Genomic DNA, 57671 nt, shown 5'->3' with positions numbered 1-57671 from the left:
ACCGCCGCGGTGGCCCCCACCGCGGCGTCGGCCGCGCCGTCGTTCAACTACGGCGAGGCGCTCCAGAAGTCGTTGTTCTTCTACGAGGCCCAGCAGTCCGGCAAGCTGCCGTCCACCAACCGGGTGAGCTGGCGCGGCGACTCCGGGCTGAACGACGGAAAGGACGTCGGGCTCGACTTGACCGGCGGCTGGTACGACGCGGGCGACCACGTCAAGTTCGGGCTGCCGATGGCGTTCAGCACGACGATGCTCGCCTGGGGCGCGGTCGAGTACCGCGACGCCTACACGGGCTCCGGGCAGATCGGCTACCTGCTCAACAACCTGCGCTGGGTCAACGACTACTTCATCAAGGCGCACCCGTCGCCCAACGTCCTGTACGGGCAGGTCGGCAGCGGCAACCCCGACCACGCCTGGTGGGGCCCGGCGGAGGTCATGCCGATGACCCGGCCCGCCTACAAGATCGACTCCTCGTGCGGGGGCTCCGACCTGGCCGGCGAGACCGCGGCCGCGATGGCCGCCTCGTCCATCGTCTTCCGCCCCACCGACCCGTCGTACGCCGACACCCTGCTGACGCACGCGAAGCAGCTGTACACGTTCGCCGACACGGTCCGCGGCAAGTACAGCGACTGCATCACGGACGCGGCCAACTTCTACAAGTCCTGGAGCGGCTACAACGACGAGCTCGTCTGGGGGGCCATCTGGCTCTACCGCGCCACCCAGGACTCCTCCTACCTCAACAAGGCCGAGTCCTACTACGCGAACCTGAGCAACGAGCCGCAGAGCACCACCAAGTCGTACAAGTGGACGATCGCCTGGGACGACAAGTCGTACGGCGACTACGTGCTGCTCGCCAAGCTCACCGGCAAGCAGCAGTACGTCGACGACGCCAACCGATGGCTCGACTGGTGGACGGTCGGCGTGAACGGGCAGAAGGTGAACTACTCGCCCGGCGGGGAGGCCGTGCTCGACTCGTGGGGCTCGCTCCGCTACGCCGCCAACACCTCGTTCGCCGCCCTCGTCTACAGCGACTGGCTGACCGACGCCACCCGGAAGGCGCGCTACCACGACTTCGCCGTCCGGCAGATCGGCTACGCGCTCGGGGACAACCCGCGGAACTCGTCGTACATGATCGGGTTCGGCGCCAACCCGCCGAAGAACCCGCACCACCGGACCGCCCACGGCTCCTGGTCGAACAACATCAACGAGCCCGCCCAGAGCCGGCACATCCTGTACGGCGCGCTCGTCGGCGGGCCCAAGTCGCCGGACGACGCCTACGCCGACAGCCGGAACGACTACGTGATGAACGAGGTCGCCACCGACTACAACGCCGGCTTCACCAGCGCCCTCGCCCGGCTCTACAAGGAGTACGGCGGCACTCCTCTCGCGGGCTTCCCCGCCAAGGAGACCCCGGACGGGCCGGAGATCTACGTCCAGGCGTCGGTGAACGCCACCGGCTCGACCTTCACCGAGATCAAGACACTCGTCGTCAACCACTCGGCGTGGCCGGCCCGCGCGCTGTCGGACGGCTCGTTCCGCTACTACTTCACGCTCGACGGCGACACCACGCCCGGCCAGATCACGCTGACCTCCGCGTACAACCAGTGCAAGCCGCCGACCGGGCCCACCCAGCTGTCGGGCAAGGTGTACTACGTCACGATCGACTGCTCCGGGCAGGTCATCGCCCCCCAGGGACAGTCGGAGTCGCGGCGGGAGATCCAGTTCCGGATCGCGAGCTCGGGAACCTGGGACCCGTCGAACGACTGGTCGTACACCGGGGTGGCGACGACGCCGGGCGCGACGCCGGTGACCGTGCAGGACATCCCGCTGTACTCCGGGTCGACGAAGATCTGGGGCGACGCTCCGGGCTCGGGACCCTCCCCGTCGCCCAGTCCCTCGCCGTCTCCGTCGCCCAGCCCCTCGCCGTCCCCCAGCCCGTCACCGTCGCCCTCGCCCTCCCCGTCGCCCAGTCCTTCGCCGTCCCCCAGTCCGTCGCCGTCCCCCAGTCCGTCGCCGTCACCGTCACCGTCTCCTTCGCCGACGGGTAAGGCGTGCACGGCCACGTACACGGTCTCCAACCAGTGGCAGGGCGGCTTCCAGGCCGACGTGACGGTACGCAACAGCGGCGGATCGGCGATCTCCGGCTGGACGGTCACCTGGGCGTTCCCGAACGGCCAGACGATAAGCCAGCTCTGGAACGGCGCGCAGACCCAGTCCGGGGCCAACGTGACCGTCAAGAACCTGTCCTACAACGGCGCGCTGGCGCCCGGCGCCTCCACGAACTTCGGCTTCAACGGCGCCTGGAACGGCACCAACGCCGTTCCGTCGCCCGTCGCCTGCACCCCCGCGTAGCCCCAACCGGGGCTCACCCCCAGTCGCCCGCCTTCCCCGGACGGACCCCTCTCTCCGGGGAAGGCCGGGCTTCCACGTCGCCCGGCCTGGACGGTCTCGGATCTGATGGAGGGAACATGACGCGCACATCGACGGCCGCCGTACTGCTGGCGGGAGTCCTGGGAGCCCTCGGCGTCCCGGCCGTCCCGGCCACGGCCGACTCGATCGGCTGCGCCGCCGACTACCAGATCACGTCCGTCTGGTCCGGCTGGTCCGGCGCCGGCGACGCGAACGCGCTGGGCCAGGTGACGGTGCGCAACACCGGCTCGTCGCCCCTGACGGGCTGGCGGGTCACCTGGCGGTACACCGACGGCACCACGATCACGCAGGTCTGGGGTGCGGTGCCCCTCCCGGTCGTCGGGCCCGTGGGCAGCGCGGCGTTCGGGAACGAGACCTACAACGGGAACCTTCCGATCGGCGGGTCCACGGTCTTCGGCTTCGCCGCCCGCAGGCCGGCGAACGCCGTCGACCCCCGGCCGGTCACCTGCACGCCCGCCTGACCCCCGTTCAGGCGTGAGCTCCGGCCGGGAGCGGGGACCGGCCGGGGCGGTACCGCGACTCAGTCACCACGACTCCGGGGGCAGGCTGATGTCGCCCACCCGATCGTAGATCACCCGCTCGTCCTCCAGGCGCACGACGACGACCCGGCGCGCCAGGCCGGCCCGCTCCAGCGCCTTCGCCGACTCCACCGCGTTCTTGGCGAAGTGGTACCGGTCACGGCTGACGGTGAACGGACTCTCCCGCTCGCAGCGCACCTCGTAGCGGTCCGCGGGCCATGGATGCGGAAGTCCGTCCTGGCTGCGTCGCTCGGATACCGTCGCGGTCATTGCCCACCCCTCTTGCCGCGGAAGGACTCTCCGCTCCCAGAAAGACCCCCCTGCCCCACATTCACCACACTAATCCTGCAACACGACACTTTTTCCGTCGTATTCACCCCTACTTCTGCCGAGGTACGGCCTCCCGCGGTACCGCCGCAGGTGGCGGCGCCGGTCGTCACCTCCGCGGGAAGACCACCCGGAAGACCGTGCGGCCGGGACGGCTCTCGACGCCCACCGTGCCGCCGTGGGCGGCCGCCACGGCTTTGACGATGGCGAGCCCGAGGCCGCTGCCGCCCGAGGCGCGCGAGCGGGCCTTGTCCGCCCGCACGAAGCGTTCGAAGATCTCGTCCTGGATCTCCCCGGGGATCCCCGGGCCGTCGTCCGCGACCGTGAGTTCCACGGTGTCGGAGCTCGGCGCGGCGACGCCGACGGTGACCGTGGTTCCCGGCGGGGTGTGCGCGCTCGCGTTGCCCAGCAGATTCGCGACGACCTGGTAGAGCCGGTCGGCGTCGCCGGTCATCGTCACCGGCTCCTCCGGGAGCTCCAGCCGCCACCGGTGGTCCGGCGCCGAGACGCGGGCGTCGCCGGTCGCGTCGATGGCGACGCGGGTGAGGTCGACCTCGTCCCTGGCCAGGGGACGCCCCGCGTCGAGCCGGGTCAGCAGCAGCAGGTCGTCGACGAGCTTGCCCATCCGGGCGGACTCGGCGTCGATCCGCTCCAGGGCGTGCCGGACGCTCTCGGGCACGGCGCCGGCGCTCTCCACGCTCGCGGCCGGCCCGGGGGACTCTTTCGGGGACGGTCCGGGCGACATGGCGGGCGCGCGCGTGTGCGGGGACCTGCTCGCGAGGTCGCCCGCCTCGCGCCGGGCGAGCTGCACGTGGGCGCGCACGGTGGCGAGCGGCGTGCGCAGCTCGTGACTGGCGTCGGCGGCGAAGGTCCGCATCCGCTGCTCGCTCGCGTGACGGCGCGCCAGCGCGTCGCCCACGTGGCCCAGCATGCGGTTGAACGCCTCCCCCACCTGGCCGATCTCGGTGCGCGGATCCTCGTCCGGCACGCGGCCGGGCAGCGCCACCTCTCCGTCCGCGAGCGGCAGCCGGGCCACCTCCCGGGCCGTGGCGGCCACCCGTTGCAGCGGGCGCAGCGACAACCGTACCCACAGCGCCGCGGCGACGCCGGTCACGAGCATGACGGCGGCGAACACGGCCACCTCGGCGAACTGCAGGCGGTGCACGGTGGACTCGATCCCCTCCAGCGGCAGCCCGGTGATGAGGACGTCGCCGTCGTCCCCGCCGACGGCCGTCACCCGGTAGTGGTGCAGGGACGACAGCCGCAGCGTCCGGGGGCGCCCGTCCGTGGGCAGGGCCGCGAGGGCCGAGCGGTCGGCCGCCGACAGGACCGGGTCCGGGACCGCCGGGGACACCACGGCGGCGTCGGTCACGCCGCCGTTCACGAGGCGGACGCCCAGGGTGCCAGGCGACTGTCCGCGGGTGTCGCCGTCCTCGCCGTACTCGTCCCTGTGCTCCAGGCTGGCGGCGAACCGGCCGCCTATCGTCGACAGCTGCTGGTCGATGCGGTCCACCATGAACCGTTCGAGCATGATCGAGGTGGCCGCGCCGACCCCGGCGCAGGCGAGCGCGAGCAGCACCAGCATGCCGGCGACCAGCCGGGCGCGGAGCGTGCGCGGCCTCACGGCTTCAGGACGTATCCGACGCCCCGCACGGTGTGGATGAGCGGCGGCCGTCCCGCGTCGATCTTCTTGCGGAGATAGCTGATGTACAGCTCGACCACGTGGGCCTGCCCGCCGAAGTCGTAGGACCACACCCGGTCGAGGATCTGCGCCTTGCTCAGCACCCGCCGCGGGTTGCGCATGAGGAAGCGCAGCAGCTCGAACTCGGTCGGCGTGAGCTCCACCAGCTCACCCCCGCGGGTCACCTCCCGGGCGTCCTCGTCCATCACGAGGTCGCCGGCCACCACGCGGTTGCCCTCCGCCGTACGGGCCATGCCGGCCCGGCGGAGCAGCCCGCGCAGCCGCGCGAGGACCTCCTCCAGGCTGAACGGCTTGGTCACGTAGTCGTCGCCGCCCGCGGTGATCCCCGCTATCCGGTCCTCCACGGAGTCGCGGGCGGTGAGGAAGAGCACGCACACGTGCGGCTCCTCGGCCCGGAGGCGGCGCAGGACCTCCAGCCCGTCCATGTCGGGCAGCATGATGTCGAGCAGCACCGCGTCGGGCCGGAACCGGCGCGCCTCGCTCACCGCAGCGGCGCCGTCCGCGGCGGTGCGCACCTCCCACCCCTCGTACCGGAGCACCGCCCCGAGCACCTCGAGCAGGTCGGGCTCGTCGTCCACCACGAGGACCCGGACGGGCGTCCCGTCGGGTCGCAGCAGGTCGGGAAGATCGTTCGACGTCGTGCGCATGATGGTTCCAGCGTCCTCCCCCGGCCGCCGCCGGTCCTTCTGAGCGGCCTCTGAGAATCCTATGAATCGTCCCGTCCTGCCCGACCTCACAGATGTCTCAGAGCCATCCGAGAGGTTCGGATGGCACGGTATGCACGGATCGACCGTTCGGACGAGGAGAACCGTGAGCACCACCATCGCCGGGAGGACGGCCGCCGGGGCGCAGCACGCGGCACCACGCCGGAGGGCGCGCGCCCGGCCGGCGGCGGTGCTGACCGCCATCGCGGCGGGCGCGCTCGCCGTAGCGGCCATGTGGTGGGCGAACACCCCCGCCGTGACGGGCCTCGACGGATGGCTCACCAACGCCGGGCGGCTCTGCGGGCTCCTCGCGGCGTACGCGATCACCGTTCTGCTGGCGCTGATGGCCCGGATCCCCGCTCTCGAACGCGGGGCCGGCTCCGACGTCCTGTCCCGGTGGCACTCCATGGGCGGCCGTTACGTGGTCGGGCTGTCGGTCGCGCACATGCTGCTGATCATCTGGGGGTACGCCCTCACCGACCGGACGGACGTCGTCTCCGAGACCGTGACGCTCAACCTGTCGTACCCCGACGTGCTCAAGGCCACGGTGGCGCTGCTGCTCCTGGTCGGGATCGGGATCATCTCGGCCCGGGCCGTGCGTCCCCGTCTGCGCTACGAGACCTGGTTCCACCTGCACTTCTACACGTACCTCGCCACGTGGCTGGCTTTCGGGCACCAGCTCGCCACGGGGGCCGAGTTCGTCGACTCGCCCCGCGCCCGCCTCGCGTGGTACGCGCTCTACATCGGGGTCGCGGCCGTGCTCGTCTGGTACCGGTTCCTCACGCCCGTCCGGCAGGCCCTGCGGCACCGGCTCCGGGTGGCCCGGGTGGTGCGGGAGGCTCCCGGGGTCGTCTCGATCCACCTCGCCGGCCGCCGGCTCGACCTGCTCGGGGCGGAGCCGGGGCAGTTCTTCCGGTGGCGGTTCCTCACCCGGGACCTGTGGTGGTCGCCCAACCCGTACTCCCTGTCGGCCGCGCCGCGCCCCGGCGAGCTGCGGATAACGGTCAAGGACCTGGGCGACCAGAGCCGCTCCCTCTCCCGGCTGCGCCCCGGCACCCGCGTCCTCGCCGAGGGCCCGTACGGCGCCCTGACCCCGGCCCGTCGCCGGGGACGGCGGGTGCTGCTCGTCGCCGGCGGCATCGGCATCACCCCGCTGCGCGCGCTGTTCGAGGCGATCCCGGCGGCCTCCGGTGAGCTGACGCTGCTCTACCGGGCCCGGACCACCGACGACCTGGTGTTCCGGGGCGAACTCGAGGCCATCTCCCTGGCCCGGGGCGCCGCACTGCACTACTGCGTCGGCCCCCGCGGCACGGTCGGCGACCCCTTCACCCCTCAGACGCTCGCGCGTCTGGTGCCGGACCTGCATGATCATGACGTCTACGTCTGCGGGCCCGAGGAGATGACGCGGAGCGTCTCGGCGGCCCTGCAGGCCGCGAGGGTGCCGCGCCGCCGCGTCCACCGGGAGACGTTCGCGTTCTGACCGGTTCTTCTTATCTGGTTTTCTTCTAGCTATGTGGAGGGGAAACGATGCGCAGAGCCGTGCTGGCCGTGCTCGTGACCGCCGTCGGCCTGGTGCTGCTGCTGTCCTTCAAACCCCATGAGATGACGGCCGTGGCCGATCGTCCCGCCGTGGTGGTGCAGGACGACCCGTCGTCGGAGGAGTTGTCGGGGGGCTCGGGTAGTGTCGGCGACGACTCGGGGGGGTCGGGGTCCGGTGACACGAGTGGCGGCTCGTCCGGTTCCTCAGGGCGCGCCGCGGGTGGGCGGGCGTCGCTCGGCTCGGGGAGCTGGAACGGCGGTGGCGCCCGGGCGGGTGCCACGACCGGAGAGAAGGCCGTGACCGGGGGCGTGGCGGACACGCGGTGGGGTCCCGTTCAGGTGCAGATTCTCCTGTCCGGCGGGAAGGTGACCGGCATCTCGGTGCTCCAGGCGCCCGATGGCAACTCCCGGGACTTCGCCATCAACAACGAGGCGCTCCCGATCCTCAACGACGAGGCGCTGTCGGCCCAGTCGGCCCAGATCGACGTCGTGTCGGGCGCCACGTACACCAGCGACGGGTACATCAGCTCGCTTCAGAGCGCGCTCGACAAGGCGGGCGCGTGATGCGCCATGTGGAGCACGTGATGGGCACCGTCTTCTCCTTCGATGTACGAGGGCGGGAACCGGGCGACCCGGTCGTCGTAGGGGCCGTGACTGAGGCGGTGTCGTGGCTGCACTGGGTGGACGAGACCTTCTCCACATACCGGCTGGACAGCCCGGTCAGTCGGCTGGGCCGGGGAGAGATCGCGCTGCCCGAGTGCCCGCCGGAGGTGTCCGAGGTCCTCCGGCTGTGCGAGGAGATGTCCGTGCTGTCGAACGGCTACTTCACGGCCCACCCCGGCGGCAGGCTCGACCCCTCCGGGATGGTGAAGGGGTGGGCGATCGAGCAGGCGTCGCGCATCCTGTCGTGCGCGGGGCTCGTCAACCATTGCGTCAACGGCGGCGGAGACATCCAGGCGGTCGGGTCGCCCGCCCCCGGCCGTCCCTGGCGAGTGGGCATAGCTCATCCGCTGCGCCCCGGCATGCTCGCCACCGTCGTCACCGGCCCAGGCGACGCGAGCGGCGCGGGCAGTGCCGGCGGTGCGGGCGGCGCGGCAAACGCCACAGCCGGCAGCGACCCCGATGTCCGCGCTGCTGGAGACCGTGCCGCCGGTCCCCGTGCCGCTGAAGCCGAGCTGGCCGTGGCCACGTCCGGGACGGCCGAACGTGGCGCGCATATCCTCGACCCCCACACCGGCAGGCCGCCCACGGCGCTCGCCTCCCTCACTGTCGTCGGGGCGAGCCTTACGATCGCCGACGCCTGTGCCACGGCCGCCTTCGCGATGGGAGACCGCGCTCGCGACTGGGTCGAGGAACTCGACGGCCTTGAGGCCTTCGCGGTCACCGCATCCGGGCAGACGTGGCGCACGAGCGGCTTCCCGGCCGACTCCCCCACGCGCCGCGCGTGAACCCGCGCATGGGGCACAGTGCCCGGGCATGCCGGGAGCACCCGACCACGGCGTTCGCAGAACGGGTAAGACAACCGGGCCCAGGTCATTGTCGGTCCCGGTTCGTGGCGTAGCGACCCACGCGAGTGAAGGCCCAACGGTCCACGCCGACGCGGCGACGGCGGTAGCGCCCGGGATACCGATATCGGTCCCGGTTGTGGAACTGGCAGGCCGGCCCGAGCCGGTCGAGATCGGTCCGCCCGCCGTTGGACCAGTCATCGACGTGATCGATCTGGCACATCGTCGCCGGCAGCGGACAGCCGTCGACCCAGCAGGTCGCATACCGCGCCAGCACCGCTCGCCGCTGGGCCGGCGTGGCCAGCCGCACCTTACGGCCCATGTCCAGCACCTGGCCGTCGGCGTTCATGACCAACCGGATCAGGGTCGAGCTCCGTGCCAGGCGCCGGATGTCGGAGACCGGCAGCACCTGTCCGGTCGGTGTCAGGACTCCGGGCAGCCCAAGCACGCCTGGCACTCCGAACCCGGCAGGCTCGTCGGCGGCGCCAGACGTATCGGCCACATATGGCGATTCCGGCCTGCCTCGGTGCTCGTCTGTGCCCAGGCGACCAGGCATGCCACGCCGGGCGGACATGGGCAACTGTCCGGACACCCCCGGCGGGTCAGCTGGGTCAGCCCGTTCGGCTGCGTCTTGGGGTTCCTCGTGGGGTCCTTGCCATGGCCCCACGCGGACGTCCGCCATGGGCTCGTCGCCTGGATGGTCTGGCCGGTCTGCTGCCGTCGCCCGATCGCGCCGCCGGCGCGCCCGCCGTGCCTCGGCCTGGCGTCGTGCCGCCTTCTCCCATCCTTCCGACGGCTCAGGCGACCCGTCGCCGACCGCGTCGGTGACCGGAGCGATGTCCTCGATGTCTTCGGTCATATGAGGGGGCTCGGGGATGTCGGCGGGCAGCGACTCGGCGTTGACCAACACCAGCAGTTCGGTGCCGATCCGCTGTTCGAGCAGGCCGATCAACGCATCGGCGTTCCGGACCTGAAGCGGCCGGTCGTCGCCCTCCGCCCGGGGCCGCGCGTAGGCGTCCAGCAGTGCCCGCAGCCGCGCTCCCGCTTCGCGCGGCAACCTGAACTCTCCCTCCACCCCGCCCAGCACGCTGTCGCGTACCAGCAGGAACCGCCCCGCCTCGTCGGCCCGCGCCTCGCTCTCCGCCCGGTCAGTGTCCAGCAGCGATCGCAGGTATCGGCCCGCCCGGGCCACCTCACCCGCTCCCGCCCGTTCGGCCATCCGCAGCAAGATCGGCTCTGCCAGCCGCGTCTGCTCGTCGCTCAGCCCTTCGACCGCACCACAGATGGCCGCCACCACGCCTTCAGCCGCCGCCCCAGCGGCGAACCGCTCCCGGAGCAGGGGCAGTCGCGCCAGCTCCGTGGCCAGGGTGAGTGCCTGTCCGGCCCCCGACCGACTCATGCCGCCCACCGAACGCAACCACGCCCTCGTCGACGCATGGCCGGCGGAACGGGCCTGGCCTGTCCCGTGGACGCGTCCGACCCGAGCCGCGATGGCCGCGCTGAGCCGGTCTCGCGCGAAGATCAACTGTTCGGCCTCGTGCGCGCACTCCAGCCCTGACAACGGCACCGGTCCCGCGGCGACCGCCATGGCCGCACGCCGGACCTCTGCCACCAGCGCCTCCGACGGAACGTCGGAAGTTCCCCGATGCCCGTCGTCCTCGGCGCCGTCCCCTGTATACGGCCCGGCGTCCGCCATGACTGGCTCAGGGTCCGTGTCACCAGGTGTGTCACGAGCCGTGGCACCGTCCGATGACCACGCCGAGGCGCGCGCCACCAGATCCGCCCACCACTGCGGACCGAGCGACGAATAACCGCTGAAAGAACGCCGATCGTCGGCATCGGAAGACTCCACGGCACCCCCGCACCCACAACTCGAAAACCTGTGCCAACAATGCCACACGCCACCGACAATTCCCAACCGATCTCGGCTTCATGTTCGAGCGACATCAGGCGGCATTCCCAATAAATGGATTAGGCTGATAAATCCGGATCGGAGGGAGAATTCGCCACGCAGGAGTAGCAGGCGCGCGGCGCTGCTAACGTGCAAGAGGCGGAGACGGAAGGGAGCGGCCGTGCTGGTGGTACACGGGGCCTGGGTCGAGGGCCAGCTCGCGCTCTGGGCCGAGGACGGCTCGGCCATACCCCCCGGGGACCGCCCAACCACGCCCGCCGAGGTCCACTCCGCCGCACCCTCCGAGGACCAGCCGGCCGCACCCGCCGAGGACCGCCCGGCCACACTCCCCGAGGACGGCTCCGCCGTGCCCTCCGTGGAGAGGCATAGGGCGCCCGGGGAGCCTCCAGGGAGCGGCTCGGGAACAAAGGATCGCTCCGACGCCGGATCGCAGAGGCGGTCCACGACAGGGGCGCGGGGAAAGACCCGCCTCCACCCGTACGCCGCCGCCACGCACCGCATTTCCGCTGAATTAGGCTTTTGGGGAGAAATTTCGGCGGCGGCCCTCAATGCGGCCGCCGCGGGGACGCTCGACATTCTGCTCCCCAGCGGCACGAAAACCCCAATTCCCTCGGCGGAGTCGGGAATCGCGGTGAGTGTGCGGACGCCGCGAATTTCCGCCTGGCGCGTGCCCGCACTGCTCATTCCCCCGCACATGGCACTGAAGCTGCTCGACGTCGTGGACGAGATCGCCCACCAGCCCGCGGCGGCGTACGAGCCGGACGAGTCGTCCGGAGGGTCGGCGGTCCCGGCGGCGTCGCTGCGCTATCTGGCAGTCGTCGCCACCGACGTCCGCGACCTCGTGCGCCGGGGCAGGGTGCTCCCCCAGCTCGTCCCCGAGGCCGGGCGCCACGCGGCCCGCTGGCAGCCCGTCCTCACCGGTGCGGACGCCGCGCGCTTCCGCGACCTCGCGCAAGCGATGCCCCCCGTCTGCCGTGCCGTGACCGCCGCCCACACCGCCGCCCACACGGCCACCCACACCGGAGACGGCACGAGCACGGCGCACACCCGGGGAGCGGGCGAGCGCCGCTCGGCCGACGTGCTCACGGACGCGATGGCGAGCCTGGCGGACGCCGTGGTACGCGAGGCGCTGCCCGAACGCCTCCTGGGCGGGCACCGGCCCGGGACGCGCAGCCCGCTCGCCGACCGCTGGATGGTCGCCCTGACCGGCGAGGACGCCGTCATCCCCGGCGTGACACCCGGCCAGGCGGAGGAGCTCGCCGCGCCCCTGCGGGAATGGCTCGCCCAGGCGCACCGGTCCGAGGGCCCGTTCCGGGTGTCCTTCCGGCTCACCGAGCCGGAGCCCGAGGAGCCCGACGAACTCGAGGTGCTCGAGGAGCCTGAGGACACCACCCCCGAGCCCGTACGGGACGACTCGTGGCGGGTGGAGTTCGCGGTCCAGTCGACCGACGACCCGAGCCTCTACCTGCCCGCGTCCCTCGTCTGGGCGGGCGAGACCGTCCCCGGGCTGGACGGCAGGCCGGAGGAGACCCTCCTCGCCGGCCTCGGCCGCGCGGCCCGGCTGTACGGCAAGGTCGACGAGGCGCTCCGCGAGGCGCGGCCGGCGGGGGTCGACCTGGACACCACCGGCGCCTTCCACTTCCTCCGGCACGCCGCGCCCCTGCTGCAGGCGGCCGGGTTCGGCGTCCAGCTGCCGGCCTGGGCCGGGCGGACCCGGCTTGGCCTCAAGCTCACCACCCGCTCCCGGAAGGCCGGCCCGGGAGCCGCGTCGGACCAGGGGTTCGGGCTGCAGCAGCTCGTCGACTTCCGCGTCGACCTCGCCGTGGGCGGCGAGACCATCTCCGAGGAGGAGCTGGCCGAGCTGGCCCGGCTCAAGCTGCCCCTGGTCCGCGTGCGCGGCCGGTGGGTGGAGCTGGACGAGCGGCAGCTCAAGGCGGCGCTGCGGGCCGTCGAGGGACGCCGTTCCGGGCAGATGACGGCCGCCGAGGTGGTCCAGGAGGTCGTGCAGGGCGGCGACGAGGAGCTGCCGCTGGTCGAGGTCGACGCGGACGGCGCGCTGGGCGACCTGCTGTCCGGCGAGGCCGACCGGCGGCTCGCCCCGGTGCGGACGCCGGACGGCTTCCACGGGGTGCTGCGGCCGTACCAGGAACGCGGCCTGTCGTGGCTGGCGTTCCTGTCGCGGATCGGGCTGGGCGGCATCCTGGCCGACGACATGGGCCTCGGCAAGACCGCCCAGACGCTGTCGCTGCTCCTCGACGAGCGCGCGGACGGCGCGAGGCCGGCGCCGACGCTGCTGGTGTGCCCGATGTCCCTGGTGAGCAACTGGCAGAAGGAGGCCGCCAGGTTCGCGCCCACGCTGGAGGTGTACGTGCACCACGGCGCCTCCCGGCTGCGCGGCGACGAGCTCGCCGGGCGGGCGCGGGAGTGCGACCTCGTCCTCACGACGTACGGCACGGCCCTGCGCGACCGGGAGGCGCTGGCGGGCCTCGGCTGGGAGCGGGTGGTCTGCGACGAGGCGCAGGCCATCAAGAACAGCGCGGCGCGGCAGGCGCAGGCCGTGCGGTCGCTGCCGGCGCGCACCCGGCTCGCGCTGACCGGCACCCCGGTCGAGAACCACCTGGCCGAGCTTTGGTCGATCATGGAGTTCTGCAACCCGGGGCTGCTCGGCCCGGCGAGGGCGTTCCGCGACCGCTACCAGGAGCCGATCGAACGGCACGGCGACGAGACGGCGACGGCCGCGCTGAAGCGCGCGACCGGGCCGTTCGTGCTCCGGCGCCTGAAGACCGACAAGACGATCATCTCCGATCTGCCGGACAAGCTGGAGATGAAGGTCTGGTGCACGCTCACCCCGGAACAGGCGAGCCTCTACCAGGCCGTGGTCGAGGACATGCTGGGCCGCATCGCCGCGAGCGAGGGCATCGAACGGCGGGGCAACGTGCTCGCGACGATGACCAAGCTCAAACAGGTCTGCAACCACCCGGCCCACCTGTTGAAGGACGGCTCCCGCCTGGCCGGGCGCTCGGGCAAGCTGGCCCGGCTGGAGGAGCTCGCCGAGGAGATCGTGGCGGAGGGCGACAAGGCCCTGGTGTTCACGCAGTACGCCGAGCTGGGCGGGATGCTCCAGCCGTACCTGGCGGCGCATCTGGACCGGCCGGTGCTGTGGCTGCACGGCGGGCTGCCGAAGAAGCGGCGCGACGCGCTGGTCGAGCGGTTCCAGAACGAGAGCGAGCCGATGCTGTTCCTGCTGTCGCTGAAGGCGGCCGGCACCGGACTCAACCTGACGGCCGCGAGCCACGTCGTCCACCTGGACCGGTGGTGGAACCCGGCGGTGGAGGACCAGGCGACCGACCGGGCCTTCCGCATCGGGCAGACGAAGAACGTCCAGGTCAGGAAGTTCATCTGCGCGGGCACGCTGGAGGAGCGGATCGACGAGATGATCGAGCGGAAGAAGGCGCTGGCGCAGCGCGTCGTCGGCGCCGGGGAGGACTGGATCGCCGACCTGTCGACCGCGGAGCTGCGCGAGCTGTTCCGCCTGTCCCCGGAGGCGGTGCGCTGATGCCGGTGGGGAAGGACGGCTGGTTCGAGGCGGGCCGCCCGATCCGGGTCGAGGGCGGCCTGCGGGCACGCTCCCGGCGCGGCTCGATCGGCGAGCGCTGGTGGTCGCGCCGGTTCATCGACCTGCTGGAGCACGTCTGCGACCCGGGCCGGCTGAGCCGGGGCCGGGCGTACGCGCGGGCCGGTCAGGTCCTCGGCCTCGACGTCGGGCCGGGGGCGGTGAGGGCGCGCGTCCAGGGGTCGCGCCGCGAGCCGTACCAGGTGAGCGCCGAGATCCAGGCGTACGACGAGCGGGAGTGGGACGCGGTCACGGCGGCCCTGGGCGGCCGGGCGCTGTACCGGGCCAAGCTGCTGGCCGGGGAGATGCCGCCGGAGATCGAGGAGGTGTTCCACGACTGCGGCCTGCCGCTCTTCCCGGACGAGGGGGCGCTGGAGATGTCGTGCTCCTGCCCCGACTGGGGGTTCCCCTGCAAGCATCTGTCGGCGGTGCTCTACCTGCTGGCCGAGGCGTTCGACGACGACCCGTTCCTCGTGCTGGCCTGGCGGGGGATGCCGAGAGACGCCCTGCTGGACGCGCTGCGGGCGGCCCCGGCCCCTCCGGACGGGGCCGCGGCGGGCACGGCGCCGCCGGACGTCGAGGACGTGCCGTTCGCCGCGCGGCTCGCGGATCCGGCCGCGTTCTACGAGCCGGGCGCCTCGGCGGCCCGGCTGCGGGAGCGCCCTCCGGGGATCGAGCCCCCGCCCGACCTGCTGCTGCGTGCGCTCGACCCGCCCCCCGTGAAGGCGCGGCACATCCCGGTCCTCGACCTGCTCCGGCCGGCCTACCGGCGGCTCGGGGAGGCGGTCACCGGTCCTCGAACTCCTGGGGAACCATCACCCTGACGCCGTTCGGGATCGTCCTGACCAGCAGCGGGGTGCGCAGGCGCACCTCGCCGTCGATGTCGGCGGCCATCGGGGGGTCGGTCTCCAGGAGCATCTCCTGCCCGGTCACGAACGGCCCGCCGGCGAGGCTGCGCCAGCGGCCCGTGGTGGCCCTGACCAGGGTCTCGCCGAGCAGCCGCACCCGCTTGCCCGAGCCGAGCTGGTACGCGACGAGCCTGCGGTTGTCGATGCTCACGTCCCTGGCGATCTGCCAGCCGCCGTGGAAGCGGCCGTTGGCGATGTTCAGCTGGTGGGTGAGCAGCTCGTGGCGCTTGCCGTCCACCGTGATGTACGCCCGGAACGGCCGGTGCCCGGGAAGGACGGTCAGGGCGGTCAGCGGGTAGGCGGCCCGGCCGAGCAGGCGCTTGAGCCAGGGCCGCACGGTCCCGGCGACCTCGACGGAGACGCCGAAGCTGGCGAGGTTCGCGAACGGCCGGTCGCCGCACATGCCGAGATCGATGTCGGCCACCTTGCCCTCGCTGAAGACGCTGACCGCCCCGGCAAGGTCGAGCGGCAGCCCCAGGCTGCGGGCGAAGTTGTTGGTGGTGCCGAGCGGCAGCACGCCCAGGGCGACGTCCCTGCCCGCCACATATCTGACCGAGCTGCTCAGCGTGCCGTCGCCGCCGCCCACCACGAGCAGGTCGGGCTCCTGCTCGAGCGCGCGGGCTACGACGTCGCGCAGCCGGGCGGGGTCGGTCACCGGGTGGACGCCGGTCAGCCGGAAGCCGCCGGCCCGCATGAGCCTCAGCACCTCCGCGTAGCGCCGGCGGCCACGTCTGGACTTGGTGTTCACGATGACCGCGGCTTTCCGGTTCTCGTGGATCGCCGCCGTATGCTCCGCCTTGCTCCGCACGGTCACATGCTAGGCGGGAGCGCGGCGTCCCGCGCATGCCGTACGCCCTTCCCCTGCCCATGCGGCATGGCGGAAACGGGGCCGGAACGCGCCGTGCCCGGCGGCCGCGAGGGCCGCCGGGCACGGGTGCCACCGGGAGAGGACCGCTACTTCTTGGGCGGCGTCACCTGGACGATCGCGCCCAGGTCGCCGGGCAGCGGGCTGATCAGCTTCAGCACCACGCCGAGCTGCTTGCCCTCGTCGCCCGGATTGCCGGTGCCGAGGACGGTGCCGCCGATGTCCGTGCCGTACAGGTCGGTGGCCGGGGTGCCGTCGGGGTTGACGACCCGGGTCGTGTACGGCTGGTTGTCCTTGGACGGGACGACGGCGGAGGCGTCGCGCAGGCGGTAGTACAGGTTGCCGTCGCGGACCTCGATGCCCGGGTACCAGCCCTTGGCGTCGGTGAAGGTGCTCACCGCGGGCTGCTTGCCGAACGAGGTGCAGTACTCGGTGAACGGCTCGCCCTCGATGCACTCCTTGAACGGGTAGGTGCCGGCGAAGTTGAAGGCCGCGTTGGAGGACTGCGGGCGGGACGGCAGGTTCTTCAGCGTCGACGGGTCGTGCTGAGCCGCGGCGCCGGTGCGGCGCAGCGGGTCGAAGTGCGAGTCGACGATGAGGAGCTGTCCCTTCGGCCCGACCGACGGCAGGTCGAAGGTGGTGTCCGCCACGTCGTTCGTGGTGCGGGACGCGTCCCGGTACCAGACGAGCATGCCGGGCGCGTTGTACTTGATCTTCTCGACCTTCCAGGCGCCGTCGCGCAGGTAGGTCGTGTCGTACGCGTACTGCAGACCCTTGTCGAACCCGTCGAAGTTGCGCCACTCGGCCAGGTAGTACTGCGCCGCCTGGATCTGGCCGGAGAAGATGTTCCAGCCGGCGCCGCTGGTGTCGGTGAAGGTGCCGGTGGTGGCGGTCCAGCCGTTGGCGCCGTTCTCGACGTCGTCGCTCCAGACGGTCGAGGAGCCGCTGGTGACGGCGAAGTCGTCGTTGAACCAGCCGCGGCCGAGCGTGGCCGCGTCGGTGGCGTAGCGCAGACGCAGCTGGATCGTCTTGCCGGCCCACGGCGCCAGGTCGACGTACAGGTGCTGCCAGCCGCCGCTCTCACCGGTCAGGCCGTACTTCTTGCCGCCGAAGGTGTTGAGGTTGCCGTTGGGGTCGGTGTAGTCGTCCCCGGTGCTGGCCAGGCTGCCGTCGTCCTTGTAGATCTTCTGGTCGGTCCAGGTGGCGCCGCCGTCGGCCGACACCTCGAGGAAGCCGTAGTCCCAGTCCTGCTCGATGCCCCAGTCGCTCCACCAGCGGAACTTCGCGTCCGCGCCGGCCGGGACGTCCACCGTACGGGCGAGGCGGCTGTCGGCCCACGTCTGGTCGCTGTTCGACCACCACAGGTTCGAGCCGCTGTGCGGGGTGGACAGCACGACGTGCTTGTCGGGCAGGTTGACCCGGATGCCGTCCTCGGTGCCCTTCGGCGTGCGCGAGGTCTGGCCGAGCGCCACGAGCTTGGTCCCGTCACCCGGGTTGACGATCTTCGGGTTGGCCCAGCCGAGGACCCACTTGTCCCACAGGCCCATGTGGGTCGGCAGCGACTGGAAGATCGGGCCGGAGTGGGAGCCGCTGGACATGAGGTCCCAGAAGTCCACGTCGGAGTCGCCGGCGCCGGTGGTGTCGTACAGGTCGGGCAGGCCGAGGTCGTGGCCGTACTCGTGGGCGAAGACGCCGACCCCCGCGTCCTCCGGCTGGAGGATGTAGTTGGAGATCTTCACGTTCGAGCCGGGCACGGTGTAGCCGCCCGCCACGTCGCTGGAGTGGGCCCACAGGGAGAAGGTGCCCTCGGCGCCGCCGCCGCCGGACTTGTCCTCACCGGCGTGGATCAGCACCAGGTGGTCGATGACGCCGTCCGGCTCGTCGTAGTTGCCGTCGCCGTCGACGTCCGACACGTCTTCCTTGTCGTAGTCGGCCCACGGGAAGCTCGGGTCGGACTTGGCCAGGGCGTTCACCGCGTCGATGGGCAGCTGCGCCGCGCCGCGCGGGTTGTCGGGGTGGCCGGCCATCTCCTGCGGGTAGGTGCCGCACCGGCCGGCGCCGTACCACGCCTCGGAGTGCGGGACCTTGATCCAGCCGACCGCCTGGCCGGTGACGGTGTAGGCGCCCTTCGACAGCTCCTCGTACATGTTCTTCATGGTGGAGCCGGAGATGTCGATGCCCTTCTTGCCGTCCCGGGGGTCGGTCAGGTCCGGGCGGACCCGGGTGGTGATCCCCTTGGAGGTGTAGAGCATGTTGTTGTAGTGCGCCGTGTTGAAGTCGGCGACCCACATCGAGTTGTTGTCCTTGCCCCCGCCGGCGGCGGTGGCGGGGTTCGGGATGTGGTTGTGCAGCGGGCCGTTCAGCTTGGTGCCGGCCGGCTCGGTCACGCAGTCGTTGACGTCGTCGATCGTCTTCGGGTGGGACCACCCGGAGAAGTCGTCGTTCGCCTGGTCGTTGAACTCGACCAGCAGCGTGAGGAGCTTGGCCGTCTTCGTGGTGTTCGCCTTCTTGTAGATGAAGTCGAACGGGTTCTTGCCGGTCCGGAGGGCCTGCTTCTCGTGCTTGGCCAGCACACGGGCGGCGACCGGGTTGCCGCTGGCGAACTTGTGGTCGATCGCCTGCGCCAGGGCTGCCGTGCGCCTGGCCCCCTTCGACGGCACCTTCTCGTCGATGACCGACACGTCACTCTGCACGCGGGGTGGCGCGTAGTTGATGTAGTGGTCCTTCGCGGAAGGCTGATAGCCGGCCGTGGGGGTTGCCGCGCCTGCGGCGGCCAGGCCTCCTGCCGCCAGGCCCAGCGCGGGCACGATCGCGGCGAGACGCCGGATTCTTCTGGACAACGAGATCCCTTCCCGTCCGGGTTCCCCGGACACCATGCGCGGCGCGCCGGGATGAGCACGCATGCGGGACCTTAAGCGACAAGGTAAAGAGAAGGTAAAGCGCCTTTGACGATGGTTGTAAAAACGTGATTACACCGAAATGATCTGTTTAGTCCGGTTACCACCACGACGGGGTCCGTGCCGTAAAGTCCAGTCGTGCACGACCTCATTGCCGCGCTGCCCGAAGGACGGGTCCTGACCGACCCGGACGTGACCGAGTCGTATGCCCGCGACCGCACGTTCGTCCCGCCGGGACGTCCCCTCGGCGTCGTCCTCGCCCAGACCCGCGACGACGTCGTCACCACGCTGCGCTGGGCGACCGAGAACCGGGTGCCGGTCGTGCCGCGGGGCGCGGGCACCGGCCTCGCGGGGGGCGCCACCGCCACCGACGGCAGCGTCGTGCTGTCGCTCGCCCGGATGACCGCGATCCGCGAGCTGTCCCCGCAGGACGAGATCGCCGTCGTCGAGCCCGGCGTCATCACGGCCGACCTCGACCGCGCGGCCCGCGAGCACGGGCTCATGTACGCCCCGGACCCCTCGTCGTACGAGATCTCGACGATCGGCGGGAACCTGGCGACGAACGCGGGCGGCCTGCGGTGCGTGAAGTACGGCGTGACCCGCGACTCCGCCCTCGGCCTGGAGGTCGTGCTGGCCGACGGCCGGATCCTCGACACGGGCCGGCGGACGATGAAGGGCGTCACGGGCTACGACCTGACCGGGCTGTTCGTGGGCTCGGAGGGGACGCTTGGCGTGATCACGGCGGCCACTCTACGGCTGAGGAGGGTGCCGCGCGAGGTCCACACGGTCGCGGCCGAGTTCATGTCGTTGCGTGACGCGGCGGCCGCCGTGTCCGCCATCATCGCGGCCGGCTGCCAGCCGTCCCTCCTGGAGCTGATGGACCGCACCACGCTGGAGGCCATCGACGACTGGAAGAACATCGGGCTGGAGCCGCAGACCCGGGCCATGCTGATCGCCCAGTGCGAGGGCCCCCCGGACGAGATGGCGGCCCTGTGCGAGGAGACGGCCTCGTTCGTCGCGGTGTCCTCGACCCCCGAGGAGGCCGCGGAGCTGATCGGCATCCGTCGGCTCGCCTACCAGGCCAAGGAGCGGATCGGGCAGTGCCTCGTCGAGGACGTCTGCGTGCCCCGGTCCGTGCTGCCCGACATGATCTCCAGGATCGAGGAGGCCGCCGCCCGCCACGAGGTGACGATCGCCACCGTGGCCCACGCCGGCGACGGCAACCTGCACCCGGTCTTCATCTTCGAGCGCGGCCTCGCCAAGCCGCCGGCCGAGGTGTGGGCGGCCGCCGACGAGGTGTTCCGCGCCGCCCTCGATCTCGGCGGGACCCTCACCGGCGAGCACGGCGTCGGCCTGCTCAAGAAGCGGTGGCTGGGCCTGGAGGCGGGCCCCCTGGTGACCGAGCTGCACCAGGGCATCAAGCAGGTGTTCGACCCGCTCGGCATTCTCAACCCCGGAAAGGCCATCTGACCGCTGGTAGCGTTTGGCTCCATTGTCATGTTCAGTGTCACGTTCGGCGCACTTCGGGGGCGATGGTGGCGTTAGAGGACGGCGATCCGGCGCGTCTGGGCCCGTACACGCTCGTCGACCGCCTCGGCGAGGGCGGCCAGGGCGTCGTCTTCCTGGGCCGCGGCCCCGCGGGCGGGCAGGTCGCGGTGAAGCTGCTGCACACGCGGCTGACCGCCGACCCCGAGGCGCGGGAGCGGTTCCTGCGCGAGGTCGCGCTGGCCCAGCGGGTGGCGCCCTTCTGCACCGCCCCCGTCCTGCACGCCGACCTCGCGGGCAACCAGCCGTACATCGTGAGCGAGTTCGTCCCTGGGCCGTCGCTGCGGCAGCTCGTGGAGCGGGAGGGGCCGCGGCGGGGCGCCGCGCTCCAGCGGCTCGCGATCAGCACGGCGACGGCGCTGGCCGCCATCCACCGGGCCGGGATCACGCACCGCGACTTCAAGCCGGCCAACGTGCTCATGGGGCCGGAGGGCCCTGTCGTCATCGACTTCGGGGTGGCCAGGGCGCTCGACTCGCCGCAGGCGACGGCGACCGGCGCGTCCATCGGCACACCGGCCTACCTGGCTCCCGAGGTGCTGTCGGGCGGCGCGGCACGGGGGGCCGCCGACATGTTCGCCTGGGGCGTCACCATGGTGTTCGCCGCCACCGGACGCCCCGCCTTCGGGGCCGACACGATCCCCTCGGTGATCACCCGCATCCTGCACGCCGAGCCCGACCTCGGTGACCTCGCGCCGCCCCTGCGGGACATCGTCGCCGCCTGCCTGTCGAAGAACCCCGCGCTGCGTCCGGCGGCCGAGGACGTGGTCGCCCGGCTCACCGGCGGGCCGGTCGCCCCCGTGCCGCAGCCCGTTCCCCCCGCGCCTCCCGGGCCTCCCCGGCCTCCTGCTCCGTCCCGGCCGCGGGGACGGCGCGCCAGGCCGGCGCGGCCCCGGCGGACCGCGCTGACCTGGACGGCCGCCGGGATCGCGGCGTCCGCGCTCGCGGCCGCGGCCTTCCTGGTGCCGAACTGGGTGTCCGCCCGGCAGATCTCCTCAGAGGACGCCCTCGGCCCGCTGCCGGGGGCCGCCTCCGCCTCGGCCGGCGCCGAGCCGCAGGTCTCCACGCCGTCCCCGCCGGCCACCCCGAAGGGGCACAGGACCGGGCGGCCCTCGCCGGCCTCGACGGCCGGGCGGCCCCGGGAGGACGCGACGGCCGCCCCCACCCGGACGCGCCCGGCGCACCCGTCGCCCACCCCTGACCGCTCCGGCGGATCGACGCCCGCCCCCTCGGCGGCCGGGCCCACGGCCACCCCGAAACCGACGGCGGAACCCACCGCCCAGCCCACCGTGAAGCCGACGGCGACGCCGACGAAAACCCCGACGAAGGCCCCGACCAGCGCGCCCAAGCCCAACCCCTACACGGCCAAGGGCGTCTGCGGGACCGGCTACGCCGTGGTCGACTCGCACTCCTACGGCGGGCAGGCCACGACGTACCTGCTCTACAGCTCCTCCACCGGCCGCAACTGCGTGGTCACCCTGTCCCGCTACGTGATGCCGGGCAAGGTGAGGATGGGCGCGGTCCTGAAGGTCCAGGGCGGGGCGTCGGCCGCCGACTCGGGCTCCTACACGGCGTACGCCGGCCCGCTGCGCCTGGCCGCCGCCGGCAAATGCGTGATCTGGGGCGGCGGGTACGGCAGCACGAGCTGGAGCAGCGCGTGGTCCCACTGCGGCTGACCCGGGCGGGCGGCGCCACGGCACCGCGGCGGCCCGGTGAGGTGACGGCGCGTTGACGTGACGGCGCGTTGACGTGACGGCGGCCAACCCGGAGGATCTTCCCGTGATTGAACGTGGTTCGGTGGTGGCATGACGGCACTCGTGAGCCGGCTGGACACCTCCAGCGGCGAGTACGGCGCCCGGCGCGCCGCCATGCTGACGAAGATCGCCGAGCTGGAGGCCGAGCACGCCAAGGCCGTGGCCGGAGGCGGGCCCAAGTACGTCGACCGGCACAGGGAGCGGGGCAAGCTGCTCGCGCGCGAGCGGATCGAGCTGCTCGTCGACCCCGACTCGCCGTTCCTGGAGCTGTCCCCGCTGGCGGCCTGGGGCACCGAGTTCCCCGTGGGGGCGAGCGTGGTGACCGGGATCGGCGTGATCGAGGGCGTCGAGTGCGTCGTCACGGCCAGCGACCCGACCGTGCGCGGCGGCGCGTCCAACCCCTGGACGCTGCGCAAGACGCTCCGGGCCGCCGACATCGCGCTCGAGAACCGCCTGCCGTACGTGAACCTGGTCGAGTCGGGCGGCGCCGACCTGCCGTCGCAGAAGGAGATCTTCATCCCGGGCGGCCGCGTCTTCCGGGACCTGACCCGGCTGTCCGCCGCCGGCGTCCCGACGATCGCGCTGGTCTTCGGCAACTCGACCGCGGGCGGGGCGTACGTGCCCGGCATGAGCGACCACGTGGTCATGGTGCGGGAACGCGCCAAGGTGTTCCTGGGCGGCCCGCCGCTGGTGAAGATGGCGACCGGCGAGGAGTCCGACGACGAGTCGCTGGGCGGCGCCGAGATGCACGCCCGCACCTCCGGCCTCGCCGACCACCTGGCGGCCGACGAGCACGACGCGCTGCGCATCGGCCGGCGGATCGTGCGGCGGCTCAACCGGCGCCGGCCGGTCCCCTCCCCCGCTGTCGCGCCCCCGCCGCTGTACGACGAGGACGAGCTGCTCGGCATCGTGCCCGAGGACCTGAAGATCCCGTTCGACCCGCGCGAGGTGATCGCCCGGGTGGTGGACGGCAGCGACTTCGACGAGGTCAAGCCGCTGTACGGGCCGAGCCTGGTCACGGGCTGGGCGGCGGTCCACGGCCACCCGATCGGGATCCTCGCCAACGCCCGCGGGGTGCTGTTCGGCGAGGAGGCCCAGAAGGCGGCGCAGTTCATCCAGCTGGCCGACCAGACCCGCACCCCGCTGGTCTTCCTGCAGAACACGACCGGCTACATGGTCGGCAGGGACTACGAGCAGAGCGGCATCATCAAGCACGGCGCCATGATGATCAACGCGGTGTCCAACTCGACCGTCCCGCACATCACGATCGTCATGGGCGCCTCCTACGGCGCGGGCAACTACGGGATGTGCGGCCGGGCCTACGACCCCCGGTTCCTGTTCACCTGGCCGAGCGCGAAGTCGGCCGTCATGGGCCCCGCCCAGCTCGCGGGCGTCATGTCGATCGTCGGCCGCGCCGCCGCCGAGGCCCGCGGCCAGGAGTACGACGAGGAGGCCGACGCGGCCATGCGGCAGGCCGTGGAGGCCCAGATCGAGGCCGAGTCGCTGGCGTTCTTCCTGTCCGGCAGGCTCTACGACGACGGGGTGATCGACCCCAGGGACACCCGTACGGTCCTCGGGCTGTGCCTGTCCGCGATCGGCAACGCGCCCGACGCCGGCCGCGCCGGCTACGGCGTCTTCCGGATGTGAGCAGAGGGACGGCGACAATGATCGAGCGGTTGCTGGTGGCCAACCGGGGCGAGATCGCCCGGCGCGTGTTCCGCACCTGCCGTGAGCTGGGGATCGGCACGGTCGCGGTGTTCTCCGACGCCGACGCGTCCGCGCCGCACGTGGCCGAGGCCGACCGGGCCGTACGGCTGGGGGCGCCGCTGTCGTACCTCGACCCGGCGCTGGTCGTGGACGCGGCCCGCAGGGCGGGGGCGGACGCGGTGCACCCGGGGTACGGCTTCCTGTCGGAGAACGCCGCCTTCGCCCGGGCCGTCCTGGACGCCGGGCTCACCTGGATCGGGCCGTCCCCGGAGGCCGTCGCGGCGATGGGCTCGAAGATCGAGGCGAAGGCGCTGATGGCCGAGGCGGGGGTGCCGGTCCTGCCGACATTCCCAATCGGGCCCGGCGGGCTCGCCGAGGAGCTGACGCGGCAGCTGCCCGAGGTGGAGACGCCCCTGCTGATCAAGGCGTCCGCGGGAGGCGGCGGCCGTGGGATGCGGGTCGTCCGCGACCCGGCCGATCTGCCCGCCGCCGTCGAGGCGGCCCACCGGGAGGCCCTGGCGGCGTTCGGCGACGGCACGCTGTTCGCCGAGCCGCTGCTGGAGGGCGCCCGGCACATCGAGGTGCAGATCCTCGCCGACGCCCACGGCACGGTCTGGGCCCTCGGCGAGCGGGAGTGCTCGATCCAGCGCCGCCACCAGAAGGTCATCGAGGAGGCCCCCTCCCCCGCCGTCACCCCCGAGCTGCGCAGGGAGCTGTGCGAGGCCGCGATCAGGGCGGCCCGGGCCATCGGGTACGTCGGGGCGGGGACCGTCGAGTTCCTGCTCGCGGCGGGCGGCGGCTTCCACTTCCTGGAGATGAACACCCGCCTGCAGGTCGAGCACCCGGTCACCGAGGCGGTGTACGGCGTCGACCTCGTGCGCCTGCAGATCGAGGTGGCCGAGGGCGTGCAGCTGGCCGCGCTGCCGCCGAGCCCGGTCGGCCACGCCATCGAGGCCCGCCTGTACGCCGAGGACGCCGACGGGCGCCCGCAGACCGGTGTGCTCCACCGGTTCGAGGTGCCGGGCGTGGACGGCGAGTTCGCGCTGGGCGCGCGGCTGCGCCTCGACTCGGGCGTGGTGTCCGGCGCCGAGGTCGGCGTCCACTACGACCCCATGCTCGCCAAGGTCGTGGCGTACGCGCAGACCCGCGGCCAGGCCGCACGGCGCCTCGCGGGGGCGCTCGCCCGGGCCCGCGTGCACGGGCTCACCACCAACCGCGACCTGCTCGTCACCGTGCTGCGGCACCCCGAGTTCCTGTCGGGGGCGCTCGACACCGGGTTCCTCGACCGCCACCCCTCGACCGCGCCGCTGGCCGGCCCGGAGGCCGTCCGGCTGTCGGCGCTCGCGGCGGCGGTGGCCGCGGCCGAGGGCCGCAGGGCCGCCGCCCCCGTGCTGGGCGGCCTGCCCACCGGCTGGCGCAACGTCCCCTCCCGGCCGCAGCGCGCCGTGTTCGAGACCGAGGCCGGGGAACGGCTGGAGATCGCCTACCGCTTCACCAGGGACGGCCTGCGGGCCGAGGGCTTCGACGGCGTCGCGCTCGTGTCGGCGGCCCCGGACGCAGTGGTGCTGGAGGAGGAGGGCGTGCGGCACACGTTCGACGTGGCCGCCTACCCGGGCGTGGTCCACGTCGACTCCCCGCTCGGGCCCGTGCGGCTCACGCCGGTCGACCGGCTGCCCGAGCCGGTCGAGCAGGTCGCGCCGGGGTCGTTGCTGGCCCCCATGCCGGGTACGGTCCTGCGTGTCGAGGTGGCGCCCGGCGACACCGTGACGGCCGGGCAGCCCGTGGTCGTGCTGGAGGCCATGAAGATGGAGCATCGGATCGTGTCGAACGCCTCCGGGGCCGTGTCCGCCCTGAACGTCGCCCCCGGCCGCCAGGTCGAGGCCGGCGCGGTCCTCGCCGTGATCGAGGAGGGCTGATGGCCGGCGACGGCGAGGTCCTGGTCCGGCGCGCCGAGAAGGACGGCGTGGCCACCGTCACGCTCGACTCGCCGCGCAACCGCAACGCCCTGTCGGCCCGGCTGCTCGGGCAGCTCGACGAGGCCCTCACGTGGGCGCTCGCCGAGCCGGCCGTACGGGTGATCGTGCTGACCGGGGCCGGGCCGGTGTTCTGCGCGGGCGCCGACCTCAAGGAGCAGCGCGCCGGGGCCGCCCCGGTCACCGCGTCGTTCCCCGACATCATGAGCCTCATCTGGGAGAGCCCGAAGCCGGTCGTGTGCCGCCTGAACGGCACGGCCCGGGCGGGCGGCCTCGGCCTGGTCGCCGCGTGCGACTTCGCCGTCGCCCCCGACACCGCGTCGTTCGCGTTCAGCGAGGTGCGGCTCGGCGTGGCGCCCGCGATGATCGCCGTGACCTGCCTGCGCAGGCTCGACCCCCGGGCCGCCGCCGAATACTTCCTCACCGGCGAGGTCTTCACCGCGACGCGCGCCGCGGAGATCGGGCTGCTCACGAAGGCGGTCCCCGAGCAGGACCTCGACGCCGCGGTGGCCCACTACACGGACATGCTGCTGCGCGGCGGCCCCGAGGCACTGGCGATCACCAAGAGGCTCGTCCGCGAGGTGCCGCTCATGCCCGTGGACGAGGGGTTCCGGGCGATGGCGGCGCTGTCGGCCGAGCGGTTCACCTCGGCGGAGGGACAGGAGGGCATCCGGGCGTTCATGGAGAAGCGGCCGGCCGCCTGGATCCCCGGCGCCGCCGAAGCCCCCCGCGCGAGTTCCGGCGGCGGCTCGGACGGCGGCTCACGCGCTGGCTCAGGCAGTGGCTCAGGCGGGCCCGGCGACGGTTCCGGCTCGCGGTGAGCGGCTCCCCCGGCGGCCCGCTCCGGGTGGCCAACTGCAGCGGCTTCTACGGCGACCGCCTGTCGGCCGCGCGTGAGATGGTCGAGGGCGGCCCGATCGACGTGCTGACCGGCGACTGGCTGGCCGAGCTGACCATGATGATCCTCGCGGGGAACCGGCTCAAGGGCCGGCCGGGGTACGCCCGGACGTTCCTGACGCAGATGGAGCAGGTGCTGGGCACCTGCCTCGACCGGGGCGTCAAGGTCGTCGCGAACGCCGGCGGGCTCGACCCGGCGGGCTGCGCGCGGGCCGTCGAGGACCTGGCCGACCGGCTGGGCCTGCGGGCGTCCGTCGCCTGCGTCACCGGCGACGACCTGATGCCGTTCGCCGGGCGGCACATGGACACCGGCGAGCCCCTCCCGGCCGGTCCGCTCACCGCCAACGCCTACCTCGGCGGACGGCCGATCGCCGTGGCCCTCGAACACGGCGCCGACGTCGTGGTCACCGGGCGGGTCACCGACGCCGCGCTCGTCACCGGGCCGGGCATGTGGCGGTTCGGGTGGCGGCCCGAGGACCTGGACGCCCTCGCCGGGTCGGTCGTCGCCGGGCACGTCATCGAGTGCGGCTGCCAGGCGACCGGCGGCAACTACGCGTTCTTCCGGGACGTCCCCGACCTCGCCCACTGCGGCTTCCCCATCGCGGAGCTGCACGCGGACGGGTCGAGCGTGATCACCAAGCATCCCGGCACCGGCGGCCTGGTCTCGGTCGGCACGGTCACGGCCCAGCTCCTCTACGAGATCGGGTCGCCCCGCTATCTCGGGCCGGACGTCGTGGCCCGGTTCGACACGATCCGGCTGGAGCAGGAGGGCCCAGACCGCGTACGGATCTCCGGGGTGCGCGGGGAGCCGCCGCCGGCGACGCTGAAGGTCGCCGTCAACCACCTGGGCGGCCACCGCAACACGATGACGCTGGTCCTCACCGGCCTGGACATCGAGGCGAAGGCCCGGCTGGCCGAGGAGGCGATCTGGGCCCGCGTGCCGAAGGAGTCGTTCGAACAGGTCCACGTCGAACTCACCCCGCTGACCGCCGGAACCGCTCCGGGCGACGCCGCGGCGGGCACGGCGCTGCTGCGGATCACCGTGATGGACCCCGACCCGCGGAAGGCGGGCCGCGCGTTCTCCTCGGCCGTGGTCGAGACCGGGCTCGCCGGCTACCCCGGCTTCCACGCCCTCACGCCGCCCGGCGACGCCTCGCCGTACGGGGTCTACCGGCCCTCGCTCGTGGACGCGGCGGACGTGCTGCCCGTCGTCACGCTCGGGGACCTGCGGATCGAGGTGCCCCACACCCCGCCCGCCGGCACCGCCAGCGGGATCACCGAGCCGGCCGTGCCGCCGGCCCTCGCGGCCGCCGAGCCCGGAGCTCAGCCGGGGGCGCTCCGTCCGCTGGGCGAGATCGCCGGCGCCCGGTCGGGCGACAAGGGCGGCGACGCCAACCTCGGCGTGTGGGTGGGCACCGACGAGCGGTACGCCTGGCTGGCCGCCTTCCTCACGGCCGACCGGCTGCGCGCGCTGCTGCCGGAGACGGGCGACCTGCCCATCGAGCGGTACGACCTGCCGGGCCTCCGGGCCCTCAACTTCGTCGTACGGGGACTGCTGGGCCTGGGGGTGGCCGCCAGCCCGCTCCTGGACGCCCAGGCGAAGGCCCTCGGGGAACGGCTGCGGGCGGTCCCGGTGCCCCTGCCGGACTGACGACCCCTAAGATTGCGCGCAATTGCTCATTGAGCGCGCAATAGTCGTCCAAGGGGGAGAAAGAGCCATGCGACTGCGGTTTCTCGGCTCCACATCGGAGGCGGGGGCCTGCCCCTCCCTCTACGCCACCGACCGCGGCACCATCGTCGTCCAGGGCCTGGAACTGGCCGACGCCGAGGCCCGCGGCGACCTGCTGCACGTGCTGGACGGCGAGACGGCCGTCGAGGTGCCGCGCGAGCTCCTGACCGAGATCGCCCGCCGTGTCCTGACAGATCAGTTGATAGATCACGATTAGGGACTTCCCTATGGCTCGGGCGGACCGCCCGGGTCTACCTTGGTCCGCACCACGGCCGGAGGTGGGAGTGAGCGGGTTCCAGCAGGCGCGGATCGACCTCGGGGCCCAGCTGCGCCAGTTGCGGGAGAACGCCCGCCTGTCCGGCAAGGACCTGGCAGAACGGCTCCGCTGGCAGCCGTCGAAGGTGTCCAGGATCGAGAACGCCCGCCAGACGGCGACCGAGGACGACGTGGTCGTCTGGGGCCAGGCCGTCCAGGCGGACCCGGACACGATCGACGAGCTCATCCGGCAGGCGGCCGGGCTGCTGGAGCGGCAGGACTCCTGGCGGCAGCGGCACAGGAGCGGCCTGGAGGCGCTCCAGGAGGACATCCGCGACCTGGAGTCGCGGACCCGCCTCTTCCGGGTCTTCGAGCCCGGCGTCGTGATCGGCCTGCTGCAGACGGCCGAGTACGCCCGGCACATCTTCAGCAAGGTCCGGCGGCTCTACGAGACGACCGACGACGTGGACGCCGCCATCCGGGTGCGGATGCAGCGGCAGGAGATCCTGTACGACCAGGGCCGCCGGTTCCGGTTCGTCGTCCCTGAGGCCGTGCTGCGGTACCGGCTCGCGCCCCCCGACGTGATGCGCGGCCAGCTCGACCGGCTGATCGCGGTGACCACGCTGCCGAACGTCGAGTTCGGGATCGTGCCGTTCGCCGCGCCGCTGCCGTCGGCGCCCCTCAACTCGTTCTGGATCTACAACGACTCCCTGGTCGGCGTCGCGACCAGGACCCGTGACCTGCTCCTTCGCGACGCGGAGGACGTCGCCTTCTACGCCCAGGCGTTCGAGGAGTACTGCGAGGTGGCGGTCTTCCGCGACGCGGCCCGCGCCCTCATCGTCCGGGCCCTCGACGGCTACGCCGGACAATCGGGCGACTGATCCCGGCAATTGCTTGAAGATCACGCCGGCCGCGTGCAATTCTGTCTCTCCTACGGGAGGTGACGGCGTTGGTCGACACGGTTGCCGGAATCCAGGAGTTCGCCTCCGCCGTCCGCGGGCACATCGATCTGTCCGTCCGGGTCGTCGGCGGGGCGCCCCCTCGGGTGCAGGTCCGCAACCGCTTCAGCGACACCCTGTCGGAGACGGTGACCTGTTCGGACGAGGGCGCGTTCGTCACCTCGTGGGGCTACCGGCTGGGGACGGTGGAGAGCGTCCAGGACGCCGCCGCCCGGCTGGCGTACCTCATGGCCGCCCTCCCCGCCTGACTCCCCTCGCCGCCTACTTCCCGAGCGCGGTCTGCAGGTCCATGACGTGGTCCTGGGTCTGCTGCAGGAGCGGGCGCAGCGCTTCGGCCACGTCGTGCAGGCCCAGCGCCTCCGCCTGCTCCACCCGCTCCCGGTAGCGCCGAAGCTGCTCCTGCTCCAGCTCCAGGTCGAGCGCGAGGGCCGCGGCCCCCTCGGTGGCCACCGGCACCTCGGGCACCCGCACGCTGGGCACGCCGCCGAGGAAGTCGATCTGCTCCGCCAGCGTGCTCGCGTGGTTCAGCTCCTGGCCGAGGTGCTGCTTGAGCTCCTCGATGATGGACAGGTACTCGGCGCCCTTGATCGTCGCCGCGTGCTGGACGTACTGGACGATCGAGCGGTACTCGCTTTCCAGGTCCTCGTTGAGGAGCGCGATGAAGGCCTCGCTGTCCATGCGTGATCATCCTTTCGTTCACGGGAGGCCATTCCCGTACCCGTCCGGTCGCGACCCGAACGCGGTCAGCCCAGCGTGAACCGTATTCGGACGGCGTGAGGCGCCCGGTCAGGACGGGTTCAGCACCGCCATGGCCGCGTTGTGCCCGGGGATGCCGCTGACGCCGCCGCCGCGCCTGGCCCCCGCGCCGCACAGCAGGAGCCGCTCGTACGGCGTCTCCACGCCCCAGGGCCCGTGGTCGCCCGGCTCGGCGTACGGCCAGGACAGGTCGCGGTGGAAGATGTGGCCGCCGGGCAGCCCGGCCTCCCTCTCCAGGTCGACGGGCGTCTTCGCCTCCAGGCACGGCTCACCGGAGGGGGCGCGCAGCAGGCAGTCCTCGATCGGCTCGGCCAGCACGGCGTCGACCGACGCGAGCGTGCGGCGCACGGCCTCCCGTGCGGCCTCCGCGCCGGTCCGCGGGTCGCGGAAGAGCCGGGCCGGCATGTGCAGCCCGAACAGCGTCATCGTGTGGGCGCCCGCCTCGCGCAGCGACGGCCCGAGGATCGAGGGGTCGGTGAGCGAGTGGCAGTACACCTCGGCCGGCGGCAGGTCCGGGATCCGCCCGGCCGCGGCCTGCGCGTACGCAGCCGCGAGCTGGTCGCGGCCCTCGTTGATGTGGAACGTCCCGCTGAACGCCTCGGCCGGGTCGACCTCGAGGTCCTTCAGGCGCGGCAGCCGGGACAGCACCATGTTGATCTTCAGCTGGGCGCCCTCGGGGATCTCCGGCTCCTCGCCGAGCAGGCGGGCGAGGACGGCGGGCGGCACGTTGGCCAAGATCCGGCCCGCGGTCACCGTGTGCTCGGCGCCGCCGTCGTCCCGGAAGGCCACCTCCCCCGTGCCGGGGTCGATCCCGAGGACCTCGGCGTCGGTGCGGATCTCGGCGCCGCCGCGGCGGGCGGCCTCGGCGAGCTCCGCGGTGACCGCGCCCATGCCGCCGACGGGGACGTTCCAGTCGCCCGTGCCGTCGCCGACCACGTGGTAGAGGAAGCACCGGTTGGCCAGCAGGTCCGCCGACGGGTCGGCGAACGTGCCGATCAGCGCGTCGGTGAGCACCACCCCGCGGACGGTGTCGTCGGCGAAGCGCCCGGCCACCGTCTCGCCCACCGGCCGCTCGAACAGGTCGCGCCAGGCCTCGTCGTCCCCCACGACCGCGCGCAGGGCCGTACGGTCGCGCAGGGGTTCGAGCAGGGTCGGCGCGACCCGGCGGGCCACCTCGCCCACCATGCCGTAGAACCGCGTCCAGGCGTCCAGGTCGGCGCGGCCGCCGGTCACGGCCTCGAAGGAGGCCGCGGTGCGTCCCTCGTCCGCCGTGTCGACCAGCAGGCCGGTGCCGCCGACCGGCGTGTACGACGAGAACCTCCGGCGGCGCAGGTCCAGGCCGAGCCCGAGCTCCTTGACGATCTTCGTCGGCAGCAGGCTGACCAGGTAGGAGTAGCGCGACAGCCGGGCGTCCACGCCGGGGAAGGCCTGGGCGGAGACGGCGAGGCCGCCGACGTGGCCGAGGCGTTCGAGGACGAGCACGCGCCGCCCGGCCCGCGCGAGGTACGCGGCGGCGACCAGGCCGTTGTGCCCGGCTCCGGCGATGACGGCGTCGTAGTGCGATCGAGGCATGGCGGGGTCTCCCCGGTTGACGGGCGCGGGTTCCGGAGGGCGCGGCGGGCGTGAGGCGGCTCGCCGGGCGCGGGGGTGGGGTGGGCGGGGGTCGCGCGGGGGACGTCAGAGACCGGTCGGCCAGTGGGGGTCCGGCCGGGGACCCTCAAGCACCTCAAATGGCACCATGCCCGGCACAATATCCCGAAGCGGACATCTTCCGCCAACCCTCGAACAGGAGAGACATGCGCGTATCCGATGAGGTCGCCGAGGCGCTGGCCGCGGGCCGGCCGGTCGTCGCCCTGGAGTCCACCATCATCTCCCACGGGCTGCCGCAGCCCCGCAACCTCCAGGTGGCCCTGGAGCTGGAGGAGATCGTCCGGGAGGCGGGGGCCGTCCCGGCCACAGTGGCCGTCCTCGACGGCGTGCCGCGGGTGGGCCTCGGCAAGGACGGCCTGGAGCGGATCGCCACCGAGCCGGGGCTGCGCAAGCTGGGCTTCCGGGATCTCGCGCCGGCCGCCGCGCTGCGGCTGAGCGGCGCCACGACGGTCTCGGGGACCTCCTTCCTGGCCGCCCGGGCCGGCGTGCGGGTCTTCGCCACCGGAGGGCTCGGCGGCGTCCACCGGGGCTACACCGCCGTGCAGGACGAGTCGGCCGACATCGACACCCTGAGCCGTACGAGGATCACCGTCGTCTGCGCGGGCGTGAAGTCGATCCTCGACGTGCCGGCCACGCTCCAGCGGCTGGAGACCCGTCAGATCACGGTCGTGGGCTACCGGACCGACGAGTTCCCCGGCTTCTACCTCCACAGCTCGGGCGAGCCGGTCGACTGGCGGATCGAGAGCCCCGAGGAGGCGGCGGGCGTCATGCGGGCCCAGGACGCCCTCGGCGGGCTCGACACCGCGCTGATCGTGGCCAACCCCGTGCCGGTCGGCGAGCAGCTCGACCCGGAGCTGCACGACCGCGTGCTCGCCGAGGGCCTGCGGGTCGCCGAGGAGCGGGGCGTCGCCGGTCAGGCCATCACGCCGTTCCTGCTGGAGTATCTGGTGAACGCGACCGGCGGCGCCTCGCTGGAGGCGAATCTGGCCGCCGTACGGGGCAACACCCGGCTCGCCGGCGCCATCGCGGCGGCCTGGGTCCGGGAGCACTAGGCGTGCCCACCGGCCTGCTGGTGATCGGCGACGTCGTCACCGACGTGGTGGCCCTGCACGGGCCGCTGGCCGCCGGGACCGACACCCCTGCCGACATCGCGCTGCGCCCGGGCGGCTCCGGGGCGAACACCGCGTCGTGGGCCGCCCACCTCGGCGCCGACACCCGGTTCCTGGGGCGGGCCGGGTACGACACCGGCGAGTGGCACATCGCGGAGCTGGCCGGCGCCGGGGTGCGGCCCCACGTGGCGGTCGACCCCGGCCGTCCCACGGCCATCGTCATCGCCATGGTGGACGCGACCGGCGAGCGGTCCATGCTCACGAACCGGGGCGCGGGCGGCCACATCGGCGTCGGCGACTGGTCGCCCTCCCTCCTCGACGGGGTCGGCCACCTCCACGTCTCGGGCTACACGCTGTTCGCCGAGCCGGGACTGGAGCTGGCCCGGCTCGCGATGCACGAGGCCAGGGAGCGGGGGGCGACCGTGAGCGTCGACCCGGCGTCGTCCGGGTTCCTGCGCGATTTCGGCCCCGAGCGCTTCCTGCGGGAGACGGCCGCCGCCGGAATCGTGATCCCCAACCGGGAGGAGGCCCTGCTGCTGACGGGCGAGCCCGGGAGCCCCGAGGCCGCGGCCGAGATCCTCGGCGCCCGGTACGGCGTCGCGGCCGTCAAGATCGGCGCCGAGGGGGCGCTGCTGTCCCGGGAGGGCCGTATAGTCGCCAGGGCGGCCCCGCCCGCTACCGTCGTGACGGACTCGACGGGAGCCGGGGACGCCTTCGCCGCCGGATTCCTGACCGGCCTGCTGGCCGGGGTTCCCGACGAGGAGGCGCTGCGAAGGGGGTGCTCGGCGGGGGCGGCGGCGGTCGCGCAGGTGGGCGGCCGGCCGAAATTTGGGAACTTTACCCTATTGACACCAATTGCTGGTTTGCCGCGTAAGCTGCACCATTAGCAACATGCGTCACTCTCGGGAGGGTGCGGTCAAGCCGATGGACGCCGAGTCAACGATCTGCCTGAGCGACCTCGTACCGGCCCTGCGCTGGAGCCGTCCTCAGCAGGTGGCCGAGTTGCTGGCCGATCCGCGCCTGCCCGGCGGCTGGTGGGCGTCGGTCACCCTCCGGCGGGCCGTGGAGGCGACCGGCGTGGACTGGCTCTGCGAGCGGCTGGCCCGGCTCGCCACGGGCCGCTGGGACCACCTGCCCCTCACCGACCTGCTCCCCGCCCTCCAGGTCCACACGCTCGACCCGGCCCTGCCGGGATGGCCCGAGCCGGTCCGCTCGCTGGTCACCCAGCTCGGCGGATGGTACCGGCTACGCCGCCTCACGCCGTGCGACCTGCAGTCCCCCTCCGCCCCGGCCTCGCCGGAGGCCCTGCTGACCACCGTCTTCCGGGAGGTCTTCGACTACCTGGTCGCCACTGATGGGGCGTCCTCCCCGGCGTACGCCGCCCCGGCCGCGCCGCCCGCCGCCGCACCCCCGGCTCAGCAGCCTCCGGCGCAGCAGAACCCGATGCAGGCCCCGGCTCAGGCGCCGATGCCGGCTCAGACGCCGATGGCGGCCCCGGTTCAGAGCCCCGTTCAGAGCCCCGTTCAGAGCCCGGTTCAGGGCCCCGACGGCCGGTCGCCGCAGCCCGCGCCCGGCGGGCCCGCGCAGCCGTACCCGGTTCCGGGGCAGCCGGGCGCGCCCGCCGCCGAGCAGACGACGACCGCCGAACGGCCCGCCGTCCCCGTCGCGCCGGCGGCGCCCCCCGCTCCCGCCGTTCCCCCCATGCCCTCGGCGACCGAGCACCCGATGGTGGCGGTCGTGGAGGGGCTGTTCCGGGGCTGGGACCCGCTCGCCAGGGCCGTGGCCCGCGAGCGCCTGTTCGCCGCCGAGCCCGTGAGCCTGCGGACGCTCGCCCACAACCTGAACGTCGACCGCGAGACGCTGTCCCACGCCCAGCGGGCCGCCGAGGAGCGGGTGCTGCTGTGGCTGCGCTCCCCCGACTCGGCCCCCCTCACCGGGCACCTGTTCGGGCTGACGGAGTGGCTCGGCGCCGCCGCCACCCAGGAGCAGCTCATCGCCGCCGACCCCTCCCACCCGATCGAGGTGCCCGCCCTCGGCACCGCGCTGTGGCGGGTGCTCGTCACGCTCATGCCGGACCGGCGTCTGCAGGACGGCTGGCTCGTCGTCGGCGACCTGGCCGGGCTGCGGGAGAAGACCCGGCAGCTGCTGGCCACCAAGGCGGCCGACGCCGACGTGGTCGAGCTGCTCGGCCAGCTCGGCATCCGGGCGCACTCGGCCAAGGCATGGCTCGGGTCCATGCCCGACACGACCTCCTCGGCCCCGCACGTGAACGGCGCGCTCCCCCGCCGGCAGGGCCAGTCCGCCGACGGCGCGCCCGGCGCGGCCCCCTCGCCGCTCCCCCGCCGTACGCCGGGGGTCAACGGCCACACCAACCACCGGGGCGGCGTCCCGATCCCCTCGCAGGCCAACAACGGCCCCGACGCGGCAACCGCGCTGGCGGCGCTGAACGCGCTCACCGGCGGGGTGCCCCGGCCCCACCTCGTGCCCAACCCGCGGCCGTCGTCCAGCCCCGCCTCCGACCCGCGCCGCTGGCAGCGGATCGACGTCACGAGCGGGCACCTGCGCGGCGAGCCCGTGGCCGTGCCCGAGGGGTACGCCGCCCAGCTCGGCATGCGGCCCGGAACGCTGCTGTCGGTCACCGGGCCGGGCGACAACGCGGTCGTGCTCGTCTGGCGGGACCGGCAGCCGGTCTTCGACTCGCTCCAGCCGGTCCTCATGCGGCTCAACGCCCGGCCGGGCGACTCCGTCTACGTGACGGTGGACGGGTACCGGCTGGACGCCCAGCTCACCTCGGCCTGAGCCGGCGCGGCTACCGCAGCATCTTGCGGTAGTAGGTGGCCGACACCTCGTACCCGAGGGCGCCGTAGAACTCGGCGGCCCGCCGCGTGGCCAGCGCGACGTAGCCCGCGTCGCGCGAGCGGGCCCAGGTCTCGAACTCCTCCAGGAGGCGCCGGCCGAGACCGTGCCGGCGGTAGGCGTTCTCGATCATCGCCTCCTCGACCCAGGCCACCCGGCCGTTCGCGAACAGCGTCAGGTGGGTGAAGCCGAGCAGGTAGCCCCGGACCGTCCCGTCGACGGTGGCCACCATCAGGAAGGCGTCCTCGTTCTCCAGCAGGTGCGGCAGCGCCGCGTCGAACGGAGGCCGCTCGGGCCGGAAGGTGACCGCGAACTCGCGGGCGAGCGCGAAGATCTCGTCCGCGTCGGACTTCTCGGCCCTCCTGAGCTGGAGATCGTCAGACGTCATGAAAGGGACTCTAGGATTACAGCGGCATATACGTCCAATCGGCACTCCAGCCCGGGCATTCTGGAGCTCCCGCAGGAATCCCTACGGGAGCTCCAGGTCAGCGGGCCGGACTCGGCTCGCCGCGTCCGCTCGGCGTCCCCCGACGACAGCCGGGCCGGCCGCGTCTCGGAGTCACCCCGGCGCCGCCGAGGCGAGATCGGGGCGGCCGCGTTCAGGCCGGCGTGACCCCGGGCGCCCGGTGTCGACCGGTCACCTGGGGGACAGCACGGGCGCGGGCCGGTCGGCGGGCGGGGGAGCGCCGCCGTCCCTGTCGCCCTCACCCGGGCCGCCGTCGCCGCCCGCGTCGCCCTCGCCGTCCTCCTCGTCCAGGAGCGTCGCCTCGTCGAACGGGATCCGCCCGGCCAGCACCTCGCCGGCGCGCTCCCGGTCGAAGTCCCGCACCCAGGTGCCGATGACCACCGTGGCGACGGCGTTGCCCGCGAAGTTGGTGAGCGCCCGCGCCTCCGACATGAAGCGGTCGATGCCGACGATGAGGCCGACGCCGTCCACCAGCGCCGGGCGGTGCGACTGCAGGCCGGCCGCGAGCGTCGCCAGGCCGGCGCCGGTGACGCCCGCCGCGCCCTTGGACGCGATGATCATGAAGATGAGCAGCGAGACCTGCTCCCCCGCCGACAGCGGCGCGCCCGTCGCCCGCGCGACGAACAGGGTCGCCATGGTCAGGTAGATGGCCGTCCCGTCGAGGTTGAAGGAGTAGCCGGTCGGGACGGTGATGCCGGCGACGGTCCGGCTCACCCCCAGGTGCTCCATCTTGGCGATCAGCCGGGGCAGCGCCGACTCCGACGACGACGTGCCGAGGATCAGCAGGAACTCGCGGCCGAGATAGCGCAGCAGCGACAGCAGGCCGATCCGGGCCACCAGCCACAGCACCGGTCCCAGCACGAGGCCGACGAACACCAGGCAGGTCACGTAGAAGGCGACCATGAGGAGGGCCAGGCTCCGCAGGGCGTCGAAGCCGCCCGCGCCGATCACCGCGGCCATCGCCCCGAAGGCGCCCACGGGCGCGGCCCACATGATGATGGCCAGGACGCGGAAGACGAGGCGCTGCAGGTGGCCGAGCCCGCGCAGGATCGGCGCCGCCCGCTCCCCCATCGACTGCAGGGCGAAGCCCGTGAGCAGCGCCACCAGCAGCGTCTGCAGCACCTGCCCCTCGGTGAACGCGGAGACGAACGTCGTGGGGACGATCCCGAGCAGGAACGACGTGGTGTCGCTCGCGTCGCCCTTGGCCGCCTGGTCCTGGGCGGCCTTGCGCAGCTCGTCGGTGAGCTGGAGCCCGTCGCCGGGGTGCAGCACGTTGCCGACGATCAGGCCGACCACCAGGGCCACGGTGGACATGACCACGAAGTAGCCGATGGCCAGGCCGCCCACCTTGCCGACCTTCGCGGCCTGGGCCACCGACCCGACCCCGAGCACGATCGTGCAGAAGATGATCGGGCTGATCATCATCTTGATGAGCGCCACGAAGGCGGTGCCGAGCGGCTTGAGCGCGACGCCGGCGTCGGGGGCCAGCAGGCCGACCGCGATCCCCAGGAGGACCGCGACGATCACCGCCAGATACAGGTAATGGGTGCGGTCTCGGCGCGGCCGCGGTGCGACGGTCGTCACGTGACCCTCCTCGTCGTCGTACGGACACGTGGTCCGGGGGCTGTACGGGGACGCGGAGCGAGGCTCCGGTCGAGTGACTATGCGCCGCGGTAGTGACCTGGGTCACTATTACGTACATTTCGTTCACCGCCGTTTTCACCGGCGGCCGCGTGAGCTGTGAACATTGCGACGGCACAGGTGACGAGACCGGGGAGCGCATGAACACCGTGACGACGATGACGGGCCGGGTCGGGCGATGGAGCGTGGCCCGCCAGATGCTCGCGCTCCAGCTCGCCGTCGTGGTCGTCACGGTCGCGGGCGGCACCCTGCTCGGCTTCCTTCACGCGCGCGGCCTGCTCGACGAGGAGGCGCGCAGGACGTCCGTCGCGGTGGCGGTCAGCGTGGCCCGCTCGCCCGCCGTCCTCGACGCCCTCGACGACCCCGACCCGTCCGTGGCGCTGCAGCCGTACGCCGACAAGGTGTGGCGCGAGGCGGGGCTCGACTTCATCACGATCATGAGCAGGGAGGGGATCCGGTACACCCATCCCAATCCCGCGCAGATCGGCGGCCGGTTCCTCGGCACCATCGCCCCCGCGCTGGCGGGCCGGACGTTCACCGAGACCTACACCGGCACACTCGGCCCCTCGGTGCGGGCGGTGACCCCGGTGTGGGACGCGTCGGGCCGGGTGCGCGCGCTGGTGAGCGCCGGGATCATCGTCGAGAGGATCGGCGCGCAGGTGCGCGAGCAGATCGTGCAGGCGATCCTGACCGGCCTGCTGGGCCTGGTCGTGGGCACCGCCGGGGCGTACCTCGTCGGCGCCCGCCTGGGGCGCCAGACGCACAACCTGGGCGCCGCCGAGCTGGGCCGCATGTACGACTACCACAGCGCGATCCTGCACGCCGTACGGGAGGGGCTGCTGCTCGTGGACCGGGACGGCCGGCTGACGCTGGCCAACGACGGGGCGCGGGAGCTGCTCGGCCTGCCGCCGGACGCCGAGGGACGGCAGGTGGCGGACCTCGGGCTGCCTGACTCGCTGACCGAGATGCTCGCCTCCGGCGAGGACCGGTCCGACGAGATCCACCTGACCGGGGACCGCGTCCTGGTGGCGAGCTCGGCCGCGGTGCGCTCACGCTCCCGCCCGCTGGGCTCGGTCGTCACGCTGCGGGACCACACCGAGTTGCAGGCGCTCACCGGCCAGCTCGACGCCGAGCGCGGCTTCGCCGAGTCGCTGCGCTCCGCCGCGCACGAGGCGGCCAACCGGCTGCACACGGTCGTCGCGCTCGTCGAGCTGGGCCGCCCCGAGCAGGCCGTGGCGTTCGCGACGGCGGAGCTGAAGGCGGCCCAGCAGCTCACGGACCGCGTGGTGGGGGCCGTTCGGGAGCCGGTGCTCGCCGCCCTGCTGCTCGGCAAGACCGCCGAGGCCGCCGAGCGGGGGGTCGAGCTGTCCCTCAGCCCCGACAGCGAGCTGGACGACGTCGCCCTCGACGGCCGCGACCTGGTGACCATTCTCGGCAACGTGATCGACAACGCGGTCGAGGCCGCGATGAGCGGCCCGCCTCCCGGCCGGGTGCGGGTGCGCCTGCGGGCCGCGGACGGCACCTTCCTGATCCGGGTGTCCGACAGCGGCCCCGGGCTGAGTCCCGAGACGGCCGGGGACGTGTTCCGCCGCGGCTGGACGACCAAGGGCGACGGCCGGGGCCTCGGGCTGGCGATGGCCGGTCAGGCGGCCCGCCGGCTGGGCGGCGTGATCGAGGCCGGCCGCGGCGACGGCCCCGGGGAGGGCGCCGTGTTCACCGTGCGGCTCCCGCTCCCGGCCCGGGACGGAGACCACGCCTCGCCGGCCGGGGAGGAGGCGCCGTGATCTCGGTGCTGATCGTGGAGGACGAGGAGCTCACGGCCGAGGCGAACCGGCTGTACGTCGAACGGGTGCGCGGCTTCCGGGTGGCCGGGGTGGCCCGGTCGGGGGGCGAGGCCCTGCGGTTCCTGCGCCGGAGCGCGGCCGACCTGGTGCTGCTCGACCTCTACCTGCCCGACATGCACGGCCTCGACGTGTGCCGCGCGCTGCGGGCCGCGGGCGTGCCGTCCGACGTCATCGCCGTCACCTCCGCCCGCGACCTGGCCGTGGTGCGGTCGGCCGTGTCCGTGGGCGTCGTGCAGTACCTGCTGAAGCCGTTCACGTTCGCGGCGCTCAGCGAGAAGCTGGAGCGGTACGCGGCGTTCCGGTCGTCCATCAGCGGATCCGGCGAGGTCAGCGGCCAGGGCGAGGTGGACAGGGCGCTGTCCGCGCTGCGGGGCACCGCGCGCTCGCCGCTGCCGAAGGGCATGACGGCCGACACACTGGAGGCGGTGGCGGGCGCGCTGCGCCGGGCGCCGGGAGGCGTGTCGGCCCAGGCGGCGGCCGCGGCCGTCGGCGTCTCGCGGGTCACCGCCAGGCGCTACCTGGAGCACCTGGTGGAGGCCGGCGTCGCCCGCCGCGTCCCCCGGTACGGCGGTCCCGGCCGTCCGGAGCTTCTCTACACGATCGCCTGACCGACGCCGTCCCCGGCGTCCCCGCGCGCCGCCCGGACGTCAGGAAGGGGCCTGGCCTGGGTAAAGAAATGAATGATCAGTTGCTCGAACGTGTCAACCTTCCGTATGCGCGGAATTACTCTGCGTGAGCATCGCAGGCCGAGACCCGAGATCGGCCCGCTCCGGCTGTCGCCGGGCGCGACGATGCGCACAGAAGGGAGACATGGTGAAGCTCTCAAAAGGGATCGCCCCTGCCCTGATCGCCTGCGCGGCGGCGGGCTGGATGGCGATCGCCTCCCCACCCGCCCAGGCGGCGACGGCCTCCGGCGCCGCTGTCGCCCACCACCCCGGCCACGTCTACTGGCCGTCGCACTACGGCCCGGACGCCTACCTGTACGGCTGGCGGTCGGCCTCGTTCCACCGGCCCGTCTACGGCCTGTCGCCGGTCCACCGGTTCCCCCAGTACCGCCACGTCCGGTGGATCCACGGCCGGTACTACTACCAGACGAGGACCGGCTGGCACTGCCTGCCGCACTGGTACCGGCGCTGATCCGCGCGCCGGGCACCACGGGAGGCCTTCCCCGCCAGGGGGAGGCCTCCTCCCGTCTCAGGAGAATGACACGCCATCAGATGAACGAAGCGGCCGTTTGCCCCTCGACGGGACAGGAAATCAAGATACCGCTTGAAATGGCGGCCAACGATGCCACCGATTCACATCTCCCCGAGAAGAAAAGACATGGCCCGTTCAGGGCAGGCAATGTTTAAAGGGAGGAATCATCATGGCTGGAGTGCAGGCCGGCGGGAAGTCCGGCTGCCCATGCGAGGGCTGTCAGTGCAAGAACTGCCAGCGCGACGGCTGCCAGTGCGAGAACTGCCGGTGCGAGAACTGCCAGGCCCGGCAGGCGTCGCTGCAGAGCTGAGCGGCGCCTCCACGGCGCGGGCCGCGGGACGGGGCTCCGGCGAGCCGGCCGTTCGCCGGAGCCCCGTCCGCGCGCGGAGCCATTCCCCGCAGGTTTCCGAATTCGTCAGGCGCCGAGGCCGAGTTCGCGGGCGATGAGCATCCGCTGCACCTCGCTCGTGCCCTCGCCGATTTCCAGGATTTTGGCGTCGCGATAGAAACGGCCCACGGGGAACTCGTTCATGAAGCCGTATCCGCCGAATATCTGGGTGGCGTCGCGGGCGTTGTCCATCGCCGCGTTCGAGGCGACGAGCTTGGCGATCGCCGCCTCCTTCTTGAACGGCAGCCCCGCCAGCATCCGCTCGGCGGCGTGGTAGTAGGCCAGCCGGGCGGTGTGGACCCGGGCCTCCATGTCGGCGATCTTGAACTGGATGGCCTGGTAGCGGCCGATCTCCTGCCCGAAGGCCCGGCGCTCCCCCGCGTACCGCACCGACTCGTCCACGCACCCCTGCGCCAGCCCGACCGACAGGGCGGCGATGGCGACGCGGCCCTCGTCGAGGGTCTGGAGGAACTGGGCGTAGCCGCGCCCGCGCTCGCCCAGCAGGTTCTCCGCCGGCACCCGGCAGTCGGCGAACGACAGCTCACGGGTGTCGGAGGCCGACCAGCCCACCTTGGAGTACTTCTTCGACACGGTGAACCCCGGCGTCCCGGACGGGACCAGGATGGTCGAGATCTCCGGCCGGTCCTCGCGGCGGCCCGTGATCGCGGCGACCGCCACGACGCCGGTGATGTCGGTCCCCGAGTTCGTGATGAACGCCTTGGACCCGTTGACCACCCACTCGCCGCCGTCCAGGACGGCCGTCGTCCGCATGCCGCCGGGGACGTCGGACCCGCCGCCGGGCTCGGTGAGGCCGAAGGCGCCGAGCACCTCGCCCGCCGCCATCCCGGGCAGCCACCTGCTCCTCTGCTCCTCGCTGCCGAACCGCAGGATCGGCATCTCGCCCAGCGAGACCGCCGCCTCCAGCGTGATGGCCACCGAGGAGTCGACCCTCGCCAGCTCCTCCAGGGCCAGGCACAGCGCGAAGTAGTCGCCGCCCATCCCGCCGTACTCCTCCGGGACCGGCAGGCCGAACAGCCCCATCGCGCCCATCTTCCGCACGATCTCGTACGGGAACTCGCACCTCTCGTAGTAGTCCCCGATGACGGGGGCCACTTCGGACCGGGCGAACTCCTCGACCGTCTTGCGCAGCTCCACGTGCTCGTCGTTGAGCATCTAGATCTCCTTAGCGAGGGCCTGGACGACGCGGGACGGGCTGGGGCGCCCGAGCAGGCCGGCCAGCCAGAGGCTGGTGGCGGCCAGCGACCGGAGGTCCACGCCGGTCTCGACGCCGAGGCCGTCGAGCATCCAGACCAGGTCCTCCGTCGCGAGGTTGCCCGTGGCGCTCTTCGCGTACGGGCAGCCGCCGATGCCGCCGGTGGAGGCGTCCACCACGGTTATGCCCCGGCGCAGGGCGGTGAGCGTGTTGGCGAGGGCCTGGCCGTAGGTGTCGTGGAAGTGCACGGCGAGCCGGTCGGGGCCGACGCCGCCGGCCTCGAACGCGTCGAGCAGCGCCTCCACGTGGCCCGGCGTGCCGACGCCGATGGTGTCCCCGAGCGACAGCTCGTAGCAGCCGAGGTCGAGGAGCCGGCGGCCCACCTCCACGACCTGGGCGGGCGCGACCGGCCCCTCCCACGGGTCGGCGAAGCACATCGAGACGTACGCGCGGACCCGCAGGCCGTGGGCCAGGGCCCGCTCGACGACCGGGGCGAACATCTCGAACTGCGACTCGACGGTCCGGTTGAGGTTGCGCCGGGCGAACGACTCGGTGGCGCTGCCGAAGATCGCGATGTCGGTCACGCCGTGCTCCAGGGCGCGGTCGAGCCCCCGCTCGTTCGGCACGAGCACGGGGTAGCGGACACCCGGCGCCCGGGTGAGGCCGTCGAGCAGCTCGGCCGCGTCGGCGAGCTGCGGCACCCACGTCGGGTGGACGAAGCTCGTCGCCTCGATCGTGGTCAGCCCGGCCTCGGCGAGCCGCCGGATGAACTCGGCCTTCACCTCGACCGGCAGCACGGCCGACTCGTTCTGCAGGCCGTCGCGCGGCCCGACCTCGTAGATCGTCACTCGCATGGCGTCACCCTCGCCAGCACCGCGTCCAGCTCGACCGCCTGCCCCTGCCTGGCCCGCAGCTCGGAGAGCACCCCGTCCAGGGGCGCGGTCAGCGTGTGCTCCATCTTCATCGCCTCCACGACGACCAGCGGCTGACCGGCCGACACCCGGTCGCCCTCCGCCGCCTTGACCAGCAGCACGGTGCCCGGCATGGGGCTGCGCACGGCGCCGTCCCCGGCATGGCCCGCGCCCTCGCGGTCGCCCGGGTCGCCCGGGTCGTGCCTCGTGAACGGCCAGGCCCGGCCGCCCTCGGCCAGCCACACGGTCTCCCGCTCCCGGGCCACGACGTACCGCCGGGTCACGCCGCCGACCGTGACGGCCGCCTCCCCCTCGCGCAGGACCAGCCGCGCCGGGCCGAGCCGGCGGCCGTCGACCTCGACCTCCCCGTGCCAGGCCGCGTCCGTCTCCGTACCGGACGCCGTGCCCCGTATCCGGACCGGGACGCCCAGCCGCAGCACGGTCCAGGCCCGCTCCCCGACCCGCCAGCCGTCCGCCACGTCCCACGGGTCGCCGGACTCCGGGGCGCCGTCGCCGGCGTGGAGGACGAGCGCGGCGGCGGCCAGCGCCTGGTCGGGCGCCGCCCCGCCCGCGAGCTCGCCCAGGCGCCGCTCGACCAGCCCGGTGTCGAGCCGCCCGGCCACGACGTCCGGATCCCGCACCAGCGCCCGCAGGAACCCGACGTTCGTGGTGAGCCCGAGGATCGCGGTCGCCCCGAGCGCCCGGTCGAGACCCGCGAGCGCGCCCGCCCGGTCCGGCGCCCACGCGACGACCTTGGCCAGCATCGGGTCGTAGTCGCTGCCCACGACCAGGCCCTCGGCCAGCCCGGAGTCGACCCGCACGCCGGGCGCGGGGGCCGGCTCCCGCAGCGCCAGCACCCGGCCGCCCGTGGGGAGGAAGTCACGGGCCGGGTCCTCGGCGTAGATCCGCGCCTCCACCGCGTGGCCGTCCAGCCGCACCCCGTCCTGCCCGAAGGGCAGCGCCTCCCCGGCGGCGACGCGCAGCTGCAGCTCGACGAGGTCGAGCCCGGTCACCATCTCCGTCACCGGGTGCTCGACCTGCAGCCGGGTGTTCATCTCCATGAAGTAGAACGCGAACGGCCCGCCCGTGCCGGGGACGATGAACTCGACCGTCCCCGCGCCCACGTAGCCGACCGACCGGGCCGCCTCCACCGCCGCCGCGCCCATGCGGCGCCGCGCCTCGTCGTCGAGCAGCGGCGACGGCGCCTCCTCGACGATCTTCTGGTGGCGCCGCTGGAGGCTGCACTCGCGCTCGCCCAGGTGGACGACGTTCCCGTGGCCGTCCGCCAGCACCTGGATCTCGATGTGCCGGGGGCGGTCGACCAGCCGCTCCACCAGCAGCGTGCCGTCCTCGAAGGCCGCCAGGGCGGTCCGGCGGGCCGACTCGACGGCCGCGGGCAGGTCACCGGCCGAGCGGACCGGGAGCATCCCCTTGCCGCCGCCGCCCGCCGAGGGCTTGATCAGCACGGGGAATCCGATGCGGGCGGCCGCCTCCAGCAGATCGTCGTGCGGCTCCGCCCCGCCCGGCACCACGGGCACGCCGGCCGCCGCGACCGTCTCCTTGGCCCGGATCTTGTCGCCCATCGCCTCGATGGCCGCGGCCGGCGGGCCGACGAACACCAGCCCGGCCTCGGCGCAGCGGCGGGCGAAGCCGGCGTTCTCCGCCAGGAAGCCGTATCCCGGGTGCACGGCCTGCGCCCCCGACGCCAGCGCGGCCTCGATCACGCCGTCCGCGTCGAGGTAGCCGCGCGGGAGCCGTACGGCGAGGTCCGCCTCGCGGACGTGCCGGGCGTCGCGGTCGGCGTCGGTGTGGACGGCGACCGCGGCCACGCCCATGGCCCGCAGCGTGCGGATGATCCGGACGGCGATCTCGCCCCGGTTCGCGATCAGTACGCTCGTGAACATCACGATCCGGCCCGGCCCGGTGAGCGGGGCGGACGGGAAGCCGGTGAACGCCTCATTGGCACAACCTCACATCCGGAAGACGCCGTAGCCGACGGGTTCGAGAGGGGCGTTCGCGGCGGCGCCGAGGGCGAGGCCGAGAACGGTGCGGGTGTCCGCCGGGTCGATCACCCCGTCGTCCCACAGGCGGGCGGTCGAGTAGTAAGGGTTGCCCTGGTGCTCGTACTGCGCCCGGATCCTTTCCGCGGTGTCGGACTCGCGCCGGGTCCGCGGGTCCGCGCCGCCGACCGTGGACAGCACCGTGGCGGCCTGCTCCCCGCCCATGACCGAGATCCGGGCGTTCGGCCACATCCACAGGAAGCGCGGCGAGTAGGCCCGGCCCGCCATGGCGTAGTTCCCCGCGCCGAACGACCCGCCGATGATCACGGTGAGCTTCGGCACCCGGGCGCAGGCGACGGCCGTGACCATCTTCGCACCGTGCTTGGCGATGCCCCCCGCCTCGTACGCCTTCCCGACCATGAAGCCGCTGATGTTCTGCAGGAAGACCAGGGGGATGCCGCGCCGGTCGCACAGCTCGATGAAGTGCGCGCCCTTCAGGGCCGACTCGGCGAACAGGATGCCGTTGTTGGCGACGACGCCCACCGGATGCCCGTGGACCCGGGCGAACCCCGTGACCAGCGTCGGGCCGTACTCGGCCTTGAACTCCAGGAACCGGCTGCCGTCGACGATCCGCGCGATCACCTCGCGCACCTCGTACGGCGTGCGGGTGTCCTGGGGGACGATCCCGTACAGGTCGCGCGGGTCCCAGGCCGGCGGCTCGGCGGGCGCGATGTCCCAGGGCCGGGGCGCGCGGGGACCGAGCGTCGCCACGATGTCCCGCACGATCTTCAGGGCGTGGGCGTCGTCCTCGGCCAGGTGGTCGGTGACGCCGCTGACCCGGGCGTGCACCTCGCCGCCGCCCAGCTCCTCGGCCGTGACGGTCTCGCCGGTGGCCGCCTTCACCAGCGGCGGGCCGCCCAGGAAGATCGTGCCCTGGTTCCGGACGATCACGGCCTCGTCGCTCATCGCCGGGACGTACGCCCCGCCCGCCGTGCACGAGCCGAGCACCGCCGCGATCTGCGGGATGCCCCGGGCCGACATGGTGGCCTGGTTGTAGAAGATCCGGCCGAAGTGCTCGCGGTCGGGGAAGACCTCGTCCTGCCGGGGGAGGAAGGCGCCGCCCGAGTCGACCAGGTACAGGCAGGGCAGCGCGTTGTGCAGCGCGACCTCCTGGGCCCGCAGGTGCTTCTTCACCGTGACCGGGTAGTAGGTCCCGCCCTTGACCGTGGCGTCGTTGGCCACGATCACGCACTCCCGGCCGGACACCCGGCCGACGCCCGTGATGATCCCGGCGGCCGGGGCCTCGTCGTCGTACATGCCGGTCGCGGCCAGCGGGGACAGCTCCAGGAACCGGGCCCCGGGGTCGAGCAGCGTGTCGACCCGGTCGCGCGGGAGCAGCTTGCCCCGCTGGACGTGCCGCTCCCTCGCCCGCTCGGGCCCGCCCGGCGCCGCGGCAGCGAGCCGCTCGCGCAGGTCCGCCACGAGACGCTCGTTCGCCTCGGCGTTCCGCTTGTACGCCTCGCCGCCCGGGTCGCACCGGCTCTCCAGCACCGGCCACGCGCTCACGCTCATGCTCCGGATGTTAACCATCGTTAACTCGCCTCGTCTACCATGGGGTGCCGTGACCACCGCACGTACACCTACCCGCAATCGGCGGGCGGAGATCCTGGAGGCGGCGGCCGGCCTGTTCGCCGCGCGGGGGTTCCACGGCGTGTCGATCGAGGAGATCGGGGCGGCCGTCGGGATCTCGGGCCCGGCCCTCTACCGCCACTTCCACGGCAAGGAGGCCCTGCTCGGGGAGATGCTGCTCGACATCAGCGGGCGGCTGCGGGAGCAGGGGGCGCGCCTGGCCACCACGGCCGACCCCGACACCGCGGAGGCGGCCCTCGACGCGCTGCTGACCGGCCACATCGAGTTCGCGCTGAACCACCCGGCGCTCATCCGGGTGCACGAGCGCGAGCTCGACAACGTGCCGGAGCCGGCCCGCCGCGGCATCCGGCGGCTCCAGCGGCTGTACGCCGAGGAATGGGTGACCGTGCTGACCGAGCTGCATCCGTCGTGCCCGCCGGCGCGGCTGCGGGCCGCGACGCACGCGGTCTTCGGCCTGCTCAACTCGACCCCGCGCAGCGCCGGGGAACTGCCGCCGGAGACGATGGCGGAGCTGCTGCGCGGCATGGCGCGGGCCGCCCTGGCCACCTTGTGAACGAACGCTAACCGGAGCCGTCGAGGAACGCCCCAACCGCCGCGGCGAAGGCGTCCGGGGCGGTGACCCAGGGGTAGTGCGCCCCGGGCAGCACGACGGCCCTGCCGCCGGGGAACAGGGCGGCCGCCCGCTCCACGTGGGCGGGCAGGGGCGCCGGGTCCCCCTCCCCCGCGATCAGCAGGACCGGCGCGGCGAGCCGGGCCAGGCTCTCCCGGGTCTCCTCTGCCGGCGGGACGCCGGTCTGGAAGCCCGCGGCCGCCTCCGCCGAGCGGGCCGCGAACCGCGCGGCATGCGCCCTGGCCTCCTCGTTCCAGGGGCTGTAGAAGAACGGCTGCGCGCCCGGGCGCCGGCTCTCGTCGCCCGCCTCCCACGCCTCCAGGTCGGCCAGCCCGCGCGCGTACCACGGCTCGCCGGCCCGGCGCTCGATCTGGTCGACCCACTCCTCGTCGGTCGGCTCGATCCCGATCGGCATCAGGCTCGGCGTGACCAGGACCAGGCGCCCGATCCTGCCGGGGTGGCGGGCCGCGTACAGCAGCGCCAGGGCCCCGGCGGCCGAGTGCGCGAGCAGGTCGATCCGTTCGAGGCCGAGGCGCACGCGCAGCGCCTCCACGTCCGCCACGAGGCTGCCCACGCCGTACGTGGCCGGGTCGGCGGGCGCCGCCGAGTCCCCGGTCCCCCGGTTGTCCAGCAGGAGGAGCCGGCGCCGGGCCGCGAGGCCGCCGAGATCGCCCAGGTAGGCGGAGGACCGTCCCGGCCCGCCGGGCAGGCAGACCAGCGCCGGGCCCTCCCCCCGCTCATGGCAGACGAGCGCCGTCCCGTCGTACGAGGCGAAAGTGATCACGCCTCATCCTCGCATCCGCGATCTTCGCCGCGTCCCGGGGGGCGGCTCTCACCCGAGCAGCTTGCGGGCGGCCTGTTCGATGTCGGTCTCCGACAGCAGGACGGTGTCGGCGGCCGGGCCGAGCGGGACGAAGCTGTCGTGGGAGGCGACGCGGGCGATCGGCCCGGTGAAGCCGTTGTCGAGCAGCGCGGCCATGACGCTCTCGGACACCCCGCCGCCGGCCCGGGTCTCGTCGGCGATCAGCACCCGGCCGGTGAGCTCGGCGGCCCGCATCAGGTCCTCCACCGGCAGCGGCGACAGCCAGCGCAGGTCGAGCACCCGGCAGCCCTTCTCCTCCGCGGTGAGCCGGACGGCCGCCCGCAGGCTCATCCGCAGGCCGTTGCCGAACGTCACGATCGTCAGGTCGCGCCCGTCGCCGTACGACCGGGCCCGGCCGATGGGAACGTGCGTCTCGGCCCATCGCGCGGGCGGCGCGTACGGCGCGAGCCAGCCGCCGTCGCCCTCGTCGAACAGGTCGCGCGTGTGGTACAGCGCGATCGGCTCCAGGAACACGCACACGCTGCCGTCCTCCCGGGCCGCGGCGAGGCAGGTCCGCAACATGGCGGCCGCGTCGTCGGGGCGCGCGGGCGATGCGACCACAATGCCCGGAATATCCCTTAAAGCCGCAATTGAGTTGTCATTGTGGAAATGCCCGCCAAAGCCCTTTTGATAGGCATATGAGGCGACTCGGAGGACCAGGGGGTTGCGGAACGCCCCCTGTGAGAAGAACTGCAGCGTGGCCGCCTCACCGCGGATCTGGTCGAGCGCGTTGTGCAGGTAGGCGAGGTACTGCACCTCGGGCACCGGCAGCAGGCCGGTCACCCCGGAGCCGAGGGCGAGGCCGAGGACGGCCTGCTCGTCCAGCAGCGTGTCGAACACGCGCTCCGCGCCGAAGCGGCGCAGCAGCCCCCGGGTGACGCCGTACACCCCGCCCTTGCGCGCGACGTCCTCGCCGAAGACGAGGACGCCCGGGTCGGCCGCCATCGCGTCGGCCAGGGTCCGGTTGACGGCCTGGGCCAGCGTGAGCTTGCCCTCCAGTTCGGGCAGCGTGGCGAAGGCCCGTTCCCTGGCATCGGTGGAGGCCGCCTGCGCGGCGCGGACGGCCACCCGGCCGGGGTCGCGCGGCGCGATCGGCCGCATGACCTCCGCCGCGGACGCGAGCCGCGGCCGCCGCGCGCACTCCATCGCGAGCTTGAGCACGTGGTCCCGGTCGCTCTCGTAGCGGGACAGCAGTTCGTCGGGCGTGGCGAGGCCGGCCTCGACGAGCAGCCGGGCCGTCCGGACGAGCGGGTCGCGCTCCAGGTCGAGGGCGATCTCCTTGCGGGTGCGGTAGGCGATCTCCACGTCGGAGCCGGCGTGGCCCATCAGCCGGACCGTCCGCATGTGCAGGAACGCCGGGCTGCGGGTCGTGCGGACGTGCTCGACCGCCCGCAGCGCCACGTCGTGGATCTCGGCGAGGTCGCAGCCGTCGGCCTCGAAGGACGGCAGCATCGGATGGCGCGCCCGCTCGGCCCATCCGGGCGGCGTCTTCACGCTGATGCCGATGCCGTTGTCCTCGCACACGAAGAGAACGGGCAGCGGAAGGCCGCGGAAGGTGACGTACGCCGCGGTGTTGAGGCCGCTCAGCGCGGTGGCGTGGTTGGCGGAGGCGTCGCCGAAGCTGCACACGGCCACGGCGTCCGCGGGCCATGCCGACGGGACGCCGAGGGTCCGGGCCCGCTCGATGGCGAAGCCGACGCCGACGGCCCGGGGCAGGTGGCTGGCGATCGTGGAGGTCTGCGGGATCACGGCCAGGCCGGGGTGGCCGAACACCTTGTGGCGGCCGCCCGCGATCGGCTCCTCCGCGGCCGCGGCGAGGCCGAGCAGCACGTCGCGCAGGCCCTCCTCCGCCAGCCGGCCGGCCTGGGCGGAGCGGGCCAGGTAGAACGCGCCCGACCGGTAGTGCAGGAGCGCCGGGTCGGTGACGCGCAGCGCGGCGGCGACCGCGGCGTTGCCCTCGTGACCCGCCGAGCCGATCGTGTAGAAGCCCTCGTCGCGCTCGCGCAGCTGCCGGGCGGCGACGTCGAGGAGGCGGCTGCCGAGCTGCACGGCGAACAGCTCGCGGCACCGCGCGCCCGTGAGGGTCGTCCCGGGCCGGATCGGCAGCGCCGGATCCCTCGGGGGGCCCGGCGTCAGCGCACCGACGACCTCGGCGAAATGCGTCTCCACAGCGTCCCGCACCACACGGCCGATTATGTCGCAGGATGCACGCTCCGTCCCGCACAGCGACATCTCCGTTGACATCGCGGCTGTGGATCGCTCCTTTTGACACAGATTGATGACAAATGGTCAGTCATTCCAACCATTTCGCCCAATTGCACGTCTACTACAAGAGAAACGACGTGGCACCCTCACGCCGCGTTCAACCCCCGGGAAGGAAGGTTCACCGGAATGTTGAAACGCATCCCTGCCGCGATCGCGGCCCTGGCGCTGGGAGGGGCGGTCTTCGCGGCCCTTCCGGCGACCGCGGCCGGCGCGGCGGCGCCGCCCCCGGCGCCGGCCGACCTGACGGTGTCGCCCGCCCCCGTCGTCGTCAAGACCGACGCGGGCACCTCGGCGACGTTCACCTTCAAGACGGCGGACACGGGCTCGGCCAGGCTCGTCGACCGCAACAACAAGTCCGTGCCGCTCACGGTCTCCGGCACCGGCACGTACACGGCGACGCACACGTTCACGTTCGCCGACGAGCCGGGCGTCTGGAAGCTGGAGGCCAAGGCCACCAAGGGCGCGGAGTCGGCGACGACGGTCAAGGAGTTCCAGGTCCACTGGATCACCGGCCTCGACGTCGACGCCACCCCCGACGTGGTCGACCAGGGCGGCAGGATCACGCTGCGGGGCGCGCTCACCTACAAGGAGGGCTCGGCCTGGAAGCAGTACGACGGCCAGAAGGTGTACCTCGCCTTCAAGCCGCTCGGCGGCGACTCCTACACCCGGGTCGACTGGGTGACGACCGACTCCCACGGGCGGTTCTCCGCCGGCGAGAAGGCCGTGCGGTCCGGCTGGTGGCGGGCGGAGTTCGACGGGGCGTCGGACACCGAGTCCGCGATCAGCGACAGCGACCGGGTCGACGTCCGGGCCGCGGCCAGGCCGACCCGCATCACCGGGTTCGACGCCTACCCCGAGCCCGTCGACCGCGGTGACACGCTGCGCCTGCGCGGCCGGCTGGAGATCGGCGGCTCGTCGTGGGACGGCTTCAAGGGCCAGAAGGTGCGGGTCCTCTTCAAGGCCGACGGCTCCTCCGACTGGCGGTACGTCGCCTCCGACTGGACCGACGCGTACGGCCGCTTCTTCGCCGACGTCACCGCGCGGGAGTCCGGCTGGTGGCGGGCCGAGTACGACGGGACCCGCGGCGTGAAGGGCTCGACCTCCGGCGCTGACCACGTGACCGTCAGGGCGCCCGAGCCAGAGCCGGTCGCCGACACCCGCATCGTGCGGTTCGACGCCGGCCCCGAGCCGGTCAGGCACGGCAGGTACCTGCGCCTCAAGGGCAGCCTGCAGGTCTGGGACGACGGCTGGGAGGGCTACGGCCACCACAAGGTCACCCTGTGGTTCAAGAAGCCCGGCGGCCACTGGTCGTACGTCAAGACCACGTGGACCAACGGCTCAGGCAAGTTCTGGACCAAGACCAAGGCGGTCAGGTCCGGCACCTGGAAGGCCGTCTTCGGCGGCGACGACGAGGCAGGCAGGTCCTCCAGCAGGACGGACTACGTCAAGGTCAAGCGCTGAGCGCCTGACGACGTGACGGGCCCGGCCCGGGGCGGGCACGCCCCGGGCCGGGCTCCCGGCCGCCCGCCGCGCTACTCGCTGCGGCGGAACTGCGCGATCGCCACCCCGAGCAGGACGGCGCCGATGGCGGCGACCAGCCCCAGCTCCGCGATGATCGGGAGCTTGTGGCCGAACCACGTCACGCCGGGGTTCAGCATCGCGTCGACCTGCGGCGGCACGGCGATGTGGCCGAACACCGCCTGCCGCATGGGGTCCACGGCGTACGTGAGCGGGTTGACGGTCGTCAGCACGTGCAGCCACGACGGCAGGTTGGCCAGCGGGAACATCGCCCCCGACAGGAAGATCATCGGCATGATGGCCATCTGCATCACGCCGAAGAACGACTGCATGTTCCGCATCCGGGCCGACAGCATCACACCGAACGCCGTGATGGTGAACGCCGCGAGGAACATCTCGGCCAGCAGCGTGAGGAGCAGGGCCGGCGAGTAGGGCACGCCGACCAGCCCGGCCAGGGCCAGGATGATGACGCCCTGGGCGCTGGCCACGACCGCGCCGCCGAGGCACTTGCCGACCACGATGGCGCTGCGGCTCACCGGGGCCACGAGCATCTCCCGCAGGAAGCCGAACTCCCGGTCCCAGACGATCGACCCGGCCGAGAACATCGCCGTCGTGATCACCGTCATGGAGATCATGCCGGGGTACATGAACGTGCGGAAGTCGATCCCGGGGATCGACGCCCGCACGAGCGAGCCCAGGCCGGTGCCCATCACGAACAGCCACAGCACGGGCTGGATGAGGCTGGACACCATGCGGGTCCGGTCGTTGACGAAGCGCAGCAGCTCGCGGTGCAGCACGACCTTGACCGCGCGCAGGTTGTGCGAGCCGCTCGCACGCGGCACGCTCACGCGGACGACGTCGGTCGTCATCGGATCACCTTCCCCTTGCCATGGCGCGCATCCACTGGTTCCCCGGCCCCGACTCGGCGTCGCGGATGGTGGAGCCGGTGTAGGACATGAAGACGTCGTCGAGCGACGGGCGGGACACGCTCACCGAGCGGATCGGCATCCCCAGGTCGGCGAACAGGCGCGGGACGAACTGCTCGCCCGAGGCCACCGCGAAGGTCACCTGCCCCTCGCGCACGGCGGCGTCGATGTCGAACCGCTCCTTGAGCAGCTTGATCGTGGTCTCGTCGTCGCCCGTCTGGATCTGCACGCGGTCCTCGCCGACGCTCGCCTTGAGGGCCTCGGGCGAGTCGATCACGACGATCTCGCCGTGGTCGATGATCGCGATCCGGTCGCAGTACTCGGCCTCGTCCATGTAGTGCGTCGTCATGAAGATCGTGATGTCCTCGGTGTGACGCAGCCGGTTGATGTAGCCCCAGATGGCCGACCTGGTCTGGGGGTCCAGGCCGACCGTCGGCTCGTCGAGGAACAGCACCCGGGGCGAGTGCAGCAGGCCGCGGGCGATCTCCAGCCGGCGCTTCATGCCGCCGGAGAAGGTCATGACCTTGCTGTCCTTGCGGTCCCACAGGGCGACCATCTCGAGGACCTGACGGAGCCGGTCCGGCACCGCCTCCTTCGGCACGCCGTACAGCTCGGCGTGGAAGCGCAGGTTCTGCTCGGCGGTGAGGTAGCCGTCGAGCGTCGGGTCCTGGAAGACCAGCCCGATGTTGCGGCGGACCTCGTCGCGCTCCTTCACGACGTCGTGCCCGCCGACCTCGGCCGTGCCGCCCGTGGGGTTGATCAGGGTGCACAGCATGCTGATCGTGGTGGTCTTCCCGGCGCCGTTCGGCCCGAGGAAGCCGAACACCTCCCCCGGGGCCACCTCGAAGTCGACGCCCTTGACGGCCTCGACGTCGCCGTACGTCTTACGCAGCCCGTGGACGGCCACCGCCGCGTTCATTCGTCCTCCGCAAGGATCCGGAACATCGCCTGCCTCGTCGTCTTCAGAAGGTTCTTGGTCTGGTCGACCTGCCGGTCGTCCGCGACCTGGGAGAGATGGAGGAACGCCTCGCCGAGCTGGGCCCACAGCAGGCGCAGCTCGTGGCGGTCCTCCGGGATGCTGCGGGCCACGTCGGCCCATGGCTCTGCCCGCTCGTCGGTCTGCCGCCGCCCCTCCTCGGTCAGCCGGTAGACGCGGCTGCCGCCGGACTCCTCGCCTTTGACGAGGCCCTCGTCCTCCATCTGCTGGAGGGCCGGGTAGACCGAGCCGGGACTCGGCCGCCACACCCCGCCGCTGCGGCGGCTGATCTCCTCGATCATCTGGTAGCCGTTGCGCGGCTCCTCGCTCAGCAGCCGGAGCAGGGCCGCCCGCACGTCACCCCTCCGCACCCGCGGGAACGGGCCGGGCGGGGGCCCGGGCGGCCCCGGCGGAACGGGCGGCTCGGGCGGCGTGTGCGGGAAGGGGTGACCCGCCGGGCCGGCCGCCATGTGGAAGAACGGCGGGACGGGCGGCAGCGGGCGGACGTGCGGGACCGGCGGGACCACGGGCACGTGCCCGTAGGGGTGCCAGATCTGGTCGTGCATGTGTCACCACCCAACTATCGAGATACCTTGACGATATATCTAGATAGTTGGCAGAAGCAAGGGGTGGATCAGCCGCGACGGCGGTCAGAGCCAGTCGCGCCGCTTGAAGACCAGGTAGAGGGTGAGGCAGACCAGGCCCATGAGGAGCAGGGCCACCGGGTAGCCGAGCAGCCAGTGCAGCTCCGGCATGTGGTCGAAGTTCATCCCGTAGATCGTGCCGACCAGGGTCGGGGCGAACAGGATCGCGGCCCACGCCGAGATCTTCTTGACCTCGTTCCCCTGGGCGATGCTCGCGCCGGTGAGCTTGGTCATCTCCTCGTTCTGCTGCTGGCTGACCAGGGTCGAGTTGACGATCAGGATGTCCTGCAGCATCTGCCGGAAGCCGGCCACCCGCTCGGTCACCGTGATGGCGTGGTCGGACACGTCGCGCAGGTACCGCTGGAGCTCCTCGTCCACGCCGTACTTGGGCGACGCCGCGATGAACCCGTCCAGCATCGGCACGAGCGGGCTGGTGGCCCGCTGGAACTCGATGACCTCCCGCGACAGGGAGTAGATGCGGCGCGGGGCGGCCGGGTCACCGCCGAAGACCTGTACCTCGATCTCGTCGATGTCGTTCTGCAGGCCGGCGACGACGGGCGCGTAGCCGTCCACGACGGCGTCGAGGATCGCGTACAGCACGGCCTGGGGCCCCTGGCGGAGCAGGTCGGGGTCGGACTCCATGCGCCGCCGGACCTTCGACAGGTCGGGGGCCTCGCTGTGCCGCACGGTCAGCACGAAGTCGGGCCCGACGAACACGTGCAGCTCGCCGAACTCCACCTTCTCCGGCTTGTCGAGGTACTGCGCGGCCCGCAGCACCACGAACAGCGTGCCGCCGTACCGGTCCGCCTTGGGCCGCTGGTGGGCCACGATCGCGTCCTCGATCGCCAGCTCGTGCAGCCCGAACTCCTCGGCCGCCTTGAGCAGCTCCGACTCCTCCGGCCGGTACAGGCCGATCCACGCCATCGCCCCCGGCCGCGACCGCAGCGACGCGATCGCGTCGCTCAGCGACAGCGGGGAGTCCACCCGCGCACCGTCGACGTACACGGCGTTGTCGATCACGCTCTGCTTGATCGGTTCGTCCCCGCCCGCCCGGGGGTCCATCGAATGCTCGGGAGCGGGCTCCGGCTTCACCCTCATGAGCCCACTGAATCCACGCAGTCCACGCATACGCCGCTCAGCCACACATAGAAAGGTATGGCCTGATGGGTCCGAGGCCGTACGATTCCGCGCGGAGGTGTCCCCCTGAAAGCCGTGTGGAACGAGCTGACCGCGACCCAGGTCGCGCCCCCTCTGTGGCTGGTCGCGCTGTCGGGCCTGGCCGCGCTCGCGCTGGTGTCGTACCCGCCGTCGTGGCACGTCCTGCGCGGGCTGATCACGATCGCGCACGAGGGCGGGCACGCGCTGGCCGCCGTGCTGACCCGGCGCAAGCTGCGCGGCATCCGGCTGCACTCCGACACGTCCGGCGTGACGCTGACCCGGGGCAACCCCACGGGCCCGGGGATGGTGGCGACGGCCGCGGCCGGGTACGTGGCGCCGTCCCTGATCGGGCTGGGCGCGTCGTGGCTCGTCGCGGCGGGACGGATCACCCTGCTGCTGTGGGCCGTGCTCGTGCTGCTGGTGTGCATGCTGCTGATGATCCGGAACTTCTTCGGCGCCGTGGCGCTGCTGGCCGTGGGCGGCGCCGTGTTCGCGCTGTCCTGGTTCGCGCCGCCGAACGTGCAGGGCGCCTGCGCCTACGCCGCCGTGTGGTTCCTGCTGCTCGGCGGCGTACGGCCGATCCTGGAGCTGCAGACCAAGCGCCGCCACGGCCGGGCGCCCGACTCCGACGCCGACCAGCTCGCGCGGCTGACCCGGGTGCCGGGCGCGCTGTGGGTCCTGCTGTTCCTGCTGGTCTCCACCGCCTCCCTGGCCGCCGGCGCCTACCTCCTCTCCGCCCGCTGGCTCCCGTTCGAGGTCTGACCGACGGCCGTACACGCCCGCCCTGTGCTCTGGCGGTGGCCGTTTGCTAATGGCGGGCGAGGGTCGAGCCGGAGCGGCCCTTCACGACGCGGAGCTGGGCCGGGATGCGGACCCGCAGCTCGGCCACGTGGCTGACCACGCCGACGGACCGGCCGCCCTCCCGGAGGCCGTCGAGGATGTCGAGCACGTCGTCGAGCGTCTCGTCGTCGAGCGTGCCGAAGCCCTCGTCCACGAACAGGCTGCCGATCTCGGCGCCGCCGGCCTCCGCGGTCACGACGTCGGCCAGTCCCAGGGCCAGCGCAAGCGAGGTGACGAAGCTCTCGCCGCCGGACAGCGTGGCCGGGTCGCGCTCCACCCCCGTCCAGGCGTCGATCACGCGCAGAGCCAGCCCGCCTCCTGACCGGCCCCGGTCTCCGGCCGACCTGCCGAGGTCGTGGCGGAGGAGGTAGCGCCCGCCGGACATGCGGTCGAGTCGCTCGTTGGCCGCCTCCACCACCTGACGCAGCCGTTCTCCCAGTACGAACGACGACAGCCGC

At 73.0% G+C, this 57671-nt stretch carries 47 protein-coding genes (2 of these 47 only partly in view); 26 read left to right on the top strand and 21 right to left on the bottom strand.

Annotated features, from left to right (window positions below; translation table 11 throughout):
* Both Mco01_RS07125 and Mco01_RS07120 read left to right on the top strand, forming a co-directional pair.
* On the top strand, positions 1–2349 hold the 3' portion of the coding sequence (locus Mco01_RS07125; RefSeq protein ID WP_307825559.1) for a glycoside hydrolase family 9 protein. The gene continues 39 nt to the left of window position 1, outside the view; only the last 2349 of its 2388 coding nucleotides appear in the window; its start codon lies off the left edge, out of view; the stop codon is at positions 2347–2349.
* A gap of 116 nt (positions 2350–2465) precedes the next feature.
* Positions 2466–2888: a cellulose binding domain-containing protein gene (locus Mco01_RS07120; RefSeq protein WP_204056031.1), complete on the top strand. Its 423-nt coding sequence runs from the start codon at positions 2466–2468 to the stop codon at positions 2886–2888.
* A gap of 63 nt (positions 2889–2951) precedes the next feature.
* Here the strand turns inward: Mco01_RS07120 and Mco01_RS07115 are convergent, their stop codons facing one another.
* From Mco01_RS07115 to Mco01_RS07105, 3 genes are all read right to left on the bottom strand, one after another.
* The gene (locus tag Mco01_RS07115) at positions 2952–3215 is read right to left on the bottom strand and encodes a hypothetical protein (protein WP_036329998.1); all 264 of its coding nucleotides are present in this window, start codon (positions 3213–3215) and stop codon (positions 2952–2954) included.
* Between the two features lie 166 nt (positions 3216–3381).
* On the bottom strand, positions 3382–4896 hold the full coding sequence (locus Mco01_RS07110) for a sensor histidine kinase (RefSeq protein ID WP_239103398.1): 1515 nt from the start codon (positions 4894–4896) through the stop codon (positions 3382–3384).
* A complete protein-coding gene (locus Mco01_RS07105; RefSeq protein WP_275410471.1) occupies positions 4893–5621 on the bottom strand; it encodes a response regulator transcription factor in 729 nt (242 codons plus the stop codon). The genes Mco01_RS07110 and Mco01_RS07105 overlap by 4 nt, the downstream gene beginning before the upstream one ends.
* A 163-nt stretch (positions 5622–5784) precedes the next feature.
* Here Mco01_RS07105 and Mco01_RS07100 point away from each other — a divergent pair, with 163 nt between their 5' ends.
* From Mco01_RS07100 to Mco01_RS07090, 3 genes are read left to right on the top strand one after another with little or no spacing between them, the layout of a single operon-like run.
* Positions 5785–7158, top strand: coding sequence for a ferredoxin reductase family protein (locus Mco01_RS07100; RefSeq protein ID WP_204056030.1), 1374 nt, complete (start codon positions 5785–5787; stop codon positions 7156–7158).
* Between the two features lie 47 nt (positions 7159–7205).
* Positions 7206–7781 carry an FMN-binding protein gene (locus Mco01_RS07095; protein WP_204056029.1) on the top strand — a complete coding sequence of 192 codons (576 nt, stop codon included), beginning with the start codon at positions 7206–7208 and terminating at the stop codon, positions 7779–7781.
* Positions 7781–8665, top strand: coding sequence for an FAD:protein FMN transferase (locus Mco01_RS07090; protein ID WP_239103414.1), 885 nt, complete (start codon positions 7781–7783; stop codon positions 8663–8665). Before Mco01_RS07095 ends, Mco01_RS07090 begins: the two co-directional genes overlap by 1 nt.
* A gap of 85 nt (positions 8666–8750) precedes the next feature.
* Here the strand turns inward: Mco01_RS07090 and Mco01_RS07085 are convergent, their stop codons facing one another.
* Positions 8751–10574, bottom strand: a complete 1824-nt coding sequence (locus tag Mco01_RS07085) for an HNH endonuclease signature motif containing protein (RefSeq protein ID WP_204056027.1) — start codon at positions 10572–10574, stop codon at positions 8751–8753.
* Positions 10575–11328: 754 nt separating this feature from the next.
* On the opposite strand from Mco01_RS07085, the gene Mco01_RS07080 reads away from it, so the two are divergent.
* Positions 11329–14190, top strand: a complete 2862-nt coding sequence (locus tag Mco01_RS07080) for a DEAD/DEAH box helicase (protein ID WP_239103397.1) — start codon at positions 11329–11331, stop codon at positions 14188–14190.
* Positions 14190–15071, top strand: a complete 882-nt coding sequence (locus Mco01_RS07075; RefSeq protein ID WP_204056025.1) for an SWIM zinc finger family protein — start codon at positions 14190–14192, stop codon at positions 15069–15071. The genes Mco01_RS07080 and Mco01_RS07075 overlap by 1 nt, the downstream gene beginning before the upstream one ends.
* Here Mco01_RS07075 and Mco01_RS07070 read toward each other — a convergent pair.
* Together Mco01_RS07070 and Mco01_RS07065 are read right to left on the bottom strand one after the other, a co-directional pair.
* On the bottom strand, positions 15034–15963 hold the full coding sequence (locus Mco01_RS07070; protein ID WP_204056024.1) for a diacylglycerol/lipid kinase family protein: 930 nt from the start codon (positions 15961–15963) through the stop codon (positions 15034–15036). The genes Mco01_RS07075 and Mco01_RS07070 overlap by 38 nt on opposite strands.
* Positions 15964–16109: 146 nt before the next feature.
* Positions 16110–18860, bottom strand: coding sequence for an immune inhibitor A domain-containing protein (locus tag Mco01_RS07065; protein WP_239103396.1), 2751 nt, complete (start codon positions 18858–18860; stop codon positions 16110–16112).
* A gap of 195 nt (positions 18861–19055) precedes the next feature.
* Here Mco01_RS07065 and Mco01_RS07060 point away from each other — a divergent pair, with 195 nt between their 5' ends.
* The 9 genes from Mco01_RS07060 (at position 19056) to Mco01_RS07020 (ending at position 29981) form a co-directional block, all read left to right on the top strand.
* Positions 19056–20387, top strand: a complete 1332-nt coding sequence (locus Mco01_RS07060) for an FAD-binding oxidoreductase (RefSeq protein WP_239103395.1) — start codon at positions 19056–19058, stop codon at positions 20385–20387.
* A gap of 62 nt (positions 20388–20449) precedes the next feature.
* Positions 20450–22135, top strand: a complete 1686-nt coding sequence (locus tag Mco01_RS07055; RefSeq protein ID WP_204056023.1) for a serine/threonine-protein kinase — start codon at positions 20450–20452, stop codon at positions 22133–22135.
* 129 nt (positions 22136–22264) lie between these two features.
* A complete protein-coding gene (locus Mco01_RS07050) occupies positions 22265–23860 on the top strand; it encodes an acyl-CoA carboxylase subunit beta (protein WP_204056022.1) in 1596 nt (531 codons plus the stop codon).
* A 17-nt stretch (positions 23861–23877) separates the two neighbouring features.
* Positions 23878–25836: an acetyl/propionyl/methylcrotonyl-CoA carboxylase subunit alpha gene (locus tag Mco01_RS07045; protein WP_204056021.1), complete on the top strand. Its 1959-nt coding sequence runs from the start codon at positions 23878–23880 to the stop codon at positions 25834–25836.
* Positions 25836–26714, top strand: a complete 879-nt coding sequence (locus Mco01_RS07040; protein WP_204056020.1) for an enoyl-CoA hydratase-related protein — start codon at positions 25836–25838, stop codon at positions 26712–26714. Before Mco01_RS07045 ends, Mco01_RS07040 begins: the two co-directional genes overlap by 1 nt.
* Before the next feature lie 77 nt (positions 26715–26791).
* Positions 26792–28441, top strand: coding sequence for an acyclic terpene utilization AtuA family protein (locus Mco01_RS07035; RefSeq protein WP_239103413.1), 1650 nt, complete (start codon positions 26792–26794; stop codon positions 28439–28441).
* 67 nt (positions 28442–28508) lie between these two features.
* On the top strand, positions 28509–28736 hold the full coding sequence (locus Mco01_RS07030; RefSeq protein WP_036330017.1) for a hypothetical protein: 228 nt from the start codon (positions 28509–28511) through the stop codon (positions 28734–28736).
* A 67-nt stretch (positions 28737–28803) separates the two neighbouring features.
* Positions 28804–29655 carry a helix-turn-helix domain-containing protein gene (locus tag Mco01_RS07025; RefSeq protein ID WP_204056018.1) on the top strand — a complete coding sequence of 284 codons (852 nt, stop codon included), beginning with the start codon at positions 28804–28806 and terminating at the stop codon, positions 29653–29655.
* A 59-nt stretch (positions 29656–29714) separates the two neighbouring features.
* Positions 29715–29981 carry a hypothetical protein gene (locus Mco01_RS07020; protein WP_232326668.1) on the top strand — a complete coding sequence of 89 codons (267 nt, stop codon included), beginning with the start codon at positions 29715–29717 and terminating at the stop codon, positions 29979–29981.
* A 13-nt stretch (positions 29982–29994) separates the two neighbouring features.
* Here the strand turns inward: Mco01_RS07020 and Mco01_RS07015 are convergent, their stop codons facing one another.
* Both Mco01_RS07015 and Mco01_RS07010 read right to left on the bottom strand, forming a co-directional pair.
* Complete coding sequence (locus tag Mco01_RS07015) at positions 29995–30411, bottom strand: ferritin-like domain-containing protein (protein WP_036330024.1); 417 nt, start codon at positions 30409–30411, stop codon at positions 29995–29997.
* Between the two features lie 108 nt (positions 30412–30519).
* Complete coding sequence (locus Mco01_RS07010) at positions 30520–32061, bottom strand: phytoene desaturase family protein (RefSeq protein ID WP_204056017.1); 1542 nt, start codon at positions 32059–32061, stop codon at positions 30520–30522.
* Between the two features lie 224 nt (positions 32062–32285).
* Between Mco01_RS07010 and Mco01_RS07005 the strand changes: the two genes are divergently transcribed.
* Genes Mco01_RS07005 through Mco01_RS06995 form a run of 3 tightly spaced genes read left to right on the top strand, consistent with a single transcriptional unit; the run spans position 32286 to position 36047 of the window.
* Positions 32286–33191, top strand: a complete 906-nt coding sequence (locus Mco01_RS07005; protein WP_204056016.1) for a pseudouridine-5'-phosphate glycosidase — start codon at positions 32286–32288, stop codon at positions 33189–33191.
* Positions 33192–33193: 2 nt separating this feature from the next.
* Positions 33194–34135, top strand: a complete 942-nt coding sequence (locus tag Mco01_RS07000) for a carbohydrate kinase family protein (protein ID WP_204056015.1) — start codon at positions 33194–33196, stop codon at positions 34133–34135.
* 4 nt (positions 34136–34139) lie between these two features.
* Positions 34140–36047 (top strand): hypothetical protein, encoded by a 1908-nt coding sequence (locus tag Mco01_RS06995; RefSeq protein WP_204056014.1) that lies wholly within the window; start codon positions 34140–34142, stop codon positions 36045–36047.
* A gap of 10 nt (positions 36048–36057) precedes the next feature.
* On the opposite strand, the gene Mco01_RS06990 is transcribed toward Mco01_RS06995, so the two are convergent.
* Together Mco01_RS06990 and Mco01_RS06985 are read right to left on the bottom strand one after the other, a co-directional pair.
* Entirely contained in the window at positions 36058–36492 is a 435-nt protein-coding gene (locus Mco01_RS06990) for a GNAT family N-acetyltransferase (RefSeq protein WP_204056013.1), read from the bottom strand.
* A 249-nt stretch (positions 36493–36741) separates the two neighbouring features.
* The gene (locus Mco01_RS06985; protein ID WP_204056012.1) at positions 36742–38154 is read right to left on the bottom strand and encodes a cation:dicarboxylate symporter family transporter; all 1413 of its coding nucleotides are present in this window, start codon (positions 38152–38154) and stop codon (positions 36742–36744) included.
* A gap of 197 nt (positions 38155–38351) precedes the next feature.
* Between Mco01_RS06985 and Mco01_RS06980 the strand changes: the two genes are divergently transcribed.
* The 4 genes from Mco01_RS06980 (at position 38352) to Mco01_RS06965 (ending at position 41562) form a co-directional block, all read left to right on the top strand.
* Positions 38352–39995: a sensor histidine kinase gene (locus Mco01_RS06980; protein WP_204056011.1), complete on the top strand. Its 1644-nt coding sequence runs from the start codon at positions 38352–38354 to the stop codon at positions 39993–39995.
* Entirely contained in the window at positions 39992–40663 is a 672-nt protein-coding gene (locus Mco01_RS06975; RefSeq protein WP_204056010.1) for a response regulator, read from the top strand. The genes Mco01_RS06980 and Mco01_RS06975 overlap by 4 nt, the downstream gene beginning before the upstream one ends.
* A gap of 205 nt (positions 40664–40868) precedes the next feature.
* Complete coding sequence (locus Mco01_RS06970; RefSeq protein WP_204056009.1) at positions 40869–41192, top strand: hypothetical protein; 324 nt, start codon at positions 40869–40871, stop codon at positions 41190–41192.
* Positions 41193–41421: 229 nt separating this feature from the next.
* The gene (locus Mco01_RS06965; protein WP_204056008.1) at positions 41422–41562 is read left to right on the top strand and encodes a hypothetical protein; all 141 of its coding nucleotides are present in this window, start codon (positions 41422–41424) and stop codon (positions 41560–41562) included.
* Positions 41563–41667: 105 nt separating this feature from the next.
* On the opposite strand, the gene Mco01_RS06960 is transcribed toward Mco01_RS06965, so the two are convergent.
* The 4 genes from Mco01_RS06960 to Mco01_RS06945 all read right to left on the bottom strand — a co-directional run bounded on the left by Mco01_RS06960 (position 41668) and on the right by Mco01_RS06945 (position 47315).
* The gene (locus Mco01_RS06960; RefSeq protein ID WP_204056007.1) at positions 41668–42813 is read right to left on the bottom strand and encodes an acyl-CoA dehydrogenase family protein; all 1146 of its coding nucleotides are present in this window, start codon (positions 42811–42813) and stop codon (positions 41668–41670) included.
* Positions 42814–43707 (bottom strand): hydroxymethylglutaryl-CoA lyase, encoded by an 894-nt coding sequence (locus Mco01_RS06955; RefSeq protein ID WP_204056006.1) that lies wholly within the window; start codon positions 43705–43707, stop codon positions 42814–42816.
* On the bottom strand, positions 43698–45668 hold the full coding sequence (locus tag Mco01_RS06950; RefSeq protein WP_204056005.1) for an acetyl/propionyl/methylcrotonyl-CoA carboxylase subunit alpha: 1971 nt from the start codon (positions 45666–45668) through the stop codon (positions 43698–43700). Before Mco01_RS06950 ends, Mco01_RS06955 begins: the two co-directional genes overlap by 10 nt.
* A gap of 66 nt (positions 45669–45734) precedes the next feature.
* A complete protein-coding gene (locus tag Mco01_RS06945; protein WP_372444796.1) occupies positions 45735–47315 on the bottom strand; it encodes a carboxyl transferase domain-containing protein in 1581 nt (526 codons plus the stop codon).
* A gap of 28 nt (positions 47316–47343) precedes the next feature.
* Here Mco01_RS06945 and Mco01_RS06940 point away from each other — a divergent pair, with 28 nt between their 5' ends.
* Positions 47344–47967 (top strand): TetR/AcrR family transcriptional regulator, encoded by a 624-nt coding sequence (locus Mco01_RS06940; RefSeq protein WP_204056003.1) that lies wholly within the window; start codon positions 47344–47346, stop codon positions 47965–47967.
* 7 nt (positions 47968–47974) lie between these two features.
* Here Mco01_RS06940 and Mco01_RS06935 read toward each other — a convergent pair whose 3' ends face one another.
* Together Mco01_RS06935 and Mco01_RS06930 are read right to left on the bottom strand one after the other, a co-directional pair.
* Entirely contained in the window at positions 47975–48808 is an 834-nt protein-coding gene (locus tag Mco01_RS06935; protein ID WP_204056002.1) for an alpha/beta fold hydrolase, read from the bottom strand.
* A 48-nt stretch (positions 48809–48856) separates the two neighbouring features.
* Positions 48857–51070, bottom strand: coding sequence for a thiamine pyrophosphate-dependent enzyme (locus Mco01_RS06930; protein ID WP_204056001.1), 2214 nt, complete (start codon positions 51068–51070; stop codon positions 48857–48859).
* Between the two features lie 207 nt (positions 51071–51277).
* Between Mco01_RS06930 and Mco01_RS06925 the strand changes: the two genes are divergently transcribed.
* Positions 51278–52612, top strand: coding sequence for a hypothetical protein (locus Mco01_RS06925; RefSeq protein ID WP_204056000.1), 1335 nt, complete (start codon positions 51278–51280; stop codon positions 52610–52612).
* Positions 52613–52683: 71 nt separating this feature from the next.
* On the opposite strand, the gene Mco01_RS06920 is transcribed toward Mco01_RS06925, so the two are convergent.
* The 4 genes from Mco01_RS06920 to Mco01_RS06905 all read right to left on the bottom strand — a co-directional run bounded on the left by Mco01_RS06920 (position 52684) and on the right by Mco01_RS06905 (position 56313).
* Entirely contained in the window at positions 52684–53538 is an 855-nt protein-coding gene (locus Mco01_RS06920; RefSeq protein WP_051458765.1) for an ABC transporter permease, read from the bottom strand.
* Between the two features lie 4 nt (positions 53539–53542).
* Positions 53543–54514, bottom strand: coding sequence for an ATP-binding cassette domain-containing protein (locus Mco01_RS06915; protein ID WP_204055999.1), 972 nt, complete (start codon positions 54512–54514; stop codon positions 53543–53545).
* A complete protein-coding gene (locus Mco01_RS06910) occupies positions 54511–55137 on the bottom strand; it encodes a PadR family transcriptional regulator (RefSeq protein WP_204055998.1) in 627 nt (208 codons plus the stop codon). The genes Mco01_RS06915 and Mco01_RS06910 overlap by 4 nt, the downstream gene beginning before the upstream one ends.
* A gap of 84 nt (positions 55138–55221) precedes the next feature.
* Complete coding sequence (locus tag Mco01_RS06905; protein ID WP_239103393.1) at positions 55222–56313, bottom strand: magnesium and cobalt transport protein CorA; 1092 nt, start codon at positions 56311–56313, stop codon at positions 55222–55224.
* Between the two features lie 105 nt (positions 56314–56418).
* Here Mco01_RS06905 and Mco01_RS06900 point away from each other — a divergent pair, with 105 nt between their 5' ends.
* Entirely contained in the window at positions 56419–57135 is a 717-nt protein-coding gene (locus Mco01_RS06900; RefSeq protein ID WP_204056144.1) for a M50 family metallopeptidase, read from the top strand.
* A 46-nt stretch (positions 57136–57181) separates the two neighbouring features.
* On the opposite strand, the gene Mco01_RS39735 is transcribed toward Mco01_RS06900, so the two are convergent.
* Positions 57182–57671 carry the 3' end of an AAA family ATPase gene (locus tag Mco01_RS39735; protein WP_204055997.1) on the bottom strand. 3236 nt of this gene lie beyond the right edge of the window, so 490 of the gene's 3726 nt are visible here — the last part of the coding sequence; its start codon lies beyond the right edge, outside the window — the gene reads right to left on this strand; it ends in the stop codon at positions 57182–57184.

The sequence above is a fragment of the Microbispora corallina genome (genome assembly GCF_016863035.1).
In the GTDB taxonomy this organism is placed as follows: domain Bacteria; phylum Actinomycetota; class Actinomycetes; order Streptosporangiales; family Streptosporangiaceae; genus Microbispora; species Microbispora corallina.
This window is presented reverse-complemented; position numbering and strand designations above follow the sequence as displayed.

What these genes read in the sequence shown, in the direction of transcription:
- Mco01_RS07120 (WP_204056031.1), top strand. Translation starts at nt 2,466, where the DNA reads ATGACGCGCACATCGACGGCCGCCGTACTGCTGGCGGGAGTCCTGGGA.
- Mco01_RS07115 (WP_036329998.1), bottom strand. Translation starts at nt 3,215, where the DNA reads ATGACCGCGACGGTATCCGAGCGACGCAGCCAGGACGGACTTCCGCAT.
- Mco01_RS07105 (WP_275410471.1), bottom strand. Translation starts at nt 5,621, where the DNA reads ATGCGCACGACGTCGAACGATCTTCCCGACCTGCTGCGACCCGACGGG.
- Mco01_RS07095 (WP_204056029.1), top strand. Translation starts at nt 7,206, where the DNA reads ATGCGCAGAGCCGTGCTGGCCGTGCTCGTGACCGCCGTCGGCCTGGTG.
- Mco01_RS07090 (WP_239103414.1), top strand. Translation starts at nt 7,781, where the DNA reads ATGCGCCATGTGGAGCACGTGATGGGCACCGTCTTCTCCTTCGATGTA.
- Mco01_RS07080 (WP_239103397.1), top strand. Translation starts at nt 11,329, where the DNA reads ATGGCACTGAAGCTGCTCGACGTCGTGGACGAGATCGCCCACCAGCCC.
- Mco01_RS07075 (WP_204056025.1), top strand. Translation starts at nt 14,190, where the DNA reads ATGCCGGTGGGGAAGGACGGCTGGTTCGAGGCGGGCCGCCCGATCCGG.
- Mco01_RS07055 (WP_204056023.1), top strand. Translation starts at nt 20,450, where the DNA reads ATGGTGGCGTTAGAGGACGGCGATCCGGCGCGTCTGGGCCCGTACACG.
- Mco01_RS07050 (WP_204056022.1), top strand. Translation starts at nt 22,265, where the DNA reads ATGACGGCACTCGTGAGCCGGCTGGACACCTCCAGCGGCGAGTACGGC.
- Mco01_RS07045 (WP_204056021.1), top strand. Translation starts at nt 23,878, where the DNA reads ATGATCGAGCGGTTGCTGGTGGCCAACCGGGGCGAGATCGCCCGGCGC.
- Mco01_RS07040 (WP_204056020.1), top strand. Translation starts at nt 25,836, where the DNA reads ATGGCCGGCGACGGCGAGGTCCTGGTCCGGCGCGCCGAGAAGGACGGC.
- Mco01_RS07035 (WP_239103413.1), top strand. Translation starts at nt 26,792, where the DNA reads ATGGTCGAGGGCGGCCCGATCGACGTGCTGACCGGCGACTGGCTGGCC.
- Mco01_RS07030 (WP_036330017.1), top strand. Translation starts at nt 28,509, where the DNA reads ATGCGACTGCGGTTTCTCGGCTCCACATCGGAGGCGGGGGCCTGCCCC.
- Mco01_RS07015 (WP_036330024.1), bottom strand. Translation starts at nt 30,411, where the DNA reads ATGGACAGCGAGGCCTTCATCGCGCTCCTCAACGAGGACCTGGAAAGC.
- Mco01_RS07010 (WP_204056017.1), bottom strand. Translation starts at nt 32,061, where the DNA reads ATGCCTCGATCGCACTACGACGCCGTCATCGCCGGAGCCGGGCACAAC.
- Mco01_RS07005 (WP_204056016.1), top strand. Translation starts at nt 32,286, where the DNA reads ATGCGCGTATCCGATGAGGTCGCCGAGGCGCTGGCCGCGGGCCGGCCG.
- Mco01_RS06995 (WP_204056014.1), top strand. Translation starts at nt 34,140, where the DNA reads ATGCGTCACTCTCGGGAGGGTGCGGTCAAGCCGATGGACGCCGAGTCA.
- Mco01_RS06990 (WP_204056013.1), bottom strand. Translation starts at nt 36,492, where the DNA reads ATGACGTCTGACGATCTCCAGCTCAGGAGGGCCGAGAAGTCCGACGCG.
- Mco01_RS06980 (WP_204056011.1), top strand. Translation starts at nt 38,352, where the DNA reads ATGAACACCGTGACGACGATGACGGGCCGGGTCGGGCGATGGAGCGTG.
- Mco01_RS06965 (WP_204056008.1), top strand. Translation starts at nt 41,422, where the DNA reads ATGGCTGGAGTGCAGGCCGGCGGGAAGTCCGGCTGCCCATGCGAGGGC.
- Mco01_RS06960 (WP_204056007.1), bottom strand. Translation starts at nt 42,813, where the DNA reads ATGCTCAACGACGAGCACGTGGAGCTGCGCAAGACGGTCGAGGAGTTC.
- Mco01_RS06955 (WP_204056006.1), bottom strand. Translation starts at nt 43,707, where the DNA reads ATGCGAGTGACGATCTACGAGGTCGGGCCGCGCGACGGCCTGCAGAAC.
- Mco01_RS06950 (WP_204056005.1), bottom strand. Translation starts at nt 45,668, where the DNA reads ATGTTCACGAGCGTACTGATCGCGAACCGGGGCGAGATCGCCGTCCGG.
- Mco01_RS06940 (WP_204056003.1), top strand. Translation starts at nt 47,344, where the DNA reads ATGTTAACCATCGTTAACTCGCCTCGTCTACCATGGGGTGCCGTGACC.
- Mco01_RS06925 (WP_204056000.1), top strand. Translation starts at nt 51,278, where the DNA reads ATGTTGAAACGCATCCCTGCCGCGATCGCGGCCCTGGCGCTGGGAGGG.
- Mco01_RS06920 (WP_051458765.1), bottom strand. Translation starts at nt 53,538, where the DNA reads ATGACGACCGACGTCGTCCGCGTGAGCGTGCCGCGTGCGAGCGGCTCG.
- Mco01_RS06915 (WP_204055999.1), bottom strand. Translation starts at nt 54,514, where the DNA reads ATGAACGCGGCGGTGGCCGTCCACGGGCTGCGTAAGACGTACGGCGAC.
- Mco01_RS06910 (WP_204055998.1), bottom strand. Translation starts at nt 55,137, where the DNA reads ATGCACGACCAGATCTGGCACCCCTACGGGCACGTGCCCGTGGTCCCG.
- Mco01_RS06905 (WP_239103393.1), bottom strand. Translation starts at nt 56,313, where the DNA reads ATGAGGGTGAAGCCGGAGCCCGCTCCCGAGCATTCGATGGACCCCCGG.